Annotated in this window: 42 protein-coding genes, 1 tRNA gene and 4 pseudogenes (1 of these 47 only partly in view); 30 read left to right on the top strand and 17 right to left on the bottom strand. The window is 71.2% G+C overall.

Translation table 11 applies throughout. The annotated features are described in order from the left end of the window. Window positions 1-3,690, bottom strand: the 5' portion of a protein-coding gene (locus ACH4DX_RS26810) for a hypothetical protein (protein ID WP_398157063.1). 531 nt of this gene lie to the left of the window's left edge; 3,690 of the gene's 4,221 nt are visible here — the first part of the coding sequence; the start codon lies at window positions 3,688-3,690; the stop codon falls past the left edge of the window. A gap of 770 nt (window positions 3,691-4,460) precedes the next feature. Between ACH4DX_RS26810 and ACH4DX_RS26805 the strand changes: the two genes are divergently transcribed. Further along, entirely contained in the window at window positions 4,461-5,660 is a 1,200-nt protein-coding gene (locus ACH4DX_RS26805) for a PP2C family protein-serine/threonine phosphatase (protein WP_398157062.1), read from the top strand. A 182-nt stretch (window positions 5,661-5,842) separates the two neighbouring features. Here ACH4DX_RS26805 and ACH4DX_RS26800 read toward each other — a convergent pair. Further along, window positions 5,843-5,916, bottom strand: a tRNA-Pro gene (locus tag ACH4DX_RS26800). A gap of 151 nt (window positions 5,917-6,067) precedes the next feature. Then, complete coding sequence (locus ACH4DX_RS26795; protein WP_398157061.1) at window positions 6,068-7,003, bottom strand: metallophosphoesterase; 936 nt, start codon at window positions 7,001-7,003, stop codon at window positions 6,068-6,070. A 128-nt stretch (window positions 7,004-7,131) separates the two neighbouring features. Here ACH4DX_RS26795 and ACH4DX_RS26790 point away from each other — a divergent pair, with 128 nt between their 5' ends. Beyond that, window positions 7,132-7,599 carry a GatB/YqeY domain-containing protein gene (locus ACH4DX_RS26790; RefSeq protein WP_398157060.1) on the top strand — a complete coding sequence of 156 codons (468 nt, stop codon included), beginning with the start codon at window positions 7,132-7,134 and terminating at the stop codon, window positions 7,597-7,599. Between the two features lie 306 nt (window positions 7,600-7,905). Here ACH4DX_RS26790 and ACH4DX_RS26785 read toward each other — a convergent pair whose 3' ends face one another. Beyond that, window positions 7,906-10,161: a transglycosylase domain-containing protein gene (locus ACH4DX_RS26785; protein WP_398157059.1), complete on the bottom strand. Its 2,256-nt coding sequence runs from the start codon at window positions 10,159-10,161 to the stop codon at window positions 7,906-7,908. A gap of 404 nt (window positions 10,162-10,565) precedes the next feature. Here ACH4DX_RS26785 and ACH4DX_RS26780 point away from each other — a divergent pair, with 404 nt between their 5' ends. Further along, a complete protein-coding gene (locus ACH4DX_RS26780) occupies window positions 10,566-10,910 on the top strand; it encodes a WhiB family transcriptional regulator (protein WP_170316297.1) in 345 nt (114 codons plus the stop codon). Window positions 10,911-11,096: 186 nt separating this feature from the next. On the opposite strand, the gene ACH4DX_RS26775 is transcribed toward ACH4DX_RS26780, so the two are convergent. Together ACH4DX_RS26775 and ACH4DX_RS26770 are read right to left on the bottom strand one after the other, a co-directional pair. Next, window positions 11,097-12,428 (bottom strand): ArsA family ATPase, encoded by a 1,332-nt coding sequence (locus ACH4DX_RS26775; RefSeq protein ID WP_398119926.1) that lies wholly within the window; start codon window positions 12,426-12,428, stop codon window positions 11,097-11,099. Window positions 12,429-12,498: 70 nt separating this feature from the next. Next, a complete protein-coding gene (locus ACH4DX_RS26770) occupies window positions 12,499-13,473 on the bottom strand; it encodes an ArsA-related P-loop ATPase (protein WP_398157058.1) in 975 nt (324 codons plus the stop codon). 107 nt (window positions 13,474-13,580) lie between these two features. Here ACH4DX_RS26770 and ACH4DX_RS26765 point away from each other — a divergent pair, with 107 nt between their 5' ends. From ACH4DX_RS26765 to ACH4DX_RS26750, 4 genes are all read left to right on the top strand, one after another. After that, entirely contained in the window at window positions 13,581-13,742 is a 162-nt protein-coding gene (locus ACH4DX_RS26765) for a DUF4177 domain-containing protein (RefSeq protein WP_003975360.1), read from the top strand. After that, window positions 13,739-14,209, top strand: coding sequence for a RidA family protein (locus tag ACH4DX_RS26760; RefSeq protein ID WP_398157057.1), 471 nt, complete (start codon window positions 13,739-13,741; stop codon window positions 14,207-14,209). Before ACH4DX_RS26765 ends, ACH4DX_RS26760 begins: the two co-directional genes overlap by 4 nt. 137 nt (window positions 14,210-14,346) lie before the next feature. Then, entirely contained in the window at window positions 14,347-15,324 is a 978-nt protein-coding gene (locus ACH4DX_RS26755) for an NUDIX hydrolase (protein ID WP_398157056.1), read from the top strand. A gap of 166 nt (window positions 15,325-15,490) precedes the next feature. Continuing rightward, window positions 15,491-16,339 carry an MBL fold metallo-hydrolase gene (locus ACH4DX_RS26750; protein WP_398119930.1) on the top strand — a complete coding sequence of 283 codons (849 nt, stop codon included), beginning with the start codon at window positions 15,491-15,493 and terminating at the stop codon, window positions 16,337-16,339. Window positions 16,340-16,419: 80 nt separating this feature from the next. Here the strand turns inward: ACH4DX_RS26750 and ACH4DX_RS26745 are convergent, their stop codons facing one another. Then, window positions 16,420-17,094, bottom strand: a complete 675-nt coding sequence (locus tag ACH4DX_RS26745) for a Crp/Fnr family transcriptional regulator (protein WP_016642758.1) — start codon at window positions 17,092-17,094, stop codon at window positions 16,420-16,422. 484 nt (window positions 17,095-17,578) lie between these two features. Here ACH4DX_RS26745 and nth point away from each other — a divergent pair, with 484 nt between their 5' ends. The 3 genes from nth to ACH4DX_RS26730 all read left to right on the top strand — a co-directional run bounded on the left by nth (window position 17,579) and on the right by ACH4DX_RS26730 (window position 20,946). Beyond that, window positions 17,579-18,520: an endonuclease III gene (gene nth / locus ACH4DX_RS26740; RefSeq protein WP_398157055.1), complete on the top strand. Its 942-nt coding sequence runs from the start codon at window positions 17,579-17,581 to the stop codon at window positions 18,518-18,520. Between the two features lie 421 nt (window positions 18,521-18,941). After that, on the top strand, window positions 18,942-19,616 hold the full coding sequence (locus tag ACH4DX_RS26735) for an NUDIX hydrolase (protein WP_398120061.1): 675 nt from the start codon (window positions 18,942-18,944) through the stop codon (window positions 19,614-19,616). 127 nt (window positions 19,617-19,743) lie between these two features. Then, complete coding sequence (locus ACH4DX_RS26730; RefSeq protein ID WP_398119933.1) at window positions 19,744-20,946, top strand: MarP family serine protease; 1,203 nt, start codon at window positions 19,744-19,746, stop codon at window positions 20,944-20,946. Window positions 20,947-21,052: 106 nt separating this feature from the next. Here the strand turns inward: ACH4DX_RS26730 and ACH4DX_RS26725 are convergent, their stop codons facing one another. The 6 genes from ACH4DX_RS26725 to ACH4DX_RS26700 form a co-directional block, all read right to left on the bottom strand. Continuing rightward, the gene (locus tag ACH4DX_RS26725; RefSeq protein ID WP_398119934.1) at window positions 21,053-21,247 is read right to left on the bottom strand and encodes a hypothetical protein; all 195 of its coding nucleotides are present in this window, start codon (window positions 21,245-21,247) and stop codon (window positions 21,053-21,055) included. Window positions 21,248-21,392: 145 nt separating this feature from the next. After that, window positions 21,393-22,394 (bottom strand): alpha/beta fold hydrolase, encoded by a 1,002-nt coding sequence (locus tag ACH4DX_RS26720; RefSeq protein ID WP_398157054.1) that lies wholly within the window; start codon window positions 22,392-22,394, stop codon window positions 21,393-21,395. After that, window positions 22,391-22,888, bottom strand: a complete 498-nt coding sequence (locus tag ACH4DX_RS26715) for a phage holin family protein (protein ID WP_398119938.1) — start codon at window positions 22,886-22,888, stop codon at window positions 22,391-22,393. The genes ACH4DX_RS26720 and ACH4DX_RS26715 overlap by 4 nt, the downstream gene beginning before the upstream one ends. Before the next feature lie 103 nt (window positions 22,889-22,991). Then, complete coding sequence (nhaA, locus tag ACH4DX_RS26710) at window positions 22,992-24,389, bottom strand: Na+/H+ antiporter NhaA (protein WP_398157053.1); 1,398 nt, start codon at window positions 24,387-24,389, stop codon at window positions 22,992-22,994. Window positions 24,390-24,733: 344 nt separating this feature from the next. Beyond that, window positions 24,734-26,740 (bottom strand): acetate--CoA ligase, encoded by a 2,007-nt coding sequence (gene acs / locus ACH4DX_RS26705; RefSeq protein ID WP_398119941.1) that lies wholly within the window; start codon window positions 26,738-26,740, stop codon window positions 24,734-24,736. Window positions 26,741-26,789: 49 nt separating this feature from the next. Further along, on the bottom strand, window positions 26,790-29,528 hold the full coding sequence (locus tag ACH4DX_RS26700; RefSeq protein ID WP_398157052.1) for a SulP family inorganic anion transporter: 2,739 nt from the start codon (window positions 29,526-29,528) through the stop codon (window positions 26,790-26,792). A gap of 297 nt (window positions 29,529-29,825) precedes the next feature. Here ACH4DX_RS26700 and ACH4DX_RS26695 point away from each other — a divergent pair, with 297 nt between their 5' ends. After that, window positions 29,826-31,148, top strand: a complete 1,323-nt coding sequence (locus ACH4DX_RS26695; protein ID WP_398157051.1) for a hypothetical protein — start codon at window positions 29,826-29,828, stop codon at window positions 31,146-31,148. Window positions 31,149-31,209: 61 nt separating this feature from the next. On the opposite strand, the gene ACH4DX_RS26690 is transcribed toward ACH4DX_RS26695, so the two are convergent. Next, window positions 31,210-32,196, bottom strand: a complete 987-nt coding sequence (locus ACH4DX_RS26690; RefSeq protein ID WP_398119946.1) for an ATP-binding protein — start codon at window positions 32,194-32,196, stop codon at window positions 31,210-31,212. 116 nt (window positions 32,197-32,312) lie between these two features. On the opposite strand from ACH4DX_RS26690, the gene ACH4DX_RS26685 reads away from it, so the two are divergent. Next, window positions 32,313-33,128, top strand: a complete 816-nt coding sequence (locus tag ACH4DX_RS26685) for an oxidoreductase (RefSeq protein WP_398119948.1) — start codon at window positions 32,313-32,315, stop codon at window positions 33,126-33,128. A 511-nt stretch (window positions 33,129-33,639) separates the two neighbouring features. Here the strand turns inward: ACH4DX_RS26685 and ACH4DX_RS26680 are convergent. Beyond that, the gene (locus ACH4DX_RS26680) at window positions 33,640-34,467 is read right to left on the bottom strand and encodes an HAD family hydrolase (RefSeq protein ID WP_398157050.1); all 828 of its coding nucleotides are present in this window, start codon (window positions 34,465-34,467) and stop codon (window positions 33,640-33,642) included. A gap of 526 nt (window positions 34,468-34,993) precedes the next feature. Here ACH4DX_RS26680 and ssd (ACH4DX_RS26675) point away from each other — a divergent pair. From ssd (ACH4DX_RS26675) to ACH4DX_RS26650, 6 genes and pseudogenes are all read left to right on the top strand, one after another. Continuing rightward, a pseudogene (ssd, locus tag ACH4DX_RS26675) lies at window positions 34,994-35,509 on the top strand (septum site-determining protein Ssd); the annotation flags it as partial. Between the two features lie 210 nt (window positions 35,510-35,719). After that, window positions 35,720-36,451 (top strand): annotated as a pseudogene (locus ACH4DX_RS26670) (site-specific integrase); the annotation flags it as partial. Between the two features lie 671 nt (window positions 36,452-37,122). After that, a complete protein-coding gene (ltrA, locus tag ACH4DX_RS26665) occupies window positions 37,123-38,874 on the top strand; it encodes a group II intron reverse transcriptase/maturase (protein ID WP_398157049.1) in 1,752 nt (583 codons plus the stop codon). A 92-nt stretch (window positions 38,875-38,966) separates the two neighbouring features. Beyond that, window positions 38,967-39,362, top strand: a pseudogene (locus ACH4DX_RS26660) (tyrosine-type recombinase/integrase); the annotation flags it as partial. Further along, a complete protein-coding gene (locus tag ACH4DX_RS26655) occupies window positions 39,359-39,703 on the top strand; it encodes a helix-turn-helix domain-containing protein (RefSeq protein ID WP_398157048.1) in 345 nt (114 codons plus the stop codon). The pseudogene ACH4DX_RS26660 and the gene ACH4DX_RS26655, both read left to right, overlap by 4 nt. Before the next feature lie 225 nt (window positions 39,704-39,928). Further along, window positions 39,929-42,097 (top strand): hypothetical protein, encoded by a 2,169-nt coding sequence (locus ACH4DX_RS26650; RefSeq protein ID WP_398157047.1) that lies wholly within the window; start codon window positions 39,929-39,931, stop codon window positions 42,095-42,097. A 29-nt stretch (window positions 42,098-42,126) separates the two neighbouring features. Here ACH4DX_RS26650 and ACH4DX_RS26645 read toward each other — a convergent pair whose 3' ends face one another. Continuing rightward, window positions 42,127-42,756, bottom strand: coding sequence for a class I SAM-dependent methyltransferase (locus ACH4DX_RS26645; RefSeq protein ID WP_398157046.1), 630 nt, complete (start codon window positions 42,754-42,756; stop codon window positions 42,127-42,129). Window positions 42,757-42,943: 187 nt separating this feature from the next. On the opposite strand from ACH4DX_RS26645, the pseudogene ssd (ACH4DX_RS26640) reads away from it, so the two are divergent. The 7 genes and pseudogenes from ssd (ACH4DX_RS26640) to ACH4DX_RS26610 form a co-directional block, all read left to right on the top strand. Next, window positions 42,944-43,552: pseudogene (gene ssd, locus ACH4DX_RS26640) on the top strand (septum site-determining protein Ssd); the annotation flags it as partial. Window positions 43,553-43,572: 20 nt separating this feature from the next. Further along, complete coding sequence (locus ACH4DX_RS26635; protein ID WP_398157271.1) at window positions 43,573-44,781, top strand: TadA family conjugal transfer-associated ATPase; 1,209 nt, start codon at window positions 43,573-43,575, stop codon at window positions 44,779-44,781. Then, window positions 44,778-45,644, top strand: coding sequence for a type II secretion system F family protein (locus ACH4DX_RS26630; protein ID WP_398157045.1), 867 nt, complete (start codon window positions 44,778-44,780; stop codon window positions 45,642-45,644). The genes ACH4DX_RS26635 and ACH4DX_RS26630 overlap by 4 nt, the downstream gene beginning before the upstream one ends. A 143-nt stretch (window positions 45,645-45,787) precedes the next feature. Continuing rightward, window positions 45,788-46,705, top strand: coding sequence for a type II secretion system F family protein (locus tag ACH4DX_RS26625; protein ID WP_398157270.1), 918 nt, complete (start codon window positions 45,788-45,790; stop codon window positions 46,703-46,705). A gap of 382 nt (window positions 46,706-47,087) precedes the next feature. Further along, window positions 47,088-47,225: a DUF4244 domain-containing protein gene (locus tag ACH4DX_RS26620; RefSeq protein ID WP_398157044.1), complete on the top strand. Its 138-nt coding sequence runs from the start codon at window positions 47,088-47,090 to the stop codon at window positions 47,223-47,225. Continuing rightward, window positions 47,212-47,607: a TadE family type IV pilus minor pilin gene (locus ACH4DX_RS26615; RefSeq protein WP_398157043.1), complete on the top strand. Its 396-nt coding sequence runs from the start codon at window positions 47,212-47,214 to the stop codon at window positions 47,605-47,607. The genes ACH4DX_RS26620 and ACH4DX_RS26615 overlap by 14 nt, the downstream gene beginning before the upstream one ends. Further along, window positions 47,604-48,089 carry an Rv3654c family TadE-like protein gene (locus ACH4DX_RS26610; RefSeq protein WP_398157042.1) on the top strand — a complete coding sequence of 162 codons (486 nt, stop codon included), beginning with the start codon at window positions 47,604-47,606 and terminating at the stop codon, window positions 48,087-48,089. The genes ACH4DX_RS26615 and ACH4DX_RS26610 overlap by 4 nt, the downstream gene beginning before the upstream one ends. Window positions 48,090-48,269: 180 nt before the next feature. On the opposite strand, the gene ACH4DX_RS26605 is transcribed toward ACH4DX_RS26610, so the two are convergent. Next, on the bottom strand, window positions 48,270-50,723 hold the full coding sequence (locus tag ACH4DX_RS26605; RefSeq protein ID WP_398157041.1) for a DEAD/DEAH box helicase: 2,454 nt from the start codon (window positions 50,721-50,723) through the stop codon (window positions 48,270-48,272). Between the two features lie 81 nt (window positions 50,724-50,804). Between ACH4DX_RS26605 and bldG the strand changes: the two genes are divergently transcribed. The 5 genes from bldG to ACH4DX_RS26580 all read left to right on the top strand — a co-directional run bounded on the left by bldG (window position 50,805) and on the right by ACH4DX_RS26580 (window position 57,377). After that, window positions 50,805-51,146: an anti-sigma factor antagonist BldG gene (gene bldG, locus ACH4DX_RS26600; protein ID WP_030359667.1), complete on the top strand. Its 342-nt coding sequence runs from the start codon at window positions 50,805-50,807 to the stop codon at window positions 51,144-51,146. A gap of 141 nt (window positions 51,147-51,287) precedes the next feature. Continuing rightward, window positions 51,288-51,713 carry an ATP-binding protein gene (locus tag ACH4DX_RS26595; RefSeq protein ID WP_398119963.1) on the top strand — a complete coding sequence of 142 codons (426 nt, stop codon included), beginning with the start codon at window positions 51,288-51,290 and terminating at the stop codon, window positions 51,711-51,713. Window positions 51,714-52,329: 616 nt separating this feature from the next. Further along, the gene (locus ACH4DX_RS26590) at window positions 52,330-54,732 is read left to right on the top strand and encodes a sodium-translocating pyrophosphatase (protein WP_398119965.1); all 2,403 of its coding nucleotides are present in this window, start codon (window positions 52,330-52,332) and stop codon (window positions 54,730-54,732) included. A gap of 340 nt (window positions 54,733-55,072) precedes the next feature. Next, on the top strand, window positions 55,073-55,666 hold the full coding sequence (locus ACH4DX_RS26585) for a small secreted protein (RefSeq protein WP_398119967.1): 594 nt from the start codon (window positions 55,073-55,075) through the stop codon (window positions 55,664-55,666). Window positions 55,667-55,790: 124 nt separating this feature from the next. Continuing rightward, complete coding sequence (locus ACH4DX_RS26580) at window positions 55,791-57,377, top strand: methyltransferase (RefSeq protein ID WP_398157040.1); 1,587 nt, start codon at window positions 55,791-55,793, stop codon at window positions 57,375-57,377. Window positions 57,378-57,671 lie beyond the last annotated feature (294 nt).

Raw genomic sequence — 57,671 nt, 5'->3', positions numbered from 1 at the left:
GTTCCACAGCCGTACGGTGCCGTCCGCGCTGCCGCTGGCCAGCGTCCGCCCGTCGGAGCCGAAGGCGAAGGAGTTGACGTACCCCTTGTGGCCGGTGAGGGGCGCACCGAGCCTGCGGGGGCGGGCGGGGTCCCGGACGTTCCACAGCGCGATGGTGCGGTCGTCGTAGGGAGTCGCCAGGGTGCGCCCGTCGGGGCTGAAGGCCAGCGCCGCCGCGAACCGCGTCCGCAGCTGGACGGGCGGCCCGTAGGGGACCGGCCGGGCCGGGTCGGAGACGTTCCAGAGCTGCACCGCCCGGTTGCCGATGAGCACCGCCAGCGTGCGCCCGTCGGGGGAGAACAGCAGCGCCCGCACGTCGCCCTCGCCCGGCCGGAACGGGGTGCCGAGCGCCCGCGGGCGGTTGGGGCGCTGCACGTTCCACAGCCTGATCCGGTGGTCGCGGGCGGCCGTGGCGAGCACCTCGCCGTCGGGCCGGAAGGCGCCGTCGGTGCCGATCATGTCCCCCTCGGGGAGCGACCACAGGCGGACCTTGTTGTCGCCGTTCCCGGTGGCGAGGGTCCGCCCGTCGGGGCTGAAGCCGATGGCGTACATCTCGCCACGACCGCCCGCGAGCGGCTCGCCGACCTGTGAGGGGTGCGCCGGGTCGCTGACGTTCCACAGGCTCGCGGTGCTGTCCGCGCTCCCGGCCGCGAGCATGTCGCCCCCAGGGTTGAACGCCACCGACCACAGCGGTCCGGTGTGTCCGGTGAGCGGCGCGCCGAGTGCCTTCGCGCGGCGCGGCTCCGCGACGTCCCAGAGCCGGATGGTGCGGTCCACGCCGCCGCTCGCGAGGGTGCGGCCGTCGGGGCTGAACGCGACGGAGTGCACCGTGCCGGTGTGGCCGGTGAGGACCTTTCCGAGGGGGGTGGGGCGGCGGGGCGCGGACCGGCGCTCGGCTGTCCGCGGTGCCGGACCGTCCGTACGCCACATCCTGATCGTGCCGTCGTCGCCCCCCGCGGCCAGGGTCCCGCCGTCGGGGCTGAACGCCACGGAGCGCACGGCGGCGGTGTGTCCGCCCAGCGTCGCGAGCGGCTTCGGGCGCGCCCGGTCCGCCACGTTCCACACCCGGACCTCGCGGTCGTCGTGGGCGGAGGCGAGGGTGCGCCCGTCAGGGCTGAAGGCGAGCAGGTAGATGGTGCCACCGCGGCCGGGGACCGGCGTCCCGAGCGGGCGGGGGTGCCGGGGGTCCCGCACGTCCCACATCCTGATCGTGCCGTCGTCCGACGCGCTGGCGAGGGTGTCGCCGTCCGGGCTGAAGACCGCGGTGCTCACCCAGCTCCGGTGGCCCGTGAGGGGCTCGCCGAGGGGCTCGGGCCTGGCCGCGTCCGACACGTCCCACAGGCGTACGGTCCGGTCGTAGCTCGCGGTGGCGAGGAGCCGTCCGTCCGGGCTGAACGAGGTCAGGTAGACGGCGCCGGTGTGCCCGAGCAGGGGCGTGGCAAGCGGCGCGTTCACGATGGAGATCAGACGGTTCTTCGTGCCCTCGTCGTGCGGCCGCAGCCGGTGCGCGACCAGGCCGAGCCGGGCGGACAGCGAGGAGTCGGAGTCCTGGGCGCGGTCGGCCTCGGTGGCGACCTGGGCGAACACCGCGTCGTTGCGCTCGGACACCGCGTCGTTGCGCTGCTGCGAGGCGACGACCGCCGACACCACGGCCACCATCGCCAGGGCCACCAGGGCCGCCACCGCGCCCCGGCTGATCCAGCGCATGCGCCTGCGGAGCCCGGCCGACGCCGCGAGGAACTCCGCCGCGCCCCGCGTCAGGAACGTGGTGTCGGCGGACTCCGCCCAGGTGCGCGCCTGTTCCAGACGGGAACCCCGGTAGAGCAGGGCGGCGTCGCGCCCGGAGTCCTCCCAGGCCCTGCCGTCCTCCTCCAGGCGCTGGCGCAGGAGGTTGTCGTTGCGGTCCTCGTCGATCCAGTCGCGCAGCCGGGGCCAGGCGTGCAGGAGCGCCTCGTGCGTGATCTCCACGGTGTCCGCGTCGAGCGTGACGAGCCGGGCGCGCACCAGCGCCTCCAGCGACTCCTCCGTCTTGTCCGGGTCCGTCGACTCCTCGGCCAACTGGCGCCGGGCCCCCCGCCTGCGGGTGGCCTGAGTGTCCTCGCCGAGCCTGACGAGGCGCAGCAGCAGCGCCCGCGCGGCCGTGCGCGCCGCCGGGTCGAGACCGCACCAGGCCCGCTCGGCGGTGGCCGCGACCGCCCCCTGGATGCCGCCCGCCGCCCGGTAGCCGGCCAGGGTGAGCCGCCCGGCCTTGCGCCGCTGCCAGGTGGCGAGCAGGGCGTGCGAGAGCAGGGGCAACACCCCCGCGTCGTGCGCCCCGCGGGGCCCGTCGGTGCTCACTTCCCGGACGATCAGCTCCGCGAGGCCCGGCTCCAGTTCGAGCCCCACGGCCTTGGCGGGGCCGGTCACCGCGTTGCGCAGCTCCGTGGTGGTCAGCGGCCCGAGCACCATGTGCCGGTGCTGGAGGGCGTCGGCCAGCTCGGGGTACCTGAGGCACTCCTCGTAGAAGTCGGCGCGTATCCCGAGGACGACGAGGGCGGGGGCGCGGTCGCCGGAGCCGGGTTTTGTTGCCGCGGCGTGCAGCAACTGCACGAAGGCGCGCCGGTCGGCTTCGTCGGAGCAGAGGGTGAAGGCCTCTTCGAACTGGTCGACGATGATGACCGCCTGGGCGTCGGGGGACGCCTCGCGCTTCGCCCAGGCGGTGATGGATTCGTGTACGGCGCGGAGGTGCTCGGGGGTGCCGGGGGGTGCGGTGCCTGCGGTGCGTGCGTTGCCTGCGGTGAGGGCGGTGAGTTCGGGTATTCGGCGGGTGAGCTCGGCGAGAGGGGTGCTGCCTGGGACGAGCTGCGCTACGGCACGGTGGGGTCCTTCTCCGCCCGGAATGTCCTCATGGTTGGGGGTGCTGGGAGCACTTGGGGCACTCGGGGCACTGGGAGAGCTGGAGGCGTTGGGAGCGCTCGGGGTGCTGGGGGCGCTCGGGGTGCTGGGGGCGCTCGGGGCGTTGGGAGTGCTCGGGGCGTTGGGAGAGCTGAAGGAACTGGGAGTGCTCGGGGCGCGGGGAGAGCTGACGGCGCCGAGCGCGCCGTTCCGCAGCGCGGGCACGAGACCGGCGCTGAGGAGGGACGACTTGCCCGCGCCCGACGCGCCGACGAGCACGACGAGGCCACCGGTCCTCTCCGCCGTACGGAGCTGCGCGACGAGTGCGTCCGTGCTCCGGTCGCGTCCGAAGAACCACTGGGCGTCCTGCGACCGGTAGGAGGCGAGCCCGCGGTAGGGGCAGACGCTGGGAGCGGCGACAGCGGTGTCACCGGCGGCGGGATCGGAGACGGCGCGCTCCCACAGCCGCTGCCACTGGGCGAGGTCGTACAGCCCCGTGGCCACCGGGGCGGACCGCTTGCGCCTGGCCTCGGGGATGAGGACGTGCAGTACGGCGGCGAGCGCGGCGAACTGGGCGGGCACGTTGTTGGCGCGCCGCCAGTCGCTGATCCGCTGCGCGGAGACCCGCACGGGCCGCCCGCGCTCGTCGACGCGCTGCAACTGGACGACCGCTTCGGCCACGCGCTTGAGGGGCGGGTTACCGGCCTCCTGGTACAGCAGCGCGAGACGTTCCGCGAAGGCCGTGCGTGCCTCCGAATCGGAACTCAAGGCCTCCACCCCTTACTTCCGCCGCACCTGGACATCCGGACCGGAAAACTCACTTTATACGGCTGACCTGCGGCTACGTCGTCCGGACGGCACCGGAAGCTCCTCACGGATGCCGAGAACTGGCAGGATCTCGGCAGTAGCGAACCCACCACGCGGCGTCAGGGCAGGCCACCAGCTCGGCGCCCGGAGAGGCGACTCATGGCGCTGCGGCTTCCTGGCTGGTTTCCGCCGGAGTCACGAAGTGGTGGTGAGGGTCGCAGACCCTGACTCGCTCCGATCCGCGTCCTCACGACGCGGGCCGACGCCGTCCGCGCCGATGGGTACCGGTCCCCACGAGGGGAGGGACCGGTGCCGTGACGACGCGGTACGTGCAGGGCATCCAGAGCGGCGTGCGGTCACCGTCCGAGGGGACGGCGACCGCACGCCGCTCAGTGCGTGAGCGGCGAGCCGCGGCTCGCAGGAGCCCCGCTGTCAACACCCTGGTCCTGCCCTTCCTCCGGTACGACTCCTCCGTGTACGACGTCCCCGTACGGAAGATGCCCGCGTACGCAAGACGCATCCGTACGCAAGACGCATCCGCAGGGACAAGACGCGTCCGCAGAGACAAGACGCATCCGCAGGGAACAGACGTTCGCCCAGAACACGCGTTCGGGCACGTTCGAACGGAACACGCACCCATGAGGCGTCCCGTCCGTCCGTCCGTGCCCGCTCCGACAGCACACCGTGATGAGACCGAGAACTGCGGGAAAGAGGTCACGAGACACTGAGGGAGGCCGCACATGGCACAGGACCGGATCAAGCTGGCCGCGGTACTCGCTGCGGCGGAGGACGCCGCGCCGGGGGCGTCTCTCGACGTGGTGGCGCGCAACCTGCGCGACCGCTTCGGTGCGCGGTACGTCTCGTTCCTGTTCGTGGACATCGTCGGCCGGCAGATGGTGCGGGTCAGCGAGGAGGGCGAGGCGATGCGCGACGGCCAAGTCGAGCAGATCCCGCTGGCGGGCAGTGACTACGACGAGGTCCTGCGCGCGCAGGAGCTGCTCCACCGCCCGGCGGGTCCGCGGGGCCACCATGTGATCGCTCCGGTCACGAACCGGGGCGACACCATCGGCGTCCTGGAACTGTTCCTCCCCGAGGTCACACGGGACATCCTGGAGCAGGTGGCGGAGACCGGGCACGCCCTGGCGTACATCGTGGTGACCGACCGCCGCTTCACCGACCTCTACTTCTGGGGCCAGCGCACCATCCCGGTGAGCCTGGCGGCGGAGATCCAGCGGCAGCTGCTGCCGTCGGCGCCCTCCTGCGAGGCGGCGGAGTTCACTCTCGCCGCGGCGCTGCTGCCCGCCAACGACATCGCGGGGGACACGTACGACTACGCGCTCGACCACGACACCCTGCACCTGTCGATCACCGACGCGATGGGCCATGACGTGGATGCGGCGCTGATGGCCACGCTCCTGGTCAACGCTTCCCGGGGGGCCCGGCGTACGGGGCGCGACCTGGCCGCACAGGCACACCTGACCCACCAGGCCCTCCTGAAGCACGGCCGCAACACGCACGCCACCGGCCAGCTGCTGCGCATCGCGCTCGACGGCAGTAGCGCGCAGCTGGTCAACGCCGGCCATCCGAGACCCATGCGGCTGCGCGCGGGCGCCGTCGAAGAGGTACCTGTGAGGCCGAACCTGCCCTTCGGCGTCCCCGCGCCCACCCCGCACCGCGTCGAAGACCTCGACCTGCGCCCCGGCGACCGCATCTTCCTCTACACCGACGGCATACGGGAACGCCAGGCCCAGCACGTCGACCTGCACGCCCTGATCCGCGACACCGCCAAGGAACACCCCCGCGAAGTCGTCCGCACCCTGACCGCCGCCATCGCCGAAGCCTGCGACGGCCGCATGGCAGACGACGCCACCCTCATGTGCCTGGACTGGTACGGCCCCCACCCTGCGGGGCGCCACTCCAGTTCGGGGGCCAATGTCTGATTGGGCGGGGATGCGTGACGGGGGGACTGGAGTTTGGCTTGCTCGGGGGGCCGGACCGCTTGGGGACTTGGACCGCTCGGGGGTCCGGCTCGCTCCGGAGCGGTAACCATGCGGGCACACGCACACGAAACAGGTGAGGCACTTACCAAAAACGGTAGGTGCCTCACCTGTTATCTCAGCTGTCGGGGTGGCGGGATTTGAACCCACGACCTCTTCGTCCCGAACGAAGCGCGCTGCCAAGCTGCGCCACACCCCGATGTCGTTGTTCCGACGGCCCTGCTGCGCAGGTCGCGGCGACATCGATTACTTTAGCGGACCGGCGCGCTGAGACGAAATCCGGTTTCGCGGGGGTTCGGGCGGGCGAAGGTTCGGGGGTTCGGGCGGGCAGGGGCTCGGGTGTGCGGGGCTCAGGTGTGGGCCGGGTGTTCCGTGAGGGTGAGGAGGGTGGCCTCCGGGGGGCAGGCGAAGCGGATCGGGGTGTAGCGGCTCGTGCCGCAGCCCGCGGAGACGTGGAGGTAGGAGGTGTTCCCGCCGGACTCGTGCGTCGACAGGCCCTTCACGCGGTCGGTGTCCAGGTCGCAGTTGGTGACCAGCGCGCCGTAGAAGGGGATGCACAGCTGCCCGCCGTGGGTGTGGCCCGCCAGGATCAGCGGGTAGCCGTCCGCCGTGAAGGCGTCCAGGCTGCGCAGGTACGGCGCGTGCACGACGCCGACGGAGAAGTCCGCCGCGGCGACCGGACCGCCCGCCACCTCCGCGTACCGGTCCCGCTTGATGTGCGGGTCGTCCAAGCCGGTCAGCGCGATCTCGTAGCCGTCGATCTTCAGGGCACCCCGGGTGTTCGTGAGGTTGGCCCAGCCCGCCGAGTCGAAGCCCTCCCGCAGGTCCTCCCACGGGTTGTGGACGGCGCCCACTACGGGCTTGTTGCCGTTCAGGCCGTGACGGCCCTGCGCCTTCTCGAACAAGTAGCGCACGGGGTTGCGCAGCGTCGGGCCGTAGTAGTCGTTCGAGCCGAAGACGTACGCCCCGGGGAACTGCATCAGCGGACCCAGCGCGTCCAGGACCTCCGGGACGCCCTCGGGGTCCGAGAGGTTGTCACCCGTGTTGATCACGAAGTCGGGGCGCAGGCCCGCCAGCGAACGCAGCCAGCGCTGCTTCTTGCGCTGGCCGGACACCATGTGGATGTCGGAGACCTGGAGCACGCGCAGTGGGCGCATCCCCCGTGGCAGAACCGGGACCGTCACCCGCCTGAGCCGGAAGAGGCGGGACTCGATGCCCACCGAGTAGGCGATACCGGCCGCGGCCGTCGCCGTGATTCCCAGAGGTACTGCGTATCGCGCGCGCATACGACCATCGTGTCAGATGACCCACACCGGGAGCGCCGGGGTGCCATCGGCCTCCGCCCGGGCCCCGGGTGCCCGCGCCCCGCGAAAACAGCGGGCACCCCGCCCCGCCCACCTGCCACAATTGCGGCATGACCACGCTCAAGTCGAAGCTCAAGGAAGACCTCACCGCGGCGATCAGGGAGCGCGATGAGCTGCGCTCCTCGACGCTCCGGCTGACGCTCACCGCCATCTCCAAGGAGGAGGTCGCGGGCACCTCCGCCCGCGAGCTCTCCGACGACGAGGTGCAGAAGGTGATCACCCGCGAGGCGAAGAAGCGCCGCGAGGCGGCCGAGGCCTTCGCTCAGGGCGGCCGCGCCGAGCAGGCCGCGCGCGAGAAGGCGGAGGGCGAGGTGCTCGCCGCGTACCTGCCGCAGCAGCTCGGGGACGACGAGCTGGAGCAGATCGTCGCCGCCGCCGTCGCCGAGGCGAAGGGCGCCGGCGCCGAGGGTCCCCGCGCCATGGGCCAGGTCATGAAGATCGTGAACCCGAAGGTGGCCGGCCGGGCGGAGGGCGGCCGAGTGGCCGCCACGGTGAAGAAGCTGCTCGCCCAGGGCTGAGCAGCGACCGGCTGTTGTCTTGGGCTCAGCAGCGAGCGGCCGTGCTCTTCTGCTGAGCAGCAAGCAACTGTGCTTTTTTGCTGAGCAGCAAGCGGCTGTGCTCCTTTGCCGAGCAGCACGCGGCCGTGCTCTTTTCTCGTAGGGCATCCGCGTGCGCGCCTCGTAGGGCATCCACGTGCGTATCCGTGTACGTGGGTGGGGCGCCCCCAAGGCCTGAGGCCAAGTACCTCAGGCCCAACAGAGGGGGCGCCCCATTCGCGTATCCAGGCGGATCGCGCTACCGGTCGTCGGCCTCAGCCGCGACCCTCAGTCCCGCCGCCCACCGAAACCCCCGTCACCGTCACCATCACCATCCCCATCACTGTCCCCGTCCCCGTCCCCGGGCTTACCGTCACCGCCCCCATCGCTCCCCCCGTCACCATCACTCCCGCCACCGCCACCATCACCATCACCGTGGTCCCGACCCTGATCCCGATCCCGATCCCGGTCCCCGTCCCCATCCTTGCCGCCAGGGATGTGAACGGTGTCGAACTCGGGATCGGGCTTGCCCTCCAGCGCGCCGCTCATGGCGTCGCGCCAGATCGGGCCCGGGACCTCGCCGCCGAAGACCTTCGCGTAGGGGCGGCCGCCGATGTTGATGCCGACCATGCGGCGCTCGTGGGCCGGGTCGCCGACCCAGACCGCGCCGGACATGTTCGGGGTGTAGCCCGCGAACCAGGCGGCGTAGCGGTAGTCGGTCGTACCCGTCTTGCCCGCGCTGTCGCGGGAGCCGAGGCCCGCCTGCCTGCCGGTGCCGTCCTCGACCACGCCCTTGAGGAGGGTGTTGACGGTGTCGGCGGTCCGCTCCGACATGGCCCGTGTGCAGGTGGTCTTCGGCACCGGGAGTGCCTTGCCGCCGAGCGTGCGGATCGACTCGATGGCGATCGGCGTGCAGTACTTGCCGCGTGCGGCGAACGTGGCGTACGCGCTCGCCATCGTCAGCGGCGACACCTCCTGGGTGCCGAGGGCGATCGACGGCGCCTGGTCCATCGGCTTGCCGTTGGCGCGCTGGACGCCCATCTTGGCGGCCATCTTCGTCACCGGGCAGATGCCGATGTCGCCGATCATCTCCACGAAGTAGGTGTTGACCGACTTCGCGGTTGCCTCCCCCATGCGGTACGGGCCGACCTCGGTCTCGTTCTCGTTCGTCAGCTTCTGCTTGCCGAAGTTCCGCCAGGTCTTGCCGTCACAGGCGGCGACCCGCGCGGGGTAGGGCATCTCGTACGGGGAGTCGTACCGCTTGCCCGGCGACATCCCGCGCTCCAGGGCCGCCGCGGCCACGATCGGCTTGAACGTCGATCCGGGCTGGTAGCCCGCACCGCCGCCCATCGAGTCGTCGACCGAGAGGTTGATCTCCGTCTCGTTCTTGTTGTAGCCGAACGGGCGGGACTGGCCCATGCCGAGGATCTTGCCGCTGCCGGGCTCGACGATGGTGGCTGCGGTGGCCACGTCGTCGGTCTGGTAGACGTGGTCCTTGATCGAGGCCTGCACGGAGGACTGGGTCTGCGGGTCGAGCGTCGTCCTGATCTTCAGGCCGCCGCGGTTCCACAGCTTGGCGCGGTCCTCCTTGGTCTTGCCGAAGACCGGGTCGTTGAGGAAGACCTTCTCGACGTACTTGCAGAAGAACCCGGCGCCCTTCACGGCCGTGATGCAGCCGTTCTTGGGGCGGCTCACCTTCAGGCCGAGCCCGGTCCTCTTGGCCTCGTCGGCCTCGCGCTGCGAGATGTCGTGCGTCTCGGCCATGCGCTGGAGTACGACGTTGCGGCGCTGCCTGGCCTCCGACTCGTCGTTGACCGGGTCGTACCGGCTCGGGGACTGCACGATGCCGGCGAGGAGGGCGGCCTCCTGGAGCTCCAGGTCGTCGGCGTGCTTGGAGAAGTACCGCTGGGACGCCGCCTCGACGCCGTACGCCTGCTGACCGAAGTACGTGATGTTCAGGTAGTTCTTCAGGATGCGCTTCTTGCCGAGCTCCTCCTCGACCTGGATCGCGTACTTCAGCTCACGGATCTTGCGGCCGAGCGTCTGCTGCGTGGCCTGCGCGACCTTGTCCGGGTCGTCTCCCGCCTCCTCCACGAAGACGTTCTTCACGTACTGCTGCGTGAGCGTCGAGGCGCCCTGCGAGACGCCGCCGCTCTGCGCGTTCTGGTTCACGGCGCGCAGGATGCCCTTGAGGTCCACCGCGCCGTGCTCGTAGAAGCGCGAGTCCTCGATCGCGACGATCGCCTTCTGCATGTACGGAGAGATGCGGTTCAGCGGGACCACCGTGCGGTCGCGTGAGTACACCGTGGCCAGTGCGCCGCCCGCCGAGTCCATGATCGTGGTGCGCTGGCTGAGGGGCGGCTGCTTCAGATTGGCCGGAATCTCGTCGAAGCTGTCGACCGAGCCCTTGGCCGCGAGTCCGATGACGCCCGCAGCGGGCAGCGCGATGCCGGCCAGTACCGCACCCGCGAGCACGCTCACGCCCAGGAACTTGGCGGCCTGCTGAGCGGGTGAGAGGCCGCCGCCCGATCGCTTGTTTGCCATGGGGGCAGCCTACGTTCTGATTCGCCGGACACGCGTGTATGCCTTGGCCTAAGCTGCACCCAACTGTCACAGCAGTGCGGCCCCGCAACAAGCCCCGAGCCACCCCCCAATTCGGCCGGTTTCCAGCGGATCCCCGGAATTCTTGTCCGGATCCGCCTCGTACGCCTCCTCGCGTCCGCTGTGACCCAACTGAAACGCCCGCATTTGCCGGGTCGGTGACGTATGTCGCCCGCTCACTCCGTCGGGTGATCTGCCGCTTACGCATAGTCCGTTCGGGCCATTCAAGATTGGGCCCGAAGGGGGTGTTGCGCTGTGCCCACCTTCCGTAACGTCCTCAACTGGCAGCGGTGAATATGCCGCTGCCGCCGTGGGGGAGCCTCGATTCGGGAGAGGACGGCGCCGGTATGGGCTGGGTAACCGACTGGAGTGCGCAGGCCGCCTGCCGCACTACCGATCCGGACGAACTGTTCGTACAAGGAGCAGCGCAGAACAGGGCCAAGGCAGTGTGCACCGGTTGCCCGGTGCGCACGGAGTGCCTGGCCGACGCGCTGGACAATCGCGTCGAGTTCGGCGTGTGGGGTGGCATGACAGAGCGGGAGCGGCGTGCGCTGCTGCGCAGGCGCCCCACCGTCACCTCGTGGCGCAGGCTGCTCGAGACAGCACGTTCCGAGTACGAGCGTGGGACGGGCCTGCTGCCCGTCGACCTGGACGACGAGGAGACCTACGAGAGCTACGCAGCAGTGGGCTGAGAAGCCTTGGGCCCAGAAGCCATGGGCTGAGGCAGTCTTGGGCCGAGGCAGTCCTGGGCTGAGCAGCCTGGCTGAGCCCACCTCACATCACGCCGCCGAGTACCGGGGCGAGTAACCGGTACGAGACTGCGTACGAGTACGAGTACGGCTTACGAGTACGAGTACGGCTTACGAGTACGGCTGAGGTCACGTGGACGCGAGCTGGTCGCCGATGGCGCGCAGCCCGTCGAGGTCGTGCACATCGCCAGGCAGCGCGGCCACCTCCGCCACCGCCACCTCGGGGTGCAGCGCCGTGAAGCGGTCCCGCGTGTGCCGCTCACGGGCGAGCAGCCGCATGCGCTCCGCGTGCAGCCGCAGCAACCCCGCCGTCAACTGCTCCACGGACGCGGAGCCGGAGCCGGAGGACGTACTCGGGTCGGAGTCGGAGCCGGTGCCGGTCTGCTCGGTCGAAGGTGAACTGCCCGCGGCCGCAGGGGAGTCGGAAGCGTCAGGGGAGTCGGAAGCCTCAGGGGAGCCGGAAGCCTCGGACTCCGAGGAGTCACGCAGACCAACATTCCCGCCCTCCTGATCCACAATGCCGGACGCCTCAAGATTTTCCGCCGCGGCAAGAGCACGCTCGGCCGAGAGCTCCGCCGCCCCGCTGCCGTGCACCCGGTTGAGGACCAGGCCGGCCAGCGGCATGTCGTCCGCCGCGAGGCGCTCCACGAAGTACGCCGCTTCCCGCAGCGCGTCCCGCTCCGGCGACGCCACCACGAGGAACGCCGTACCCGGCGCCTGCAACAGCCGGTACGTCGCGTCCGCGCGCTTGCGGAAGCCGCCGAACATGGTGTCCATCGCGGCCACGAACGTCTGCACGTCCCGCAGCAGCTGGCCCCCGAGCAGCTTGCCGAGGGCCCCCGTCATCATCGACATCCCGGCGTTCAGGAACTTCATCCCGGCCCGGCCGCCCATCTTCGCCGGGGCCATCAGGAGCCGGATCAGCTTGCCGTCGAGGAAGGAGCCGAGCCGCTTCGGGGCGTCCAGGAAGTCGAGGGCGCTGCGTGACGGCGGTGTGTCGACCACGATCAGGTCCCACTCGTCGCGGGAGCGCAGCTGCCCCAGCTTCTCCATCGCCATGTACTCCTGCGTGCCCGCGAAGCCCGCGGAGAGCGACTGGTAGAAGGGGTTGGACAGGATGGCCCCGGCCCGCTCCTTGTCCGCGTGCGCCTCGACGATCTCGTCGAAGGTGCGCTTCATGTCGAGCATCATGGCGTGCAGTTCGCCGCCGCCGTGGACGTCCTTCACCCGCCGCGGCACGTTGTCCAGCGAGTCGATGCCCATGGACTGCGCCAGCCTGCGCGCCGGGTCGATCGTCAGGACCACCACCGTGCGGCCCCGCTCGGCGGCGCGCAGCCCGAGCGCGGCCGCCGTGGTCGTCTTGCCGACGCCCCCCGAACCGCAGCACACCACGATGCGGGTCTTCGGATCGTCGAGCAGCGCGTCGACGTCGAGCGGGTCACGTGCCGGATCGAGGCTCATGCGTTCCCAGCTTCCACGGTTCCTGGTGTGTACGCCGTTCCCCCGGATGTGCGCTCGCCGGGCCCGGACGTCATGCGACCCCCTGCGTCCGCAGTTCCGCCGCCAGCTCGTACAGACCCGCCAGGTCCATCCCCTCGGCGAGGAGCGGCAGTTCGTGCGGGGGCAGGCCGTGCCCGGCCAGGACGGCCCGCTGGGCGGCCTCCAGGGCGTGCCGCTCGGCGTACTCCGCGGCCTGCGCGAGGAGGGGGTCCACGAGGCGCCCCGCGGCGCCACGCGCCCCGCCGAGGCCCGCGGCCGCCAGGGTCTTCGCGATGGCCGTGCGCGGTGTCCCGCCGAGGCCGAGGTCCAGCTCGGCCTCGGCGAGCAGCGCGGGCCGCACCATGTTCACGATGACGCGGCCCACCGGCAGCTGCGCGGCCCGCAGCTCGGCGATGCCGTCCACCGTCTCCTGGACCGGCATCTCCTCCAGGAGGGTCACGAGGTGCACGCTCGTCTCCGGAGACTTCAGCACCCGCATGACGGCCTGCGCCTGATTGTGTATCGGCCCGATCTTGGCGAGCCCCGCGACCTCGTCGTTCACGTTGAGGAAGCGGGTGATGCGGCCGGTCGGCGGGGCGTCCATGACCACGCGGTCGTACGCGTAACGCCCCTGCCTGTCCTTGCGGCGCACCGCCTCGCAGGCCTTGCCGGTCAGCAGGACGTCGCGCAGGCCGGGCGCGATCGTGGTCGCGAAGTCGACGGCACCGAGCTTCTTCAGGGCGCGGCCCGCGCCGCCCAGTTTGTAGAACATCTGGAGGTAGTCGAGCAGGGCCAGTTCGGGGTCGATGGCCAGGGCGTACACCTCCCCGCCCCCCGGAGCGACGGCGATCTTCCGCTCCTCGTAGGGCAGCGCCTCTGTCTCGAAGAGCTGCGCGATGCCCTGCCTGCCCTCGACCTCGACGAGGAGGGTGCGCTTTCCCTCGGTCGCGAGGGCGAGCGCGAGGGCTGCGGCGACCGTGGTCTTGCCGGTACCGCCCTTGCCACTGACGACCTGGAGCCTGCTCACGTATTCGAGCCTAACCAGTCGCCCGGCGGGCTACGCATGTGGATGCCCCGCGGGACCGGTTCCGAGCCCCGCGCGAGGCCCTGCCCGGCAGGCATTACCCTCGCCGTATGACCAAGTGGGAATACGCAACCGTGCCGCTGCTCGTCCATGCCACGAAGCAGATCCTGGACACCTGGGGCGAGGACGGCTGGGAGCTCGTCCAGGTCGTCCCCGGACCGAACAACCCCGAGCAGCTCGTGGCCTACCTGAAGCGGGAGAAGCAGGCGTGAGCGGCGTGGTCGAGGCCCGCATCGCCGAGCTCGGCCTGACCCTGCCCGCGGTCGTGCCGCCGCTCGCGGCCTACCGGCCCGCCGTCCAGTCGGGCGTGTACGTGTACACGGCCGGGCAGCTGCCCATGGTGGACGGCAAGCTGCCGGTCACCGGCAAGGTCGGCGCGGAGGTCACCCCCGAGGAGGCCAAGGACCTGGCCCGCACGTGCGCCCTGAACGCGCTCGCCGCGGTCAAGTCCGTCGCCGGGGAGCTCGACCGCATCGCGCGCGTGGTGAAGGTCGTCGGCTTCGTCGCCTCGGCCTCCGACTTCACGGCCCAGCCCACCGTCATCAACGGCGCCAGCGAACTCCTCGGCGAGGTCCTCGGCGACAAGGGCGTGCACGCCCGCAGCGCGGTCGGCGTGGCGGTCCTTCCCCTGGACGCCCCCGTGGAGGTCGAGATCCAGGTGGAGCTGCTTCCCGAGTAGCCGGTCCCCGTCCGCCCCCGGGCCGCTACCTCCGCCGTTCCCGCCGCGGCCACGGCCCTGGTGCCGGGCACCCGGGACGACGTACACCACAACAGCGGCCCCTCGAACATCCGCACCTCACCGGATAGCCTCCGCCCATGGCGAATGGGCAGTGGTACCCCCCGGAGTGGCCCGACCGCGTCCGCGCCCTCGCGGCGGGCGAGCTGACGCCCGCCACGCCGCGCCGGGCGGCCACGGTCATGCTCCTCCGGGACACCGGAGCCCCCGGGACGACGGGCCCCGGCGGGACCGACGCAGCCCCCGGGACCACGGGACCCCCCAGTATCACCGGAGCCCCCGAAACCACCGGAGCCCCCGAAACCTCGGGAACCCCCGGCCCGCAGGTCCACATGCTGCGCCGGCGTACGTCGATGCCCTTCGCCGGCGGCGCGTACGCCTACCCCGGCGGCGGTGTGGACCCCCGGGACGACGACCACCACGTCCGCTGGGCGGGCCCGCCGCGTGCCGCCTGGGCGACCCGCCTCGGCCTGGACGGGGCCGCCGCCCAGGCCGTGGTGTGCGCGGCCGTGCGGGAGACGTTCGAAGAGGCGGGCGTGCTGCTCGCGGGACCGACCCCGGACACCGTCGTCGCCGACACCACCGGTGACGACTGGGAGAAGGACCGCGTGGCCCTGGTCGCCCGCGACCTCTCCTTCGCCGAGTTCCTCGACCGCCGTGGCCTGGTCCTGCGCAGCGACCTCCTGGGCGCGTGGGCCCGCTGGATCACCCCGGAGTTCGAGCCGCGCCGCTACGACACCTTCTTCTTCGTCGCGGCCCTCCCGGAGGGTCAGCGCACCCGCAACGCCTCCACGGAGGCCGAGAGCACCGTCTGGATCAGCCCCCGGCGGGCCGCCGAGCGCTACGACCGCGGCGAACTCCTGATGATGCCGCCGACCATCGCCACGCTCCGCCAGCTCTCCGGCTGCGCCACGGCCGCGGCCGCCCTCGCCGCCGCCCCGGACCGCGACCTGGCCCCGGTCCTCGCGCGGGCCCGGATCGCGGACGGCGAACTGGTCCTGTCCTGGCCCGGCCACGAGGAGTTCACGAAACACGTCCCGACGGGCGACACCGCATGAGCCCCCGCCGCCGGTCCCGCACGTCCCACCGCCGGTCCCGCACGTGCTGCCACCGGTCCCGCACGCCCACCCGGCGGGGCCGAGCGCCCCACTGCCGGGCCCGAGCGCCCCACCGCCCGCCTCGCCGGCAGCCCCCGCACCCGCACCCGACGGGAGTCACCCCCGTATGACCGAAGCAGCCGCCCTCCCCGGCCAGCCGCGCGGCGGCGTCCTCGGTGGCCCCGCCACCGAACGTGCCGTCAACGTCCTCGCCCCCAACCCCTCCGCGATGACCCTCGACGGCACCAACACCTGGATCGTCGCGGAACCGGACTCCGACCTCGCGGTCGTCATCGACCCCGGCCCGCTCGACGAGGGCCACCTCGCGCGGGTCGTCGCCACGGCGGCGGAGGCGGGGCGGCGGATCGGCCTCACCCTGCTCACCCACGGCCACCCCGACCACGCCGAGGGCGCGGTCCGGTTCGCGGAGCTGACGGGCAGCGAGGTCCGTGCCCTCGACCCGGCGCTGCGCCTCGGCGACGAGGGCCTGGGGGCGGGCGACGTGATCACCACGGGCGGCCTGGAGCTGCGCGTCGTACCCACGCCCGGACACACGTCGGACTCCCTCTGCTTCCATCTGCCCGCCGACGGCGCCGTGCTGACGGGCGACACGATCCTCGGCCGCGGCACGACGATGGTGGCCCACCCCGACGGACGTCTCGGCGACTACCTGGACTCGCTGCGGCGCCTGCGCTCCCTGACGGTCGACGACGGCGTGCACACGGTGCTGCCGGGCCACGGCCCGGTCCTGGAGGACGCCCAGGGCGCCGTGGAGTTCTATCTGGCGCACCGCGCGCACCGCCTCGCGCAGGTGGAGACGGCCGTCGAGAACGGGTACGTGACGTCGGGCGAGGTCGTCGCGCACGTGTACGCGGACGTGGACCGGACCCTGTGGCCCGCCGCGGAACTGTCGGTGCGGGCACAGCTGGACTACCTGGTCGAGCACGGCCTGATCCAGCGCCCGGGCACACCCTGATGCCGTGAACGGCTCGTGGCGCGGAGCCCACCGTGAAGGGGGTTCCGCGCCACAGGGGTCCGCGGGGGCCGCCTACTGGGTCAGCGCGAGCGCTTGGCGAGGCGCTCCACGTCGAGCAGGATCACCGCGCGCGCCTCAAGGCGCAGCCACCCGCGGCCCGCGAAGTCGGCCAGTGCCTTGTTGACCGTCTCGCGGGAGGCGCCGACCAGCTGGGCCAGCTCCTCCTGGGTGAGGTCGTGCACCACGTGGATGCCCTCCTCGGACTGCACGCCGAAGCGGCGGGACAGGTCGAGCAGGGCGCGGGCCACACGTCCCGGGACGTCGGAGAACACGAGGTCCGACATCTGGTCGTTGGTCTTGCGCAGGCGCCGGGCGACGGCGCGCAGCAGGGCGGCGGCCACCTCCGGGCGGGCGTTGAGCCAGGGCTGGAGGTCGCCGTGGCCGAGGCCGAGCAGCTTGACCTCGGTGAGGGCGGAGGCCGTGGCCGTACGCGGGCCGGGGTCGAACAGCGAGAGCTCGCCGATCAGCTCGCCGGGGCCGAGCACCGCGAGCATGTTCTCGCGGCCGTCCGGGGACGTCCGGTGGAGCTTCACCTTGCCCTCGGTGACCACGTACAGGCGGTCTCCGGGGTCGCCCTCGTGGAAAAGCGCGTCTCCGCGCGCGAGGGTCACCTCACTCATGGAGGCGCGGAGCTCCGCGGCCTGCTCGTCATCGAGCGCCGCGAAGAGCGGGGCGCGCCGCAGAACGTCGTCCACGAGTTCTCTCCTTGTCGACCTGCATCAGGGGACCGTGCCCCCAGTTTGCCGGACGGTTCAAACAGTGTGATCAGTCACTCAAGTCTGCCGCACTTGTGACGGGGGCAATGCGGAAGGGGGCCAATTGGGGGCCGATCCGGGGGACCGGCGACGGATACGGACGTCCGCGCGTACGTCGGACATCTGCTCCCTGCCCCGTGAGAGCACAGGCTACGGCGGCGAGGGCCAAGGTTGTGCACATGGATTCCGCTGTGGGCGAACACGTCGACGTTACCGCAGGGAAACGGACAAAGCGGGCGTCGCGCGGGGCGTGCAGCGGAGGCGTGTGCCCGCGCGCGCTCCCCCGCCCGGCCGGCCGAGGTGCCGGTGGCGGGACTCCTCGCGGGTTCGCGCGGGGGCCTCGCAGGTTTGCGCGGGGGCTGCGACGCGGTGACAACCGGGCATCTCCGCCGTCCATGTCAGTGAAGGACCGTACGCTGGCGACATGGCGAAAGAAGGCGTGTCAGAGGGTTCCGGGGACGGAGGCGTGACGGTGCCGAAGAGGACGTCCGGGGCGGCGGGCAAGGGCGGCAAGGCGAGCCCCGCGAAGGGCGCCCCGAAGGGTGCCGCCGCCGCCGAGAAGGCCGCCGCCGCCCCCGCGAGGAAGCCGCCCAAGCCCCCGCAGTCGCGCACGGCCCTGGTGCGGCAGGCCCGGCGCATCAACCGCGAGCTGGCCGAGGTGTACTCGTACGCGCATCCCGAGCTGGACTTCGAGAACCCCTTCCAGCTCCTGGTCGCCACGGTCCTGTCGGCCCAGACCACGGACCTGAGGGTGAACCAGACCACGCCCGCCCTCTTCGCCGCGTATCCGACCCCCGAGGACCTAGCCGCCGCCAACCCCGAGGAGATCGAGGAGCTGATCCGCCCGACCGGCTTCTTCCGCGCCAAGACGAAGTCGATCATGGGTCTCTCGGTCGCGCTGCGCGACGAGTTCGGCGGTGAGGTCCCGGGCCGTCTGGAGGACCTGGTCAAGCTGCCCGGCGTGGGCCGCAAGACCGCCTTCGTCGTCCTCGGGAACGCCTTCGGGGTCCCCGGCATCACCGTGGACACCCACTTCGGCCGTCTCGTGCGCCGCTGGAAGTGGACCGAGCAGACCGACCCCGACAAGGTCGAGGCCGAGGTCGGCACGCTCTTCCCGAAGAGCGAGTGGACGATGCTCTCGCACCGCGTGATCTTCCACGGCCGCCGCATCTGCCACTCCCGCAAGCCCGCCTGCGGCGCCTGCCCCATCGCCCCCCTCTGCCCGTCGTACGGAGAGGGCGAGACGGACCCCGAGAAGGCCAAGAAGCTCCTGAAGTACGAGATGGGCGGCATGCCGGGCCAGCGGCTCAAGCCCCCGCCGGACTACCCCGGCAAGGCGGCGCCACCGCTGGGCGCCGCCGGGTGAGCCTGCGGACGGCCGCCCGCCGCGACGAGGAAGCAGAGGAACCATCCGCGATCCCCGGGGCGTTGTGCCGAGAGGGACGGGGGTGCCGATGACGCGAGCGAGCGGCATGCACACAGGCGACAGCGACACGGACACGAGCGGCGGCCCCGGCGACCCGCGGGAGGGTGACGGTGGCTTGCCTGAGGGCCACGGGGGTTCGCCTGAGGGCCACGGCGGCTCGCCGGACGGCCACGGCGGCCCTGTAGGCCCGCAGGGGGGTCACGGTGGCCGCGCGAGTGTGCGGGGCGATCACGGCGGACCGCGGGGCCAGGACGGCAGGCCCAGCGGGTCCGGCGGCCCCGGCAGTCCCGGCGGCCCCGGCAGCTCCGAGCCGGACGGCGAGCGTGCCCGTGACCACACCCGCCGGGACGACCACCACGCGCTGACCGCCCAGGGCCTCCTCACCGCCGAGGGGCTGCCCGACTGGCTGACCCCCGTGGTGCGCGCGGTCGAGACCGTGCGGCCGCACCAGCTCAGCCGTTTCCTGCCGCCGAAGAACGGCGGCGGTCGCCAGTCCGCGGTCCTCGTCCTCTTCGGAGAGGGCGTCAAGGGACCCGAGCTGCTCCTCATGGAGCGGGCGAGCTCGCTCCGCTCGCACGCGGGCCAGCCCTCGTTCCCCGGCGGCGCCCTGGACCCCGAGGACGGCGACCCGCGCGGGGAGGGCCCGCTGCGGGCCGCGCTGCGCGAGGCCGAGGAGGAGACCGGCCTCGACCCGAGCGGCGTCCAGCTCTTCGGGATGCTGCCGAGCCTGTTCATCCCGGTGAGTGACTTCGTGGTGACGCCGGTCATCGGCTGGTGGCGGGCGCCGAGCCCCGTCGGCGTCGTCGACCCCGCCGAGACGGCCCGTGTCTTCACGGTGCCCGTGGCCGATCTCACGGACCCCGCCAACCGCGCGACGACGGTGCATCCGAGCGGTCACAGAGGCGCGGCGTTCCTCGTCGAATCCGCCCTGGTCTGGGGTTTCACGGCCGGAATCATCGACAGGCTGCTGCACTACGCGGGCTGGGAGCGCCCCTGGGACCGGGACCGCCAGGTCCCGCTCGACTGGGGCTCATGACAAGGTTGCGGGGACCGGGGCCCGGGACGGCTCCCCCGTCCCGCGGGACGGTCGTGCCGTCCCGCTCCCCACGGCAGACGCGAGGCGAGGCGAGTCGGGCAATGATGCGAGGCGAGGACTGAATTCCGTGAACCTGCTGGACATCCTGCTGCTGCTCGCCGCCGTATGGTTCGCGATCGTCGGCTACCGCCAGGGTTTCGTCGTCGGCATCCTCTCGGTGACCGGCTTCCTCGGCGGCGGCCTCGTCGCGGTGTATCTCCTGCCGGTGGTCTGGGACGCCTTCACCGACGAGGGCGCCGAGGTCAGCACCGGCGCGGCCGTGGCCGCCGTGATCGTCGTCATCGTCTGCGCCTCCGTCGGCCAGGCCTTCACCACCCACCTCGGCAACAAACTGCGCCGGTACATCACCTGGCAGCCCGCCAGGGCCCTGGACGCCACGGGCGGCGCGATGGTCAACGTCGTCGCCATGCTGCTCGTCGCCTGGCTGATCGGCTCTCTCCTCGCGGGTACGACGCTGCCCACGCTCGGCAAGGAGGTCCGCAACTCCAAGGTGCTGCTCGGCGTCGACCGCGCCCTGCCCGGCCAGGCCGACACCTGGTTCACGGACTTCTCCTCGGTCCTCGCGCGCAACGGCTTCCCGCAGGTCTTCAGCCCGTTCTCGAACGAGCCCATCAAGGACGTCGAGCCGCCGGACCCCAAGCTCGTGGGCAGCGAGGTCGCCGCCACCGCCAAGCGCTCCATCGTGAAGGTCAGCGGCGACGCGCACAGCTGCGGCAAGGCCCTCGAAGGCACCGGCTTCGTGTTCGCCCCGCGCCGTGTGATGACGAACGCGCACGTGGTCGGAGGCGTCGACGAACCCAAGGTGCAGATAGGCGGCGAGGCCGAGAAGTACGACGCCAAGGTCGTGCTCTACGACTGGAAGCGCGACATCGCCGTCCTCGACGTACCCACACTGCGCGCCCCGGCCTTGCGGTTCACGTCCGCGGACGCGGAGAGCGGCAACAGCGCGATCGTGGCGGGCTTCCCCGAGGACGGCCCCTACGACGTGCGTTCCGCGCGCGTACGCGGCCGCATCACGGCGAAGGGCCCGGACATCTACCACCGGGGCACGGTCCGCCGCGATGTGTACTCGCTGTACGCCACGGTCCGGCAGGGCAACTCCGGCGGCCCGCTGCTCACCCCGCGGGGCGAGGTCTACGGCGTGGTGTTCGCCAAGTCCCTCGACGACCCCGACACCGGGTACGCGCTGACGGCGGACGAGGTGCGTACGGACATCGAGCGCGGCCGCACCGCCAACCAGGAGGTCGACAGCCAGGGGTGTGCCCTCTAGAGCCGCCTGCGGGGGAACGTCCGGGGTGCCTGGAGCCGCGTGCCTGGGGACGTCCGGGGTGCCTGGAGCCGCCTGCCGGGGGGCATCCGGGGCGCCGGGCGTCGGGTCAGTCGCGCGTGTGGCGCAGCCGGGCGGACATCCAGCGGGCCCTGCGGCGCAGGATGCGCGGGATGCCGATGACTTGAACGGAAGCCGCCATATCGGGGTGTCCCGAATCCCGCGGACCGCCCTTGTCGTGGTTCACCACGGCGGCGGTGCGGCGCTTGCGTGCTACGTCACTGTAGTCGTGCGTCCAGCCCATACCCCGACGTGTGCCCGCGCCCCAAGGTCAGTAACCTCGCCCGCGGGCCCCAATTGGCCTATGCGGAGGGCAATTGGCGTTCGTGGGACAGCAGTTCCCCGCGCGTTCGCGGACGGTTCCGCCACTGGCTCCCGGCGGCCCGGTCTCACCGGTCCGGCTCGGGGTCCTTCAGCCACGAGACCAGCTCGGAGGAGAACGCCACCGGGTCCTCCTCGTGCGGGAAGTGCCCGAGCCCGTCGAACAGCCGCCAGCGGTAGGGCGCTTCGACGTACTCGCCGGACCCGGCCGCGCTGCGCGTACGCATCACCGGGTCGAGGGAGCCGTGCAGATGCAGCGTCGGCACCCGCACGGGACGCTTCATGCGCCGGTTGAACTGGATGCCGTCGGGCCGCGCGAGGGACCGCACCATCCAGCGGTAGGGCTCGACCGCGCAGTGCGCCGTCGAGGGGATGCACATGGCACGGCGGTACGTCTCCACCGCCTCGTCGTCCGGCAGGCTCGGCCCCGACCAGTCCCGTACGAGCCTGCCCACCAGGGCACCGTCGTCGGCGACCAGCTGCCGCTCGGGCAGCCACGGCCGCTGGAAGCCCCACACGTACGAACCGGCCGTCGTCTGCCGGTGGTCCCGCAGCATCGCCGAGCGCCAGCGCCGCGGATGCGGCATCGAGGAGACGGCGAGGCGGCGCACCAGCTTGGGCCGCATCACCGCCGCCGTCCAGGCGAGGTAGCCGCCCAGGTCGTGGCCGACGAGCGCGGCGTCGGGCTCGCCCAGGGAGCGGACGACGCCGGTGATGTCCAGGGCGAGGTTGGCCGGATCGTAGCCACGCGGGGTCCGGTCGCTGCCGCCCACGCCCCGCAGGTCCATCGCCACCGCGCGGAAGCCCGCGTCGGCGAGTGCCACGAGCTGGTGCCGCCACGTCCACCAGAACTGCGGGAAGCCGTGCAGGAGCAGCACCAGCGGGCCGTCACCGAGCTCGGCGATGTGGAAGCGCGCGCCGTTGGCGGCGACGTCCCGGTGCGTCCAGGGGCCCTCGATCCGTACGGTCGAAGGGACCGGGGAGGCCCCCGCGGGGAACGCCGACGGGGTGCGGGCGGTCAAGGGGGACACCGCCGTGGTCTTGCCCGAGGGCGTGGCTTGCTCCGTCATGAAGTCGAGCGTGCCACAGCGCTGCCCCGCTCACCCGCCTCGAGCTCCACGGTCACCGTCGGGGGGACGGCGCGCGGGTGCGGCTTGGCGTGCGCGAGGACGGCGGCGGTCTCCTTGGCGGCGGCCGCGGCCTTCTGCGGGCCCTTGCCCCTGGCCGCCTTCTTGGCGAAGATCACACCGATCAGTGCGAGCACCCCCGCCACCAGGACGTTCGCGGCGAAGGACAGCACGAAGCAGATCGCGAGGTTCCAGCCGCTCCAGGTGCGGATGCCGTACGCCAGGGCGAAGCTCAGCATCGGCAGCGAGAAGATGAGGACGGCGGTCGCCGCGATGAACGCGGCGCTGCCGATCGCACCGCGCTTGACGTCCTGCGTCAGCTGGGCCTTGACCAGCGCGATCTCGTCGTGCACCAGCTCCGACATCTCTTTGCTCGCCGCCGAGACGAGCTGGCCGAGGCTGCGTTCGGTGCCGACGGGACCGTCGGGTGAGCTCATCGCTTGCTCCTCATTCCTCTGCTTCGGGTCGTGTCCGGGTCGTGTTCCCGGTGTGTCCCCAGTAGTGCGCCCGGTCGTGTGTCCGGCCGTGTTCCTGGTCAGATCATGCCGGACCGTGGCCCGCGTCGCTCGGTCCGGCCATCTCTCGCGCACGTCGGCGGTGCTCGTCCGCCTTCTTCTGGTAGATGTCCGCCATGCGCAGGTGGTAGGCCGGATCGTCCTGTTCGTAGATGTCGGGGACGCCGCTGAGGTCGTCGTCGCGCTCCTCGTCCTCCCACAGCTTGCGGTACTTCACGTCGCGTACCTTCAGCAGGATCGCGGAGAGCACGGCCGCTGTCAGGGAGCCCACCAGCACGGCGGCCTTGATCTCGTCGGTGAGCACCGGGTCGTCGCTGAAGGCGAGCTCCCCGATGAGCAGGGACACCGTGAACCCGATCCCGGCGAGCGAGGCGACCGCGAAGACGTCCGGCCAGGCCAGATCCTCGTTCAGCTCGGCCTTGGTGAAGCGGGCGGCGAGCCAGGTGCCGCCGAAGATGCCGATGACCTTGCCGACGACGAGACCGAGGACCACGCCGAGCGTCTCCGGCTTGGCGAAGACGTCCCCGAGCACCCCGCCGGAAACAGCGACACCGGCGCTGAACAGCGCGAAGAGCGGGACGGCGAGGCCCGCCGAGAGGGGGCGCACCAGGTGCTCGATGTGCTCGCCGGGGGAGTGCGGCTCGCCCTCCTCCTTGTGGCAGCGCAGCATCAGGCCCATGGCCACACCGGCGATGGTGGCGTGCACGCCGCTGTTGTACATCAGGCCCCAGACGACCAGGGCCAGCGGCACGTACACGTACCAGCCGCGTACGCCCTTGCGCAGCAGCAGCCAGAAGACCGCGAGGCCGATGACCGCGCCACCGAGCGCCGCGAAGTTCAGGTCGCTGGTGAAGAAGATCGCGATGATCAGGATGGCGAAGAGGTCGTCGACGACGGCGAGCGTCAGCAGGAAGGCGCGCAGCGCCGACGGCAGCGAGGTGCCGATGACGGCGAGGACCGCGAGGGCGAAGGCGATGTCGGTCGCCGTCGGCACCGCCCAGCCGGCGGCGGAACCGCCGCCCGCGACGTTGACCAGCGTGTAGACGAGCGCGGGCGCGGCCATGCCGCAGAGCGCGGCGATCACCGGCAGCGCCGCGGCCTTGGGGTCGCGCAGGTCCCCGGCGACCAGTTCGCGCTTGAGCTCGATGCCGGCGACGAAGAAGAACACCGCGAGCAGTCCGTCGGCGGCCCAGTGCTGCACGGACAGGTTCAGACCGAGCGATCCGGGCCCGACGTGGAAGTCCCTGACGCTCTCGTAGCTCTCCTTGAGCGGGGTGTTCGCCCAGATCAGCGCGGCGATCGCGGCCAGCAGGAGGAGTACGCCGCCCACGGTCTCGGTACGCAGCGCCTCGGCGACGAAATTGCGCTCGGGCAGGGAGAGACGGCCGAGGAACTTGCGGGTGGTGCGGGCGGGCGCGGCCACGGGATCGACCTCCGGTCGGTAGGCAGGGCAGAGCACTCGCCGACCAGACTTCCCGGCACACCTTGGTACTGCTTGTCCGTACTCCTTGCGGGTACTTCTTGTCGCGTTGTTGACGTTGATTCTTAGCGTACCTAATCGTGATGCCGGACGTATGTGGAGTAAGTGCCCCAAACGGCACTCTAGACACAAAAGAGGCACCCGGCGCGGGTGGCGCCGGGTGCCTCTGTGACTCTCTGGCCCGTCGGGGAGCTGGCTCCGTCGGGGGCCAGCCGGTTCCTGGGGGGAGCCGGTCCCGGTTCTTGGGGGAGCCGGTCCCCAGGGGTGGGGCCGGCCCTCCGGAGGGGCTAGTCCTCGCTGGGGGCGGCCGGGAGCTTGGTCTGGATCAGGTCCATCACGGACGAGTCCGTCAGCGTGGTCACGTCACCGAGCTGGCGGTTCTCCGCGACGTCCCGCAGCAGTCGCCGCATGATCTTCCCGGACCGGGTCTTCGGCAGCTCTGCCACGGGCAGGATCCGCTTGGGCTTGGCGATGGGCCCGAGAGTCGTCCCCACGTGGTCGCGCAGCTGGCCCACCAGCTGCGCGTCGTCCGCGTCGGCCGTGCCCCGCAGGATCACGAACGCGACGATGGCCTGCCCGGTGGTCTCGTCCGCGGCACCGACGACCGCGGCCTCGGCGACGGACGGGTGGGACACGAGCGCCGACTCGACCTCGGTGGTGGAGATGTTGTGCCCGGAGACGAGCATGACGTCGTCGACCCGGCCGAGCAGCCAGATGTCCCCGTCGTCGTCCTTCTTCGCGCCGTCCCCGGCGAAGTACCTGCCCTCGAAGCGCGACCAGTAGGTGTCGATGAACCGCTGGTCGTCACCCCAGATGGTGCGCAGCATGGACGGCCACGGCTCGGTGAGCACCAGATAGCCGCCGCCACCGTCCGGCACCTCGTTCGCCTCGTCGTCCACGACGGTGGCCGCGATCCCGGGCAGCGCGCGCTGCGCGGAGCCCGGCTTGGTCTCGGTCACACCGGGCAGCGGCGAGATCATCATCGCGCCGGTCTCGGTCTGCCACCAGGTGTCCACGATCGGGCAGGTGTCGCCGCCGATGTGCTTGCGGTACCAGACCCACGCCTCGGGGTTGATCGGCTCGCCCACCGACCCGAGCACCCGCAGGCTGCTGAGGTCGAACTTGGCGGGGATGTCGTCGCCCCACTTCATGAACGTACGGATCGCCGTGGGCGCCGTGTACAGGATCGTGACCCCGTACTTCTGCACGATCTCCCAGAACCGGCCCTGGTGCGGGGTGTCCGGGGTGCCCTCGTAGATCACCTGGGTCGCGCCGTTCGAGAGCGGTCCGTAGGTGATGTACGAGTGTCCCGTCACCCAGCCGATGTCGGCCGTGCACCAGTAGACGTCGGTCTCCGGCTTGAGGTCGAAGACGGCGTGGTGGGTGTACGACGCCTGCGTCAGATAGCCGCCGGAGGTGTGCAGGATGCCCTTGGGCTTGCCCGTCGTCCCCGAGGTGTAGAGGACGAACAGCGGCTGCTCGGCCTCGAACGCCTCGGGCGTGTGCTCCGCCGACTGCTTGCCGACCACGTCGTGCCACCACAGGTCGCGGCCCTCGGTCCAGGCCACGTCCTGCTCGGTGCGCCGGACGACGAGGACCTTGCCGACGCCCTGCGTGCCCTCGCGGCTCAGGGCCTCGTCGACCGCGGGCTTGAGCGCGGACGGCTTGCCCCGGCGGTAGCCCCCGTCGGCCGTGATGACGAGCTTGGCGTCGGCGTCCTTGATGCGCGCGGCGATGGCGTCGGCGGAGAAGCCGCCGAAGACCACCGAGTGCGCGGCGCCGATACGGGCGCACGCCAGCATGGCCACGACCGCCTCGGGGATCATCGGCAGATAGACCGCGACCCGGTCGCCCGCGCCCACGCCGAGGTCGGTGAGCGCGTTGGCCGCGCGGCTGACCTCGTCCTTCAGCTCGGCGTAGGTGATGGCCCTGCTGTCCCCGGGCTCACCCTCGAAGTGGATGGCCACCCGGTCTCCGTGGCCCGCCTCGACATGGCGGTCCACGCAGTTGTACGCGACGTTGAGACGGCCGTCCTTGAACCATTTCGCGAACGGCGGGTTCGACCAGTCGAGCGTCTCTGTCGGTTCGGTGGCCCAGGTCAGCCGGCGGGCCTGCGTCGCCCAGAAGCCGAGCCTGTCAGCCTTGGCCTGTGCATACGCCTCCGCCGTGACATTGGCGTGCGCCGCCAGGTCGGCCGGCGGCGCGAACCTGCGGTCCTCCTTGAGCAGGTTGGCCAGGCTTTCGTTGCTCACGACATCTCCCTTTCCCAGGGTGTCCGTTGTGTCCCAGGCCACAGCTCATCAGACACCCGGCCCCGGTGACAAGGGCTTGCCGGAAATTGGTTTAGACCTCTACCGCCCGGGCGGGGGTGACCTGGCTGAACACCTCGTCAGGCGCCTGCCCAGCGGGGGCCGTCCCACCCCCTCGGCCGCCGTGGCCGCCGTGGCCGCCGTCCGTGCCGTCGGACAGGAGATACGCCTGCGCCTCGCCCACGTGGAAGTACATCCCGTGCAGCTCCAGCGTCCCTTCGGCAAGCCGCTTCGCCACGACCTCGTACGCCTTTAGATGCTCCAGCTGTTGGACGACGTTGGTGAGGCAGAGCTGTTCGACGGCGTCGGCGGGGGCCCTGCCCGCGAGGCGCGGCCAGGGCCTGCTGGGCGCGGCTTCCGGTGCCGGGGGTGTGGCTTCCGCTCCTGGGGGCGCGGCTTCCGTCCGCAGGGGTGCGGCTTCCGGCCTGGCGGGTGTGGCTTCCGGCCTGGGGGGTGCCGTCTCCGGGTCGAGGGGTGCCGCCCCCGGCCTGGGGGGTGTGGCCTCCGGTCCGGGGGTGGGCGTGGTGCCACGTGCGGGGGTGGGCGTGGTGCCACGTGCGGGGGTGGGCTCGCCGGACGCGGTGGGTGGTGCGGGGGGCGCGGTGGGGCTCGCGGCCGTCGGGGGGCGCCCGGCCGTCGTGGAGTTCGCGGCCGTCGTGGGGCTCGCGGCAGAGTCGGGGCCTGTGCTCGCGAGGCCCTGCTCGGCCATCCGCGCCAGGCTGGGCAGCCCGTGCCGGAGCCACCTCTTGAGGGGCGTCTGCGCGCCGGTCGGCGGCGTGGTGAGCAGGGCCTGCATCGCGCCGCAGCCCGAATGCCCGCACACGGTGATGGACTTGACCTGGAGCAGGTCCACCGCGTACTCGATCGCGGCCGCCACCGAGTCGTCTCCGCTCTCGGCGCCGGGCAGCGGCACGAGGTTGCCCACGTTCCGTACGACGAACAGGTCGCCGGGACCGCTCGACGTGATCATCGATGTGACCACACGGGAGTCGGCGCAGGTGAGGAAGAGCTGCACGGGGTGCTGGCCCTCGCGCGCGAGTCGGGCCAGCTCCCCGCGCACGCGCGGCGCGGTGTGCCGCTGGAACGCACTGATGCCCTTGACCAGTTGATGCTGCTCCGGTCGCTCGGAACTCGGGCTCTCCTGGGGGCTCTCGCTCTCGCTGTCGCACTGGTGGTTGCGCCAGGGAGTCCACGGGCGGCAGCCGCACTGGGACGTGGCGGCGGGCTCGGCGATGCGCTGTCCACCGCGGCCGGTGACTTCGGCGCTGCCGCCCTGCGCGGCATGGGCGTCCAGCCAGCTGTGCAGCGACTCGTACGCCGCGTGGTCCATGAAGGAACCGTCGAGCTCCACGACGGCGTGCGCCCGCGGCGGCACGTGGTGCAGACAGCGGCTGAGCCGGGGCACCGCGAGGAACGTCAACTGTCCGCGTACGTGTACGTGGTGCACGCCCTCGGAGTCCTCCTCGCAGGTGATGCGGGTGCGGGCGAGGCGGTGCAGGGCGACGGACACGGCGACGGCGATGCCGATGGCCACGCCTTCCAGGACCCCGAACACGACCACGCCGAGGATGGTGGCGGCGTAGACGAGGAACTCCCGGTGCCTGCTGACCGTACGGATGTGGTTCAGGCTGACCATCTGGATGCCGACGGCCATGACGAGGGCGGCGAGCGCGGCGAGCGGGATCAGCTCCAGGACGGGCACGAGGAGCAGACAGGCCACCACCACCCAAACGCCGTGCAGCATCGTGGAGTTCCTGCTGACGGCACCGGCCCGGACGTTCGCCACGCTGCGCACCGCCACCCCGGCGATCGGCAGCCCGCCGAGTGCCCCTGACGCCATGTTCGCCGCGCCCTGGCCGAGCAGTTCGCGGTCCAGGTCGGCGCGGCCGGGGCGGCCCTCCGCGCTGGTGCGCTGAGCGGTGAGCTTGTCGATGGCGACCGCGCCGAGCAGCGACTGGACGCTGCACACCAGTGTCGTGGCGAGCACCGCCGCCACCAGGCCGAGAGCGGGGCCCTCGGGCAGTCCGGCAAGGGCGTGGCTGCGCCAGGACGGCAGATCCACCTTCTCCACGGCGAGCGCGGTGAGGCCGGTGAGGCCGGTGGCGGCGGTGACGGCGACGAGCGGTGCGGGGACGACGCGTGCCATCCGCCCGGCACGGCCGGGGATCCGCGGCCACAGGAGCAGGGCCACCAGGGTCAGGGCGCTGATCGACACGGCCGCCGGATGCAGGTCGGCCAACTGGGCGGGGAGCGCGCCGAGGTTGGCGATCACGGAGCTCTGCGGAGTGCCGCCGAGGACGATGTGCAGCTGGGCGACGGCGATGGTGACGCCGATGCCGGCGAGCATGCCGTGGACGACGGCCGGGCTCACGGCGAGCGCCGAGCGTGCCACGCGCAGACAGCCGAGGCCGATCTGGGCGAGGCCCGCGAGGACGGTGATGGCGCAGGTGGTCCGCCATCCGAACCGCTGGATGAGGTCGGCGGTGACGACCGTGAGGCCTGCGGCGGGGCCGCTGACCTGGAGCGGGGAGCCACCGAGACGACCGACGACGAGGCCGCCGACGGCGGCGGCGACCAAGCCCGCCTGGAGCGGGGCGCCGGTGGCGAGGGCGATGCCCAGGGACAGCGGCAGCGCGATCAGGAAGACGGCGAGGGACGCGGAGACGTCGGCGCCGGCGATGCGGAACTTCTTGCGCGGCGGTGGCGCGTGCGGCTGCTCGGCGTCGGGGTCATGAGCCGGGTCGGTGGCGCTGGTGGGGACGCAGGCAGACATGTTTCCCGTCTCCTCCGGGGCGGCGCGGTCGCGGAACGAGGGGTCCTCCGGCGGTTGCCGGGGGGCGGGTCGCGGCCGTGGGGCACGGCGTTGCAGCGGCGGGATGCCTCAACTCTCAGTAAACGAATCGTAATGCAGAGTAAAGGACGTACATGGATTTTAGTAGCAAATGGGTCAGGTGATCACTCCAAGGAGTGATTAAAAATACTGCTCGGCTTGTCGTAATAAATCTTTAAAGGCCCCGTGCGAAGTTGCTGACGTTCTGTCCCGACTTGTACGGAAGAAGGTGGGCGGAAGATGGCCGCCACTCCAAGGACCTCAGCCGCCCAGGGCCGTACCGGCGCGCGGGCGCGACGGGCGCGGCGGGCGGGCGCGGGCCTGGTCGTGCTCGCGGTCGGCGCGGCGGCGCTGGCCGGTTGCGCGGACGACAAGTCCGGCGCGGAGTCAGGCGCGCACGGCGCGAAGAAGCCCGCGGGCGCTCCGGCGCCCAAGACCGCGGTGCGGCTGATCGGGGACGGTTCGACCGCGTTCACCGGGCAGCAGCCGAGGCTGCCCCGTCCTGAGCGGCTGAGACCGGGCCAGAAGCCACCGCAGTTCGTGGTCTTCTCCTGGGACGGCGCCGGTGAGGACAGCCAGAAGCTGTTCTCCCACTTCCGCAAGGTCGCCAAGCGGAACAACACGACGATGACGTACTTCCTCAGCGGCGTGTACCTGCTCCCCGAGAGCAAGCGCAAGCTCTACAAGCCGCCCCAGCACCTGGCCGGCGCCTCGGACATCGGCTTCAACGACCGCCGGGGGATCAAGGACACCGTGGAGCAGCTCCGCGGCGCCTGGCTAGAGGGCAACGAGATCGGTACCCACTTCAACGGCCACTTCTGCGGCGCGGGCCGCGGCGTCGGCGAGTGGTCGGTCGCGGACTGGAAGAGCGAGATCCGCCAGGCCAAGTCCTTCGTCAAGGCGTGGAAGACCAACACGGGCCGCCGCAGTGCGCAGCCGCTTCCCTTCGACTACGACAGGGAGCTGATCGGCGCCCGCACCCCCTGCCTCGAAGGGCGCACCAACTTCATGCGCGCGGCCCGCCAACTCGGTTTCCGCTACGACACCAGCGGGGTGAACAACCAGGTCTGGCCCAAGAAGAAGCGCGGCCTCTGGGACCTGTCCATGCAGCTCGTCCCGGTCCCGGGGCGTGGCTTCGAGACGCTCACCATGGACTACAACTTCATGGTCAACCAGTCCGGTTCGACCTCACAGGGCGACCCGGACAAGCACGAGTACTGGGGCGACCAGATGCGTGACGGTCTGCTCAAGGGCTTCAAGCGCGCCTACAACGGCAACCGTGCTCCCCTCATCATCGGCAACCACTTCGAGTCGTGGAACGGCGGTACGTACATGCGTGCCATCGAGGAGACCATCGAGCGCGTCTGCACCAAGCGCGAGGTGCGCTGTGTCTCCTTCCGGCAGCTCGCCGACTGGCTGGACGCACAGGACCCGCAGGTCCTCGCCAGGCTGACCAAGCTCGGCGTGGGCAAGGCCCCCAAGGAGGGCTGGCGCGCCTACCTCTCCGCCAGGCCCGCCCCCGCGCCCAAGGGAGTCCCGGGCGCGGAGCCGGCCAAGCGGTGAGCCGATCGGACCCGGCCAAGCGGTGGGCCGGGCGGGCCCGGCCGGGTGCCGCCCGTGGTGGCTAGGCCGTCGCCGGTGCGTGCTCGCGCAGGACGAAGGCGGGGTCGACCTGGGCGGCCAGGTCGGCTCCGGTCCGCTCGTTGCCCCAGCTCTGGGCGTTCTTCAGGTGGAAGTGGACCATCTGGCGGGTGTAGCGCTCCCAGTCGCGGTGCTCGTACGTGGCGTCGGCCGCCTCGTGGAGCTTGGTCAGGGCGAGGCGGTTGGGTTCCTCCAGGAGGTCGAACCGGGGCGGACGGCCCTTCTCCATGGAGCGCACCCAGTCGGAGTGCCCGACGGTCACCAGGAGGTCGTCGCCGACCTGCTCGCGCAGGAAGTCGAGGTCGTCCTGGCCCTGCACCTTGTTGCCGACGACCTTGAGGTCGACGCCGAAGTCGTGTGCGTAGTCCTTGTACTGGCGATAGACGGAGACTCCTTTCCTGGTCGGCTCTGCGACGAGGAACGTCATGTCGAAGCGGGTGAACATCCCGGAGGCGAAGGAGTCCGAGCCCGCGGTCATGTCGACCACCGCGTACTCGTCGCGGCCGTCGACCAGGTGGTTCAGGAGCAGTTCGACCGCTCCGGTCTTGGAGTGGTAGCAGGCGACACCGAGGTCGGCTTCGGTGAAAGGCCCGGTGACCATCAAACGCACGGTGCCGCCGTCGAGTTCCACCGCCCGCGCACACGTTTCGTACACCGGGTTGTCCTCGCGGATCCGCAGCAGCCGCGAGCCCGCGCCGGGCGGCGTGGTCTTGATCATCGTGTCGGCGCCGGTGATGCGCGGGTTGGTGCCGCGCAGATAGTCCTTGATCAACGGCAGCCTGCCGCCCATGGCGGGCAGCTGGGCGGACTGCTCGTCGTCGAGGCCGAGGGCGGCGCCCAGGTGCTGGTTGATGTCGGCGTCCACCGCGACGACGGGTGCCCCGGTGGCGGCGAGGTGTCGGATGAAGAGCGAGGACAGCGTGGTCTTGCCGCTGCCGCCCTTCCCCACGAAAGCGATCTTCATGTTCATGTAGCGTAGTCGCGTGATCTTGCGCGAGGGCCCGCGTTAGCCGCCGGAGGCCCGGTTCGCGTGAAGAAGACCACTCCTTCGTGGCGGTCGCGGCCGTGGTGCGTAGGGTCGTACTCATGAGTACGAATGCCGATCCGTTGGTTGCCCTCGGCGCGCTGCCCGGTGTGCCCGACGCCGTGGACTCCGTGCGCAAGGCCGTCGACCGGGTCTACGGCCACCGGGTGATGCGGCGGCGAAGCACCGAGGTCACCTCCGAGGCGGCGCTGCGCGGCGCTCGGGGTTCCGCGGCGCTGTCCGGCGCCGATTGGGCCCTGGAGGAGGTGCGCAGGCGCAGTGACTTCGGCGGCGAGGGCGACGTCCGCGTCATGGGCGCCGCGCTGCGGCTGAGTGCGGAGGCGGGGCAGCTCCTGTCCATCTGGCGGCAGTCACCGCTGCGCGTCCTCGCCCGGCTGCATCTCGTCGCCGCGTCCGACTCCGACGAGGCGGCGGGCCGTCCGCGGCTCGCCGGTGAGCCGGTGCGGGAGCCGTTGATCGAGCTGGCCCTGCCGGACGCCGATGAGGTGGCGGGGCGCCTCGAAGGGCTCGCGCGGCTGGTGATCGCGGGCAGTGCGGCGCCGGCCCTGGTGACGGCGGCCGTGGTGCACGGCGAGCTGGCGGCCCTGCGGCCCTTCGGGTCGTGCAACGGCCTGGTCGCCCGTGCCGCCGAACGCATCGTCCTGGTGGGCAGCGGCCTGGACCCGAAGTCCATCTGTCCGGCCGAGGCGGGCCACGCGGAGCTGGGGCGGGCGGCCTATGTGGGCGCCCTCGAAGGATATGTGTCCGGGACTCCGGAGGGCATGGCCGCCTGGATCACGCACTGCGGTAAGGCGGTCGAACTGGGTGCCAGGGAGTCGACCGCGGTGTGCGAGGCGCTGCAACGCGGGGCGGCCTGAGGCGCTGCAACGTGGCGCTCCCTGAGGCGCTGCACCGTGGGGCTGCCTGACGCGACAACGCGGCTGCCTGCGGCGATCACGCGGGGCTGCCTGTGCGATCACCCCGAACAGGGTTGCGGCGGTACGAGGACTCGTACCGCCGCTGGCACGTTCACCGGGTTACCAAGCGTCCTCGAATGTTTGCCCATCAGGTCGGGAACTTTGCCCGTCACCTGGTGCGGCTGGCCCGTAATCGACGGGTCGACGTCGCGTGGGTGCTCGGTGACCGTGCTTCGGTCCGTGGGGCCAATCATTGCGGATAAAGGTGATCCTCTCGGATGTCCTTGGTCTCGCGGGCCGTTGACTCCTTTGTACTCCTGTCCTGGAGCGAGCGAAAGCCCTGGCGGGACTTCTTTACTTTTATGTTCAAACGGGTACGTATCGGGCGTCGGGACGATGGTGGAGCGGGCCGAGGCCTACGTACGCCACCTCGTCGGGGCTCACTGCTGGACGCCCCGGACCTGGGCAGCCCTCAGCCCGCGGTGGCGGCGCGGCGGCGGCTGGCGAACCACACGATGCCCGCGGTGGCCGCCGCGGCGCCGACGGCGGCCGCCGCGACCAGCGCGGGACGGGGCGGTGCGTGCAGCCGCTGCTTGAGCCGCACGGGGCGGTGGAAGTCGAGGATCGGCCAGTCGCGCGCGAGGGCCTCGCGGCGCAGCGCCCGGTCCGGGTTGACGGCGTGCGGACGGCCCACGGATTCCAGCATGGGCACGTCCGTGGCGGAGTCGCTGTAGGCGAAGCAGCGCTCCAGGTCGTACCCCTCCGACTCGGCGAGTTCCCGGACGGCCTCCGCCTTGGTCGGGCCGTACGCGTAGTACTCCACCTCTCCCGTGAAGCAGCCGTCGTCGCCGACGACCATGCGGGTGGCCACGACCCGGTCCGCGCCCAGGAGTTCGCCGATCGGCTCGACCACCTCGGCGCCCGATGTGGAGACGATGACGACGTCGCGCCCCGCGGTGTGGTGTTCCTCGATGAGCGAGGCGGCCTCGTCGTAGATGATGGGGTCGATCAGGTCGTGCAGCGTCTCCGCGACGATCTCCTTGACCTGCTCGACGTTCCACCCCCGGCACAGCGAGGACAGGTACGAGCGCATTCGCTCCATCTGGTCGTGGTCGGCGCCTCCGGCCAGGAACACGAACTGGGCATATGCGGTGCGCAGTACCGCCCTGCGGTTGATCAGGCCGCCCTGGTAGAACGACTTGCTGAAGGTGAGCGTGCTCGACTTCGCAATGACCGTCTTGTCCAGGTCGAAGAAGGCGGCCGTGCGGGGCAGGGAGTGGTTTTCCACGAGGTCGAGCATAGGCGCCCACCATTCGGCGTAAGCTGAGGCGCGTGGGTTTGCCTGAGAAGGCTCTCGGGTACACCATGGAAGTCACGGATCGTTCGCGACCGTGCTAACCCGGTCTGGCTCCTCCCCCCCCGAGTCGGACCGTGGGGACGACCCCCGCTCTCCCCCCCGGCGGGGGTCGTCGCATGTCCGGATGGGTTTTCACCCTCCTTTCCTGATCTTTTCCGATCGTCTGCGTCCTTGTCGCGCCTCGGTGGCGCCGATGTCGCGCGCTCATGATTCGTCACTGTGCGTGTTCGTTGGGCTGCGCTCTGGAAGGCGTTCGGGTCGTCACCGGTATGGGTGAAGGAGATATCCACAACCGGCCCGATCTCCACAGTTATTGACCAAGATCCACACGATTTCCGGGATCGCCCCACGCTGGATTCCGTTCGTGAAGTTCATGGCCGGATTCCGCTGGCCGGTCTTCGCGTACGCGATCCGGATGCGCACAACCGCGCATTCGAAGGGACTCGCAGCGAGAGGGGGCCGGAAGATCGTGAGTGAAGTCATTGCGTGCGACACACCGCCGTCGTCCGGGGAACAGGCGGGCGGACCGCTGATCGTCACGGAGGACGTGGACCTGCTGGACGACCTGCTGCGGCTGTGCGCGGCGGCGGGAGCACGGCCGGAGGTGCACCACGGTGTGCCCGAGCGCAGGGGCGGCTGGGAGTCCGCGCCGCTCGTGCTTGTCGGGGACGACGCGGCGGACCGGGTCCGTGGGGCCGCCCGGCGGCGCGGGGTCGTGCTCGTCAGCCGGGATCAGGACGACCCGGGGGTGTGGCGGCGCGCCGTGGAGATCGGCGCGGACGACGTCCTCGTCCTTCCCGACGGCGAACAGTGGCTCGTGGACCGCATCGCCGACGTCGCCGAAGGCGCCGGGACGCCCGCCCTGACCATCGGCGTCATCGGCGGCCGCGGCGGCGCCGGGGCCTCCACGCTGGCGTGCGCCCTCGCCGTCACGGCGGCGCGGGCGGGGCGGCGCACCATGCTGGTCGACGCCGACCCTATTGGAGTACGCGCAGGTTCCCCCGGCCCTGCCTGACGCCTCGTAGCCGCATTTCAGCAGGCAGATGGCACTCTCACCCCCGTTCACTCGATGGTGTGGGATCTCAGCAGTAGCTCGCGGATTCCATGAGTTGTCTCCGTAATCTGCGGCCTTGTGTCGGATTCGGAAAGTCGCGTGCTCACCCTCGTACGCCCCGCCCCAGACTCGTCTGCGGAGGTGGACGCCGCCGCGGTGTCGGTCGACAGCGGGCTGGCGGACGTGGTCACGCTCCGACGCCGGCGGCAGGCGAGGGTGTCCGAGCAGGACGAAGAGAGCTTCTTCATCGACACGCTCTCCGAGTACCAGTGGGCCCGGGACTCCGCCGGCCTGGCGATGTCGACGCTGGATACTCTGATCAAGCCCGTGATCGAGGTCTGCGACTACTACGGCACGGTGCCCTGGAAGCTCACGCCGAGGCAGGTCGACAAGTACTTCGCCGGGCCGGGCAAGCGGGCGCACTCGACGCTGCGGCAGAAGATCAACCGGATCGACGGGTACTTCGCGTTCCTCGAACAGCGGTACGCGGGCGAGATCATGCGGCGTTTCGGGGCGAGCGTTGAGTCCCCGATCGATCCGTTCAACCGTCCCAAGCACCGCGGCGACTTCGGCCTGCGCATCCCGCCGTCGCAGACGGCGCTGAAGGAGTTCTTCGCCCGCTGGCGCGAGGACCTGGCGAACCACCGGAAATACCTGGTGGCCTGCCGCGACTACGTGATGACGAAGATCGCCTACCTGTCCGGGGTCCGGGCGGCCGAGCTCTGCGGCGTCTGCATCGGAGACGTCCACTGGGAGCACGGGCAGTGGGGCCGCTTCCTGGTCCACGGCAAGGCCGCCCGCGGCTCCGGCCCCCGGCAGCGGGAGGCATACCTCTTCCAGGAGGGCCGCGATCTTCTGTGGTGGTACGTCGAGGGTGCGACATGAAGTCGCTCAACATCAGTGGAGGAATCAAGAGGTAGATGACTCCCCGGCCAAGTAGTCACGCGGCCGGTTCCCTAAGTCGGGTGCGGTCCTGGTAACGGGGTCGTGCTAAGCCGACTGACACGAAGCCCAAGGGGCTGCGGGCCATTCGCAGCCAACAGGCACGGGAAAGCTCAAGTGGGTGAACGTAAGTGAACCTCCGATGAGGCTTCGTCATACCAAGGTCGCGCAATGGCATTTATTCGGCGGCTGAAGGGCCTGGCGTTGGAAAGCGCAAGGTGGCCACCTGCCCCTTCTTGCAGGTGGCTTGACTACCACTGGCCCCGGAGTATAGGAGGCACCCTCCTTGAGCGCATCTGAGCGGAGCGGAACATGGAAATCCCGTACGGGTCCGGCCTTGCGGCCGGTAGACCGAAGGTAACGACGGTGAACTCCTGTGCGGGGAAGGATGACCCAAGAAGCGAATGCTGCCAGGGCGAAAGCCCACGGGAAAGCGCAGGCTGCGGAGCCTCATCCGCTGCGTATAACCGGGCAGATACCGACCTGGATGGCCGGGCCCGAAAGGGAGCCCACGTGGGTCAGGTGGATCTTTGAAGAGGCGAAGCGAGACGTCAGCACCGAAGTGCAAATTAGACGCGGCAACGGCAAGGGAAGCAGTAATCGTGACCCTCGATCGTGAGTCAGCGAATGGAGCTTCGGACGTCTCCGATGCGCAGTACTGGCACAGCGTCAACTGGCCAGTAGCAGAGGGGCACGTACGACGTCTTCGGCAGAGAATCTTCAAGGCTACGCAGGATGGCGACCTCAAAAGGGTTCGCAATCTTCAGCGACTGATGCTCAAGTCTCACTCGAACACGCTCGTCAGCGTAAAGAGGGTGACGATGCAGAGCGTCGGACGACGAACAGCTGGAATCGATGGCGAGAAAGCTCTCAATCCGTCCGCCCGAGGGCGCGTGGCGAGGGAGCTGGCTTCCGTCTCGGCCTCGAAATCCAAGCCTGTTCGCCGGGTGTATATCCCTAAAGCGAATGGAACGATGAGGCCGCTCGGTATCCCTGTTATCAGGGACCGAGCCCAGCAGGCAAGGGTGAAGAATGCCCTAGAGCCTGAATGGGAAGCGCGCTTTGAAGGGGCCAGCTACGGCTTTCGGCCTGGACGTGGATGCCACGATGCGATCGAGAAGATCTTCCGGTCCGTCTCGACCCGCAAGTCGCGGAAACCCTGGGTGCTGGACGCTGACCTCGCGAGCGCGTTTGATCGAATCGACCATGAGCATCTGCTAGGGACGTTGGGCTGCTTCCCCGCCAGGGACGCGATCCAGCGATGGTTGAAGGCCGGCGTGATGGACAGGGGGCGATTCGCACCCACTGAGGAGGGAACTCCCCAGGGCGGTGTGATCAGTCCGCTACTACTGAACGTCGCGCTGCACGGCATGGAGGAGGCTTTGGGGCGTCGGGCAGGAATGCACCGTATGACGCTCCAGAAGTTCCCTCGCCCGGTGCGGTACGCGGACGACTTCGTAGTGTTTTGTCACTCGGAGGAGGAAGCGGAGAATGTGAAGCTCGCGCTGTCCGAATGGCTGACGCCGAGAGGGCTTACCTTCAACGAGCAGAAGACCCGGGTGGTCAAGCTCGAAGACGGATTCGACTTCTTGGGGTTCAACGTTCGGAAGTACGACGGCAAGCTGATCATCAAACCGAGCCGGGACTCCATCCGCAGGATCAAGCGGGAGATGAACACAAGGGTCAAGGCCCTTCGGGGAGCTCCCGTCGAACAGGTTGTCAGAAGCCTGAACCCCCTGATCAAGGGATGGGCCACCTACTACAGAGGAGTTGTCTCCACGGAGACCTTCGCCTCACTCGACCACCATGTATGGCGGTTGACGTGGAAGTGGGCTCGATGGCGCCACCCCAAGAAGTCCAAGGCATGGATCGTGGACCGCTACTGGGGGAAGTTCCATCCCCAGCGGAACGACCGCTGGGTATTCGGCGACAAGGACACGAACAGATACCTGTACAAGTTCGCTTGGACCAGGATCGTGAGGCACATCCCTGTGAAGGGGACAGCATCGAAGGATGATGGCAGCCTCTCGGAGTACTGGGCCAGCCGCACACAGAAGCGCAAGCACCCACAGGCAGACGGCCCCAATGTCTACCTGGCTGCGCGACAGAAGGGGCTATGCCCTCTGTGCGGTTTGGACTTGATCGCGGGGGCGGGCTACGAGCCGGACGACGTGCGCGAATGGGCACGCTGGTTCGACGCTAAAGCCCGAACCCTCAACAGGCATCACGTCGTATACCGAAGCCGAGGTGGATCGGATGACCGCTCGAACTTGGTCCTCATCCACACGGAATGCCACCGCCAGCTTCATGCTCGCGATGGCGGTCCGAACCCGGAGAGGAATACCTGCATGTAGGCCCTGGGGATCTGCTTGAGCCGTGTGCGTCGACGAGGCGCACGCACGGTTCTGAGGGGGGCCTCGCCTTGAGAGGGGCGGGGCCTACCCGACAGATCCGCGGCGAGTTCGGCGACGACGCGGACCACCCGCGGGCCCCGCTCTGGCCCTCGGAGCGCAAGCCGAAGGCGGTCGCCGCGCTGAACCTCCCGATCGCCCCGGCGATCATCCCCTCGACGTTCCGCAAGCACCTGCACGACGCGGCGGCCGCCTACCTGACCGGCCCGGTCACCGACCTCCACCCGCACCTCCTGCGTCATGCCTGCGCGACTCACAACTACGAGCGTGGGATGAGCCTTTGGGAGGTTCAGAAGGTCCTCGGTCACGACTGGGCAACCACGACACTTCGGTACATGGCGACCGCCCAAGCCGATCCCGAACATGCGAATCTGGCCGCCAGCACCGAGGCGGCTCAGCGACTGGTGATGGACAAGGGGAACCTGCGGTGAAGTGGAATCTGCGGATGGTGGCCGCACAGCGCGACCTATGGAGGCCCACCGAGGTGCTGGCCGCGTTCACGGAGGTCGGGTTCACCCCGTCGCTCAGCAAGGTCGCGGCGATGTGGGGCGGCACCCCGATCTCCGTCCGCCTGGACGACCTGGACAAGATCTGTGCGGCCCTGAACTGCACGCCCGGCGACCTGTTGCAGGCCGAGCCTTTGGACGCGGCCCTGGCGCCACCGGAGCACGGGCAGAAGGCCGTTGGCGCCGAGGAGGCGAGGCCGGGACCGGTGCGGCCGACCCCGCGCACAGGCCGGCGGGGCGGTCCGCGTTCGCTCCCGCCGAACTGAGCCGCCATGGGGTGGACACCGCGCGGTTCCCGGCAGTGTCAGGCGTGCTTCGGCTGGGGGACGCTGGACTCCCGGCGGTTTTGCTGGGGCTGCGAGAAGTGGCGGAAGAAGTACCTTGAGCTGGGCCTTTGCGGCCGTTGCCGTCACGAGGACTACCCCGGCCCTGACGGGATCTGCCGTCCGTGTCTCCAGGCGGTCCGGCTCGACGACGATGTCGAGTGGGTCATGGCTCCGGAGGTCGCCAAGCCGCGTGACCGTCAGCTCGTGCTGATCTTCCGGCGGTTCGCGGTGACCAACGCGCTGCCGTTGAGGAAGGCGGCCAAGGGCGGCAGGCGCGAGCTGAACCGGTGGAAGCTGAAGTGGGATGCCCGGGGCGCGGTCGACCGCGACGACGCGGCGGTGCTGCCGCCGGCCGTCCGCGGCCAGCAGGCCCTGTTCGTGATGAAGCGGGCGGAGATGTCGATCGACACCGTCCGCAGCATCCTCGCCCGACCCCTGGACGGCTACGAGAAGGCCGCCGCCGAGGCCGCTGTGTTCGCCGGCGAGTACGGCCTGAGCGACGCGTGGACCCGCCAGGTCGCGGAGATGATCCGTCTGGCGATGGCCATCCGGGACGCCGACGGGCACGACCTGGTGCCCGAGGAAGTCCTCGATGAGCTACCGCGCTACTGGACCCCGGTCGGGAAGATCCTTACGCGGGCCGGGATGCTCCAGCCCCGGCAGGCGCCGGCGCCGCCGAGGCGGAGGCGGCCCCCGAAATCCGGATACGTCCCCGTCCCGCCGCCTCCGCTGCCGCCGTCCCCACGGTCCTGCCGGGACTGCGACGCATGGATGACCGGCGTCCACAAGCGCCGCTGCCATGCCTGCCAGACCTGGCACGGCAAGCACAAGAACCGGCCCCTGGGCCAGTGCGAACGCTGCCACCGTGAGGGCCTGCCGCTGAAGGCCGGCCACTGCCGCGGCTGCTGCCTCCACGTGAACATCAACGGGCTGGCCGCCGAGAAGGAGCCGTTCACCCAGCTGTGGTTGGCGGACCCGTTCTCCGTCGGCCTGCGGGTCCTGCGCGGCCAGCTCGGCTACGAGCTGTCGAGCAAGCATCCCTACCGGGACCGGCAGGTCGCCGAGCGGCGGGCCGCCCGCATCCCTCTCGTTCCACAGCCCGCCTTCCCGGGCCAGGAACCGCTGTTCACGATGCGCAGGGACTGGACGCCGCTGCTGGACATCAACCGGCGCCACGAGAGGCTTCCGGAGCTGACCGAGCCCGCACAGCAGCTGGCCGACGAGTTCGTGGCGATGATGCGTGACCAGCAGTGGGACCTGGACCAGCGGGTTGCCCACCTGCGGCCCCTGGTCATCCTGCTGTCCTGGCTTGGCGCCGATGCCCCCATCAGAGAGGCCGACGTGGTCGAGCTCTCCCGCCAGGACGTGAACCTGTCCGCAAGCCGGGTCTGCCAGTTCCTCAAGTCCCGCAACATGCTCGTCGAAGATCCCACGCTTCACCGGGACCGGGACTACGAGTGGGTCGAGCAGACCCTGGCCGGGCTGCCGGAGCAGATCGCCACGGAAGTACGGGCCTGGGTCACTGTCCTGCGCGGGCGGGGGCGACGCGAGCACGAGCCCCGCAGCTACTACAACATCCGCAGCTACTTCTCGGCCTTCAAGACGACGCTGGAGAGCTGGATCGCCGACGGCGTCACCAGCCTGCGGGAGATCACCAACGACGACATCAAGAAGGCCGTCGGCGCCCGCCAGGGCAACCCGGCCCGCTCTCTCCACGTCGCGCTCCGCAGCCTGTTCCAGGCGCTGAAGCAGGAACAGTTGATCTTCCGGAACCCCACCCGGGGCGTTGTCGTCGGCGGCGTCCAGACCCTTCCGCCAGCCCTCCCCTCCGACGTCCTGGCCGGACTACTGGACCGCTCGAACAGCGGAGCCGGACGACTCGCGCTGGCCCTGATCGCCGTCCATGCCCTGTCCCCTCACGAGGTCAGGCACCTGCTGACGGCTGACCTCGACCTCTCCAAGGGGCACCTCGTCGTCCGGCGCGGCCTGCGACGCCACACCATCCACCTCGAAGAGTTCTCTCAGACCATCGCCATGGAGTGGCTGAGCGAACGGCACCGCCGCTGGCCTGGCTCCACCAACCCCTATCTGCTGGTCAGCCAGCGGAGCGCTATGCACTCCGAGCACCCGCCGGTCACCAGGACCATGCTCAAGCGGACCTTCCGCGAGCTGAACGCCTCGATGTCCCAGCTCCGGCAGGACCGCATCCTCCACGAAGCCCGCAAGTCTGCCGACCCTCTCCGTCTCATGCGGCTGTTCGGCATCAGCGACACCACCGCCATGCGCTACATTTCCGCCGCCCACCCCGAGAAGACCGCCAAACTCCCTCGTTGATCGCGCCGTCCCAGGCAACGGGGCATGCTCTACGGGCGGCGGGCCAGCAAGTGGGCGTCGAGGAAGCCCCGTTCGGAGGCCGGGTCGTGGAGCAACCGAGCCACCGTGACGAGTCCGGCCCTGGCCAGCAACTCGGCAAACTGCTCCGTCGGCCAGCTATAGGCGGGCACGACCTTGTGGTCGAAGCGGACCGGCTCCGGTCCCTCGGTCCCGAAGAAGGACACCAGGAGCAGGCCCCCTGGTGCCAGGACACGCACCTGCTCGGCGAGCAGCGCGGGCAATTCCTCAGGCGGGGTATGGATCATCGAGTAGTGGGCCAGCACTCCGCCGAGCGCGCCGTCCTCGACCGGCAGGGCCTCCATTCGTGCTTCGTCGAACCGCAGCGCCGACTGGGCCCGCCGGGCGTGGGCGACCATAGCCGGGGAGAGGTCGAGCCCGAAGGCGTCCAGCCCCAAGTCGTGCAGCAGGGCCGTCAGATGACCGGGCCCGCACCCGACGTCGGCTACCCGCAGGTTCCCCGTCCCACGCACGAGCTCGGCGAAGGTGCCGATCATGTTCCGCGCGAACGGCTGCGTCTCCAACCGATTAGCGAACATCGACGCATACAGCTCGACGACCCCGTCATAGGCCGCCCTGGTCTCCTCCTGGTGTTCCAACACGGGAAGGGAAACTACACCCGCACCGTTCGCAGCGGTTCTCCGGCCCCATACCGACCCTTCCCCTCCGGACTGAGCGTCCCGTCACCTGATCACGGGACAACCCGCACGGGGGTCGGCTCCCAACAGGCGATCCCCACGCAGGTTCCAGCCTCAGCACGTCCAGGAATCCGCGAACCCGCGCGCTTCGCTCGGCGGCGGACTCGACGTGCTGCTCGGCGGGGAGAGCGCCGAGGGCCTGCGCTGGCCCGCGTTCGCGCGGTCGCGGGGCCGGGTCGGCGGCGGCGCCCTGGAAGAGTCGCTGCCCTCGCTGCACGACCTGCGGGTCCTCAGCTGGGACCGCGGCGACACCGTGACCATCGCGCCGGAGGCCGTGCGGGCCGTCCTGGCAGCCGCCCGCAGGCGCGGCGGGGTGGTGGTCGTCGACCTGCCCCGCCGGGTGGACGAAGTGGTCGCCGAGTCCCTGGCACAGCTGGACCTCGGCCTGCTCCTGGTGCCCGCGGAACTGCGCGCGGTGGCAGGGGCGCGCCGGGTCGCGTCGGCAGCGGGCATGGTCCTGCGGGATCTGCGGGTCGTCGCCACCCCGGGCCCCGACCCGTTCGCGGACGACAAACTGGACGCGGACGAGACGGCCCGGCTGCTCGGCCTCCCGCTCGCCGGTGTCCTGCCCTGGGAGCACGGCCTGCGGGCCGCCCGGAGCGGCGGAAGGCCCCCGGGAGGCGCGGCGCGCGGGCCGCTCGCCCGATTCTGCACGGCCTTCTGGGAGCGGCTGCCGACCGGGGTAGGTGAGGGCGCGTGAGCGCGGTGGTGGGCGCCCGGATGCTGGACGGCGTGCGGCAGTGGCTCGCGGCCAACGGCACCGAGCCGACGCCGGCCCGGGTCGCCGAGGCCCTGCGGGCACAAGGGCGCGTCCTCGGGGACGCCGAAGTCCTCGGGGCGGCGGAGCAGTTGCGTTCGGAGCTGGTGGGTGCCGGGCCCCTGGAGCCGCTCCTTGAGGACCCGGCGGTGACCGACGTGCTGGTGTCCGCTCCTGACCGCGTCTGGGTGGACCGCGGCCGCGGCCTCGAGCTCACCGGCGTCGCCTTCCGGGACGCCCCCGCGGTCCGGCGCCTCGCCCAGAGGCTCGCGACCGTGGCGGGACGGCGCCTCGACGACGCCCGGCCCTGGGTCGACGCCCGCCTCCCCGACGGCACCCGCCTGCACGCGGTGCTGCCACCGGTCGCCGTCGGCTCGGCGTACCTGTCCCTGCGGGTCGTGCGGCCCCGCGCCTTCACGCTCGCCGAGCTGATCGCCGCGGGCACGGTGCCGCCCGGCGGCGACCGGATGCTCAACCGACTGCTCGACGCCCGCCTCTCCTACCTCGTCAGCGGCGGCACGGGCAGCGGCAAGACCACACTGCTGTCCACCCTGCTCGGCCTCGTCGGGCAGCGGGAGCGCATCGTCCTGGCCGAGGACTCCGCCGAACTGCGTCCCGACCACCCGCACGTGGTGCGCCTGGAGGCCCGGCCGCCCAACCAGGAAGGCATGGGCGCGGTGGGCCTCGACGACCTGGTGCGCCAGGCACTGCGGATGCGCCCCGACCGGCTGGTGGTGGGCGAGGTGCGGGGCCCCGAGGTGGTGCATCTGCTGGCCGCTCTGAACACGGGCCACGACGGTTGCGGCACGGTGCACGCGAACGCCGCCGCCGACGTACCGGCCCGTCTGGAGGCGCTGGGCACGGCCGCCGGTCTCGACCGCGCCGCGCTGCACAGCCAGATGGCGGCCGCCCTGTCCGTGGTCCTCCACCTCGTCCGTGACCCGGCGGGCCGACGCCGCCTGGCGGAGGTGCAGGTCCTCGAGCGCGGCCCCTCGGGCCTGGTGACGACCGTGCCGGCGCTGCGCTGGGGCGCGCGTGGCTTCGTCCGTGAACGCGGCTGGCCACGGCTGAGCGCACTGCTCGCGCGGCGCGGCGGCCGGAGCGACCCGGGCCGGGACGGCACCGGTCGGCAGGAGCACGAGACGCGGGACGAGCCTGGGGAGGAGGCGTGAGCGTGGCGACGGCGTGCGGAGCGGCCCTGTGCGCGGGCGGATCGGTATGGCTTCTGGGCGGTCGGATGCGGGCGGTGCGCGGGACGCGGCGGGCACGGTCGGTGCTCTCGACGGTCGACGCGACACAAACGCCCTGGTGGCAGCGGTGGAGCGCGCGGGTGCGCGGGCGTCTTGGCCATGAGGTGTGGCTCCTGCCGGGCGGGGTCCTGACCGGGCTCCTGGGCGAGTCACTGCTGCCCTTGGTCGCGGCGGTGGTCGGCGTGCCGCTCGCCGGCCGGGTGCGCGGGGAGCGGCAGGCGCGCCGTGAGCGGGAGCGGAGGTCCCGTGCGGTGATCGCCTTGTGCGGGGTGCTCGCCGGCGAGGTGCGGGCGGGTCGGCAGCCCGCGCAGGCGCTCCAGTCGGCCGCGGAGACCGGCGTGGCGGTCGAGCGGGGACTCGGCGGCGCGCACACCGGCGTACTCGCGGCGGCGCGGTTCGGCGGTGACGTCCCGGGCGCCCTGCGGGAGGCCGCCCGGGAGCCGGGTGCCGAAGGTCTGGTCGGGCTAGCGGCGTGCTGGCGGGTGGCCGTCGACCGGGGCGCCGGGCTCGCGGCGGGCCTGGAACGGCTGGAAGGGGCGCTCCGCGCGGAACGGGACCAGGAGGCCGACCTGCGCGCCCAGTTGGCGGGCGCCCGCTCGACGGCGCTGATGCTCGCGGGTCTGCCTGCCTTCGGCCTGCTGATGGGCGCTGCCCTCGGGGCCGAACCCCTGCGGGTGCTGCTGCACACGGGACCGGGACTGGCCTGCCTGCTCGTGGGCGGACTGCTCGAAGGCGCGGGCGCGTGGTGGGCGCTGCGGATCGTGCGGAGGGCGGAGGGGCGATGAGGCAGGAGGTGATGGTTGCGATCGGTTCGCTGGGTCCGGGTGCGTTGGGTTCAGCCGTTTTGGGTGCGGGTGGCTGGGCCGGGTCGCCCGGGGAGTTCGGGGCCGCCGGGCTGGTTGGTCCGGCAGGTTCGTTCGGCCCGGTCATGGCGGCTGGACCGGTCGCTGTGGCCGGGGCGTCCGGGGAGTCCGGGGGCGGAGAAGTTGTCCACAGCCTGGGGATGGTCGTGTGGTCGGTGGCGGCGGTGGTGTGGCTGGTGCTGACGATGGCGGCGGCTCGGCGGGAGCGGGCCGCGGGGCGGCGGGCGGCGGCGCTCCTCGGTACTGCTGGGCGAAAGCGCGGGCGGCCGGAGTGGCCGTGGCGGCGCGGCCTCCGGCGGAGGGACGCCGGGGTTGGGGAAGGGCCGTGGTCTGCGGGCGGCGGGAGCGCGGTGTCCGGGCAGCGGGAGCTGACGCGGCGGCGAGAGCTTATGCGCAGATGGTTGGCGGTCGCCGGGGTGGTGGGTGCCGGGTGGGCGCTGGTCGGAGGAGTCACGGGGTGCGGGGTCGGGGTCGTCGCCGGGTGCGGTGTGTGGAGGCTGCGGACGGGCGGCGACCGGAAGGAGGCCTTCGACGCGGCACGTGCGGCACGGCAACTGCCGCTCGCAGCAGACCTGCTGGCGTCCTGCGTGACCGCGGGGGCGGGACCCGTCACGGCGGCCCGGGCAGTCGGTGAGTCCCTCGGGGGGCCTGTGGGGGACCGGCTCGCGTCGGGAGCGGCACAGGTGCGGCTCGGAGGTACCCCCGCGGAGGCCTGGCGCCAGGTGGGTGAGATCCCGGGAGCGGAAGCACTGGCCCGACTCCTTGAGCGCACCGCCGATTCGGGGGCGCCCGCGGCCGCCCCCGTGGCCCGGCTCGCGGCCGATTGCAGAGCCGAACAGGGGCGGGCCGCGACCGCCAGGGCCCGCCGGGCCGCGGTGCTGATGACGGCACCGGTGGGGCTGTGCTTCCTGCCCGCGTTCATCGCGGTCGGGGTGGTGCCGGTGGTGATCGGACTGGCGGGAGGCCTGATGGCCGGGAAGTGAGACCGCCGGGCGGGCGAGATGTCGTACGGGCGAAATGTCGTACGGGCGGCAGGACAAGGCGGGGCGACCGCGCTCACCCGGCCCATCCGGCGCACCGACCCCACCCGGCGCACTCGGAGCACTGAGCGCACCCGGAGGACCGGAGCCCGGAAAAAGCCTGGTGCGACCTCACAGAACCAAGAAACAAGCGCGGACAACCGACGAAAAAGCCATGGGGGTTGACATGTGGAAGCAGCGGTATGCGCGGGAGCTGTCTCGGCGGTATGTGGCACGGATGGCGCGATGGTTGCGCTGGGAGCGGCCGGTACGGGCGTCGGTGTCGGGGGCGGAGCGGGCGCCATGGACGGGGCGACGGCGGCATGGCCTCGTGGGGGATTCCGGGATGGTGACGTCCGAGTACGCCATGGGGATCATCGCGACCGTCGCGTTCGCCGGGCTGCTCTTGAAGGTCGTGACGAGCGGACCGGTGAAGGGCGCGCTGCAAGCGGTGGTGACGGGGGCGCTCGATGCCCAGTTCTGAGGGGTGCCGCGCCCGGCGTGACGGCGGGTACGTGACGGCGGAGACGGCGGTGGTGCTGCCGACGCTGGTGCTCTTCACGATGGCCCTCGTGTGGGCGCTCCTGGCCGCGTCCGCACAGATCCAGTGTGTGGACGCGGCCAGGGCGGGGGCCCGCGCGATGGCCCGCCAGGACCCGCAGGGCACAGCGGTCGCCGTGGCCCGGCAGGCGGCTCCGCGCGGCGCGAGCGTGGCGGTGCGCAGGGACGGCGACCTGGTCCGGGTGGAGGTAGCGGCACGCATGCCGGGCCCGAAGGCGCTGGGGCTCGCCCTGCGGCTGCGGGCGGAGGCGGTGGCCATGGCTGAGGAGACCGTGGCGGTGGGGACTGTGGGGGTGGGGACGTGAACAGGGGGCGAGCGGAGGGGTCGGGAGCGGCCCGGGAGCGTGTGGCTGTTCCGGGCAGAGAGCGGGGGCGGGGGCGGGACCGGGGGTCTGCGACGGTGTGGGCCGTGGTGGGCATAACGGTGTTGTGTGTGGTCGCCGGGTCCGTGCTGGCAATGGGGCAGGCGACGGTGGCCCGCCACCGGGCGGGAGGCGCGGCCGACTTGGCGGCGCTGGCGGCGGCGGACCACTGGGCAGGTGGGCAGGCGGACGCATGCACGAAGGCTGGGAGGGTCGCGCGGGCGCAGGACACGCGGGTCGTGCGGTGCGTGCTGGTGGGGGAGGTGTCGGACGTCACGGCGGCGGCGGAGTTGGGGCCGTTCGAGGTGCAGGTGAGGTCACGGGCGGGCCCTGCGGCCCCAGTACCCGGCCCGCCACTCCCAGCCCGTCCGGCGTTTGAGGACGAGGCCGAAGGCCGACAGGGGGCAAGGGGCGAAGCCCCATGAGAGCGGCAGCGCGACCACCGGCAGGCAGGAGAGGACCCAAAGCGCCACGGAGCGCCGCAGGCGGTCGGGCCTCAGGCACGAGGACAGGCGCGGGACGGGCGGCGCCTGGGCAGGCTGGAAGGCGGCGGCCGGGCAGGCCGGAAGGCGCCCAGGTAGGCCGGAGGGGGGCCGGGGGGAGGCTCAGTCGGTGGGGGCGGATGCGAGGAGGGTGGTGAGGAGGCGCACGGCGCCGCGCTTGTGCAGGGGCTCGTTGCCGTTGCCGCACTTGGGGGACTGGATGCAGGAGGGACACCCGGCCTCGCACTCGCAGGAGGCGATGGCCTGGAGGGTGGCGGTGAGCCAGCTGCGGGCGGTGTGGAAGGCACGCTCGGCGAAGCCGGCGCCGCCGGGGTGGCCGTCGTACACGAAGACCGTCGGCAGCAGGGTGTCCGGGTGCAGCGGTACGGACACGCCGCCGATGTCCCACCGGTCGCAGGTGGCGAAGAGGGGCAGCATGCCGATCGAGGCGTGTTCGGCGGCGTGCAGGGCGCCGCCGAGGATCTCGGGGTTGACGCGGGCGGCGTCGAGCTGGTCCTCGGTGACCGTCCACCACACGGCGCGGGTGCGCAGGGTCCGGGGCGGCAGGTCGAGCTTGGTCTCGCCGAGGACCTCGCCGGTGATGAGCTTGCGGCGCAGGAAGGAGACGACCTGGTTGGTGACCTCGACGGAGCCGTAGCAGAGGCGGCCGGGACCCCACGGGACCTCGATGTCGGTGTCGAGGACGGAGATGGCGGTGGTGTCGCGGGCGGTGGTCGAGTAGGGCGGGGCGGCCTCCTCGACCAGGGCGGCGGAGTCGTCGAGGTCCAGCTTCCGGACGAGATACGTACGCCCCTGGTGGAGGTGGACGGCGCCCTCGTGGACGGCCGTGTGGGCGGCGGAGGCGTCGACGGTGCCGAGGAGCCTGCCGGTGCCCTCCTCGACGACCTGTACGGGGCGCCCGCCCTCGCCGCGGATGTCCGTGAGGTCGGCGGCCCGCTCGCGGCGGGTCCAGTGCCAGGCCTTCGTGCGGCGCCGCAGCAGCTTCGCGGCCTCCAGCTGCGGAAGCAGCTCCGCGGTGGCCGGGCCGAAGAGTTTCATGTCGTCCTCGGTGAGGGGGAGTTCCGCGGCGGCGGCGCAGAGGTGGGGCGCGAGGACGTACGGGTTGTCGGGGTCGAGGACGGTCGACTCGACGGGCTGGTCGAAGAGGGCCTCGGGGTGGTGGACGAGATAGGTGTCGAGCGGGTCGTCCCGGGCGACGAGGACCGCGAGCGCCCCCTGGCCGGAGCGTCCGGCGCGGCCTGCCTGCTGCCAGAGGGAGGCGCGGGTGCCGGGGTAGCCGGCGATGAGGACGGCGTCGAGGCCCGACACGTCGACGCCGAGTTCGAGGGCGGTGGTGGCGGCGAGGCCGAGGAGTTCGCCGGAGTGCAGGGCGCGTTCCAGGGCGCGGCGCTCCTCGGGGAGGTAACCGCCCCGGTAGGCCGCGACACGCCGGGCCAGGGAGCGGTCGACCGCGGCGAGGCGCTCCTGGGCGATGACGGCGATCAGTTCGGCGCCGCGCCGGGACCGTACGAAGGCGACGGAGCGCACGCCCTGGACGGCGAGGTCGGTCAGCAGGTCGGCGGTCTCGGCGGTGGCGGTGCGGCGGACCGGGGCGCCCTTCTCGCCGTGCAGCTCGGTGAGCGGGGGCTCCCAGAGGGCGAAGACGACCTCGCCGCGCGGTGAGGCGTCGTCGGCGACCTCGGTGACGGGCAATCCGGTGAGGCGCTCGGCGGCGACGGCCGGGTCGGCGGCCGTGGCGGAGGCGAGCAGGAAGACGGGCTCGGAGCCGTAGCGGGCGCACAAGCGGCGCAGGCGTCGAAGGACTTGGGCGACGTGGGAGCCGAAGACACCGCGGTAGGTGTGGCACTCGTCGATGACGACGTAGCGCAGCGCGCGCAGGAAGGAGGCCCAGCGGGGGTGGGACGGGAGGATCCCGCGGTGCAGCATGTCCGGATTGGTCAGGACGTAGTTGGCGTACTGGCGTACCCACTCGCGTTCCTCGACGGGCGTGTCGCCGTCGTACACCGCGGGCCGTACGGCCTTGCCGAGCGGTGCGGCGAGGGCACGGACCGCGCGGCGCTGGTCGGCCGCCAGGGCCTTGGTGGGGGCCAGGTACAGGGCGGTGGCGCCACGGCCGTTGGCGGCCTCGGAGCCGTCGAGCAGGGCCGACAGGACGGGGGTGAGATAGGCGAGCGACTTGCCGGACGCGGTGCCGGTGGCGACGACGACGGATTCGCCGTCCAGCGCGTGTTCGGCGGCGCGCGCCTGGTGGGCCCACGGATGCTCGATTCCGGCCGTCCGCACGGCGGCGACCACTTCCGTTCGGATGCGATCGGGCCAGACCGCATAACGAGCCGCACGTGGGGGCAGGTGCTCCGTATGAGTGATGCGTGCAGCTCGGCTCGGCCCCGTGGTCAGCCGGTCGAGGACCGTCTGCGGGGAGACGCGGGCCGGGGTGTCCACAGGGGGTCCTCCGGCAGGGGAAAAGTCGGCCATCGGCACCGAGTGTGTCACTGGCGGGATGGACAATGGTCGTAAGGCGTCGTGCACGCCTGCCGGTAAGTGATTGAATGCCATCGCGGCTGGCGATCCGTCCCGGGGGCGTGGGCCGAGGTGTCCCGAGGGGCGACCGCTCGATAGCAAGGTGCTGGAGGATCCGTGGATCTGTCTCTGTCGACCCGTACCGTCGGCGATCGTACGGTCGTCGAGGTCGGTGGCGAAATCGATGTATATACCGCGCCCAAGCTGCGCGAGCAGTTGGTCGAGTTGGTGAACGACGGCAGTTTCCATCTGGTCGTCGACATGGAGCGCGTGGACTTCCTCGACTCCACCGGACTCGGCGTACTGGTCGGTGGCCTGAAGCGCGTGCGGGCCCATGAGGGCTCGCTGCGCCTGGTGTGCAACCAGGAACGCATTCTCAAGATCTTCCGTATCACCGGCCTGACCAAGGTGTTCCCGATCCACACCTCGGTCGAGGAAGCCGTCGCGGCCACCGACTGAGCCGGTGCCCGGCTGCGGCCGGACGTCCCGGGCCTGGCCCCGGGGTTCCGGACCGTGGCCCGGAGTGGCAGTACGGCAGGGGGTCGGGCCGGATTCCGGCCTGGCCCCCTGACAGCACGCGCGTATGTCCGAGGGGGATGCATGGCCACCGTTGAACTCCGCTTCAGCGCGCTGCCCGAGCACGTCCGGACCGCCCGTCTGGTGGCGGCCGCGGTGGCGCGCAGGGCCGGGGTGGACGAGGCCGTCCTCGACGAGGTCAGGCTCGCCGTCGGCGAGGCCTGTTCCCGAGCGGTCGGTCTGCATCAGGCCGCCGATGTCCCCGCGCCGGTGCGGGTTGCTCTCGTCGAGGAGGAGAAGCAGTTCTCCATCGAGGTCGGGGACGAGGCTCCGCGTACGGTGCCCGGTGAGCGGGCTCCCGGTGCGGGCCCCGGTCGGGGTGAGGAGCCCGAGGCCGAGGGTGAGGACGAGATGGGTCTTGCGGTCATCAGTGGGCTTGTGGACGACGTGGAAGTGACCGCCGGGGAGAACGGTGGGTCCATTCGGATGACCTGGCCCACGGCGTCCTAGGCCGCGCCGTGCCCTTGGCCTTGGTGCCCTGGGCCCCGTGCTTGGGTCGCACCGTGCCTTGAGGCCCTCGATCCCCCGCGTCCCCGGGTCGTGGCTCACGCCTGCCGCCCCTGAGCTCGTCCGTGCGGGCTGTTTCCTGCCCGCTGCCCGTCCGCCCGTCCCTGCCCGTCCAGGGGCCCCGGACGGGCTTCTCTCATGGGCTCCGCCCCTTGCCCCCGTTGTCGGCCTTCGGCCTCGTCCTCAAACGCCGGACGGGCTGGGATATGCCGCCGGCTGGAACCGCACGCCACCGCGCAGGAGCCGCTACCGCCCGCCACCGCGAAGGGCGGCCACCCCGCACCCACCCCCCGTTCAGCGCAACCCACACGGCCATTTTTTATCTTGTCGTATCAGCGCGGTTCATGCCGGGAGGCAATTCCGATCACGGCGGATCGGGGTGAGGGGGTGGCGTCAATGGTTTTGAGGCGTTACCGCTTTCGGGGGCAAAGTTTGGGCGCGATCATTTGCGGACACGCACTCCCGAGCCAATTCCGTTTGCGGCACCCTGTTTTGATCAGGTCCGGCTCCCTACAATCCGTCCACATCTTGAGCTCAGCCCAAGCGTCAAGGAGGACGAATGGCGGGGCTTTCTACCCCTCATCAGCTCGACCACCCCTCAACCCTCGCAGCCGCGTCACTGACCGACGACAATCGGTTGATCGTAGTGGTCATCGCGGCCGTCGCGGTCGCCGCACTCGTACTCGCCTGGGTCCTGGTCCGCCAGGTCCTCGCGGCCGGCGAGGGCAGCGACAGCATGAAGAAGATCGCGGCGGCGATCCAGGAAGGCGCGAATGCCTATCTGGGACGACAGTTGCGCACCCTCGGCGTATTCGCCGTCGTGGTGTTCTTCCTGCTCCTGCTGCTGCCCGCGGACGACTGGAATCAGCGGGCAGGGCGTTCGATCTTCTTCTTGATCGGCGCGCTGTTCTCGGCGACCACCGGCTATATCGGCATGTGGCTCGCCGTACGCAGCAATGTGCGCGTGGCAGCCGCCGCGCGGGAAGCGACACCGGCGGAAGGTGAGCCGGAAAAGGATCTCACCGCGGTATCGCACAAAGCTATGAAGATCGCTTTCCGTACGGGCGGCGTCGTCGGCATGTTCACGGTGGGGCTCGGCCTGCTCGGCGCCTCCTGTGTGGTGCTCGTGTACGCGGCCGACGCACCGAAGGTCCTGGAGGGCTTCGGCCTCGGGGCCGCTTTGATCGCCATGTTCATGCGTGTCGGAGGCGGCATCTTCACCAAGGCCGCCGACGTCGGCGCCGACCTGGTCGGCAAGGTCGAGCAGGGCATTCCGGAGGACGATCCGCGTAATGCCGCGACCATCGCCGACAACGTGGGCGACAACGTCGGCGACTGCGCAGGGATGGCCGCCGACCTCTTCGAGTCGTACGCCGTCACGCTCGTCGCCGCGCTGATCCTCGGGAAGGCGGCGTTCGGCGACGCCGGTCTCGCCTTCCCGCTGATCGTCCCGGCCATCGGTGTGATCACCGCCATGATCGGGATCTACGCGGTCGCGCCCCGGCGCTCCGACCGCAGCGGCATGACGGCCATCAACCGCGGCTTCTTCATCTCCGCGGCGATCTCGCTCGTGCTCGTCGCCACGGCCGTCCTGCTGTACCTCCCGTCGTCGTACGCCGACCTGGAAGGCGTCACGGACGCGGCGATCGCGGCCAAGGACGGCGACCCGCGGGTCCTCGCGATCGTGGCCGTCGCCATCGGCATCGTCATGGCGGCCCTGATCCAGCAGCTGACCGGGTACTTCACCGAGACCAACCGGCGTCCCGTCAGGGACATCGGCAAGACCTCGCTGACGGGACCGGCCACGGTGGTGCTCGCGGGCATCTCGATCGGCCTGGAATCGGCGGTCTACACCGCGCTGCTGATCGGGCTCGGCGTGTACGGGGCGTTCCTGCTCGGCGGTACGTCGATCATGCTCGCGCTGTTCGCGGTCGCCCTCGCCGGCACCGGGCTCCTCACCACCGTCGGTGTCATCGTCGCCATGGACACCTTCGGCCCGGTCTCCGACAACGCCCAGGGCATCGCCGAGATGTCCGGCGACGTCCAGGGCGCGGGCGCGCAGGTCCTCACCGACCTGGACGCCGTCGGCAACACCACCAAGGCCATCACCAAGGGCATCGCCATCGCCACAGCCGTGCTCGCGGCCTCGGCGCTCTTCGGGTCGTACCGCGACGCGATCGCCGAGGCGGCGGACGAAGTCGGCCAGAAACTCGGCGACGGCGCACCGATGAACCTGGTCATGGACATCTCGCAGCCCAACAACCTGGTGGGCCTGATCCTCGGTGCCGCGGTCGTCTTCCTCTTCTCGGGGCTCGCGATCAACGCGGTGTCGCGGTCGGCGGGAGCCGTGGTCTACGAAGTGCGGCGGCAGTTCCGTGAGCGCCCCGGAATCATGGACTACACGGAGAAGCCGGAGTACGGGCGCGTCGTCGACATCTGCACGAAGGACGCGTTGCGCGAGCTGACCACGCCGGGTCTGCTCGCCGTGCTCACGCCGATCGCGGTCGGCTTCTCGCTCGGCGTCGGCGCGCTCGGCTCGTTCCTCGCGGGCGCGATCGGCACCGGCACGCTGATGGCGGTGTTCCTCGCCAACTCCGGTGGCGCGTGGGACAACGCCAAGAAGCTCGTCGAGGACGGCCACCACGGCGGCAAGGGCAGCGAGGCCCATGCCGCGACGGTGATCGGTGACACGGTCGGCGACCCGTTCAAGGACACCGCGGGCCCGGCCATCAACCCGCTCCTGAAGGTCATGAACTTGGTGGCCCTGCTCATCGCGCCCGCGGTAGTCAAGTTCAGCTACGGCGAGGACAAGAGCGTGGGCATGCGCGTCCTGATCGCCGTGCTGTCCATCGCGGTCATCGTCGGGGCGGTGTACGTGTCCAAGCGGCGCGGGATCGCCGTCGGTGACGAGGGCAACTCGGGGAAGGTCGCCAAGTCGGCCGATCCGGCGGTGGTTTCGTGACGTAGGCCACGGACAGGGAGGGAGGCCGCGACGGCCTCCGGAGGCCGGTTCGGGCACCCGCCCGGACCGGCCTCACCCGTCCACCCCGTGAGTTCCCGTCAGGCTCGGGGAGTCCCCGCCCGGTGAGTTCCCGTCAGGTCCCGTGAGTATCCGTCAGGCCCCGTGAGCGCCCGTCAGTCTCTGCGCGTCCTGCCCCCTCCGTCACCGCCGTCCCCAGCCGCCTCCGTGAGCCTTCTCTCGCCCTGCGCTGCTTGATGCAAATGGCTTCAATAGTGGAGGTAACCCACCCCTGGCATGCGGTTGTCCCCCAGTTGGCGTGTAAGTTCCGGGGCCGAGAGCCATGGAAGGGACCAATCCGGTGAACAAGAAGCTCGCGGCCGCACTGTCCGGCGGTGCGGTACTGGTACTGGCGCTGTCGGGATGCAGCAGTGACGACGACGGTGACAAGAAGCTCGACGACTGGGCCAAGAAGGTCTGCGACACGGCCGTGGGGCCCCAGTCGAAGAAGATCGCCGAGGCCAACGCGGCCATCAAGAGGCAGACCGCCGACAACAGTTCGCCCGACGAGGTCAAGAAGACCGACTCCAAGGCGTTCGGGGACATCTCCAGTGCGTACGCCCAGCGCAGTGCCGCCCTCAAGAAGGCGGGTGCCCCGCCGACCGACGACGGCGAGAAGAAGCTGAACGACGCCGTGCAGGAACTCGACGGCCTCTCCAAGTCGTACGCCGACCTGAAGTCGCAGACCGACAAGCTCGACACCAAGGACCAGTCGGCCTTCGCGGACGACCTCGCGAAGATCGCCGAGGAACTGGGCAAGCTCAGCAAGAGCGAGAACACCGCGCAGAAGAAGCTGGAGGCGGGCGAGGTCGGCAAGGCCATGCGCGAGCAGGACAGCTGCAAGAGTTCCGCGCCGTCGGCAGGGGCCAAGAGCTGAGTCCCGTCGGCCGCCGGTGCACGGCGGCCGGACCCCGGAGCTGACGCCGCCGTCGGGCGGAGCCGCCCCCGGTGCCCTGTGGCGCCGGGGGCGCCGTCGTGGGTGCCGGGGTCACAATTGGGGGGTGAGTAACGCCAGCATGCCCCCGCCCCTGCCCTCGCCCGACCGCGCCGATGTGACCGCACGGCTGCGGGAGGCCTTCCTCGCCGCCGACTTCACCGCCGACGGGCTGCTCGACCTGCTCGGGGCGCCCGCCTACGCCGCGCTGGCCCGAAGCGAGACGGTGCCCGCCCTCCGGGCCACCCGGGGCGACGGCGCGCTGGCGTCGCTCGTACGGCTGTTCCTGCTTCAGGAGAGCGTCCCGCACGCGCGCGTGGCCGACGTCCTGCCGGTCGACGCCCTCCTGGAGAGCGGCTGGCTCGTGGCGGGCGGGGCGCTCGGGGCCGCTGGTGCGGGCGGTGCGGTGGGTGCGGGGGGTGCGCGCGGCACCGGCGGTGGCGGCGGGCTCAGGGCGACCATGGACGTACGGCCCTACGGCGGACCGGAGGGCGAGGACTGGTTCATCGTGTCCGACCTCGGGTGCGCGGTCGGCGGTGCCGGCGGCATCGGCAGCCGGGACGAGGGGGTCGTCCTCGGCGTCGGCGGCGCGTCCACGACGCTCTCCGGGATCACGGTGCGTACGCCCGTCGCGAGCGCCCTCGACATCGGCACCGGATCCGGCATCCAGGCGCTGCACGCCTCCCGGCACGCCACCCGTGTCACCGCCACCGACCTCAACCCCCGTGCCCTGCACTGCACCCGGCTCACTCTCGCGCTGTCGGGCGTGCCGGATGCGGACCTGCGGCAGGGCTCCCTGTACGAGCCGGTGGCCGACGCCACGTACGACCTGATCGTGTCCAACCCGCCGTTCGTCATCTCCCCCGGGGCCCGGCTGACGTACCGGGACGGCGGGATGGGCGGGGACGATCTGTGCCGCTCGCTCGTTCAGGAGGCGGGGACACGGCTGAACGAAGGGGGGTACGCGCAGTTCCTCGCCAACTGGCAGCACGTGGAGGGAGAGGAGTGGACCGAGCGGCTCCGCTCCTGGGTGCCGCGCGACTGTGACGCGTGGATCGTGCAGCGCGAGGTGCAGGACGTCACGCAGTACGCCGAGCTGTGGCTCAGGGACGCCGGGGACCACCGCACCGACCCGGCCGAGTACGCGGCGCGGTACGACGCCTGGCTCGACGAGTTCGAGGCCCGCAGGACCCGGGGTGTCGGCTTCGGCTGGATCACCCTGCGCAAGACCGGCGCCGCCGAGCCGTCCGTGACCGTCGAGGAGTGGCCGCACCCCGTCGAGCAGCCGCTCGGCGAGACCGTGCGCGCGTTCTTCGAGCGGCAGGACTACCTCCGGGCTAACGACGACGCCGCGCTGCTCGCCGCGCACTTCACACTCGCCGCCGAAGTGGTGCAGGAGCAGGTCGGCCTGCCGGGCGCCGAGGACCCGGAGCACGTCGTGCTGCGCCAGCACCGCGGCATGCGGCGGGCCACCAAGGTGGACACCGTGGGCGCGGGCTTCGCGGGCGTCTGCGACGGCTCGCTGAGCGCCGGCCGGATCCTGGACGCCATCGCCCAGCTGATGGGCGAGGACCCGGTCCTGCTGCGCGACCGCACCCCGGCCCAGATCCGGCTCCTGGTGGAGCAGGGGTTCCTGGAGCCGGTGGGGCGGTAGGGGCTGACGGGGGTGGTGGGAGCGGCGGGGCTGGCGGGGGCGGCGGGGGCGAGTCCCCTCCCGGGGGCGGCGGTGGCGAGCCCCCTCCGCCCGGGGGCGGCGGTGGCGAGCCCCCTCCGCGTCGCGCCCTCCCCGCGCAGGGTGCGCCTCCCCTCGCTGGAGGGAGAAACCGGCCGCTCCTGGAGGGAATCCAGCCAATATGGGTCTTCCGCGCCGCCCCTCGTTCACCCGGATTTCGTGCTTCCGCCGCCCGGGCGTGCCAGCCTCCGCAGCCGGGGCGCCCGACAGGGGCCA

Origin of the sequence: Streptomyces sp. NPDC017940, from assembly GCF_044328435.1 — a bacterium.
GTDB lineage: Bacteria > Actinomycetota > Actinomycetes > Streptomycetales > Streptomycetaceae > Streptomyces.
The sequence above is the reverse complement of the archived record's forward strand: the minus strand, read 5'-3'. Positions and strand labels throughout refer to the sequence as shown.

What these genes read in the sequence shown, in the direction of transcription:
- ACH4DX_RS26805 (WP_398157062.1), top strand. Translation starts at nt 4,461, where the DNA reads ATGGCACAGGACCGGATCAAGCTGGCCGCGGTACTCGCTGCGGCGGAG.
- ACH4DX_RS26795 (WP_398157061.1), bottom strand. Translation starts at nt 7,003, where the DNA reads ATGCGCGCGCGATACGCAGTACCTCTGGGAATCACGGCGACGGCCGCG.
- ACH4DX_RS26790 (WP_398157060.1), top strand. Translation starts at nt 7,132, where the DNA reads ATGACCACGCTCAAGTCGAAGCTCAAGGAAGACCTCACCGCGGCGATC.
- ACH4DX_RS26785 (WP_398157059.1), bottom strand. Translation starts at nt 10,161, where the DNA reads ATGGCAAACAAGCGATCGGGCGGCGGCCTCTCACCCGCTCAGCAGGCC.
- ACH4DX_RS26780 (WP_170316297.1), top strand. Translation starts at nt 10,566, where the DNA reads ATGGGCTGGGTAACCGACTGGAGTGCGCAGGCCGCCTGCCGCACTACC.
- ACH4DX_RS26775 (WP_398119926.1), bottom strand. Translation starts at nt 12,428, where the DNA reads ATGAGCCTCGATCCGGCACGTGACCCGCTCGACGTCGACGCGCTGCTC.
- ACH4DX_RS26765 (WP_003975360.1), top strand. Translation starts at nt 13,581, where the DNA reads ATGACCAAGTGGGAATACGCAACCGTGCCGCTGCTCGTCCATGCCACG.
- ACH4DX_RS26755 (WP_398157056.1), top strand. Translation starts at nt 14,347, where the DNA reads ATGGCGAATGGGCAGTGGTACCCCCCGGAGTGGCCCGACCGCGTCCGC.
- ACH4DX_RS26750 (WP_398119930.1), top strand. Translation starts at nt 15,491, where the DNA reads ATGACCGAAGCAGCCGCCCTCCCCGGCCAGCCGCGCGGCGGCGTCCTC.
- nth (WP_398157055.1), top strand. Translation starts at nt 17,579, where the DNA reads ATGGCGAAAGAAGGCGTGTCAGAGGGTTCCGGGGACGGAGGCGTGACG.
- ACH4DX_RS26725 (WP_398119934.1), bottom strand. Translation starts at nt 21,247, where the DNA reads ATGGGCTGGACGCACGACTACAGTGACGTAGCACGCAAGCGCCGCACC.
- ACH4DX_RS26720 (WP_398157054.1), bottom strand. Translation starts at nt 22,394, where the DNA reads ATGACGGAGCAAGCCACGCCCTCGGGCAAGACCACGGCGGTGTCCCCC.
- ACH4DX_RS26715 (WP_398119938.1), bottom strand. Translation starts at nt 22,888, where the DNA reads ATGAGCTCACCCGACGGTCCCGTCGGCACCGAACGCAGCCTCGGCCAG.
- ACH4DX_RS26700 (WP_398157052.1), bottom strand. Translation starts at nt 29,528, where the DNA reads ATGTCTGCCTGCGTCCCCACCAGCGCCACCGACCCGGCTCATGACCCC.
- ACH4DX_RS26695 (WP_398157051.1), top strand. Translation starts at nt 29,826, where the DNA reads ATGGCCGCCACTCCAAGGACCTCAGCCGCCCAGGGCCGTACCGGCGCG.
- ACH4DX_RS26690 (WP_398119946.1), bottom strand. Translation starts at nt 32,196, where the DNA reads ATGAACATGAAGATCGCTTTCGTGGGGAAGGGCGGCAGCGGCAAGACC.
- ACH4DX_RS26685 (WP_398119948.1), top strand. Translation starts at nt 32,313, where the DNA reads ATGAGTACGAATGCCGATCCGTTGGTTGCCCTCGGCGCGCTGCCCGGT.
- ACH4DX_RS26680 (WP_398157050.1), bottom strand. Translation starts at nt 34,467, where the DNA reads ATGCTCGACCTCGTGGAAAACCACTCCCTGCCCCGCACGGCCGCCTTC.
- ACH4DX_RS26650 (WP_398157047.1), top strand. Translation starts at nt 39,929, where the DNA reads ATGGCTCCGGAGGTCGCCAAGCCGCGTGACCGTCAGCTCGTGCTGATC.
- ACH4DX_RS26635 (WP_398157271.1), top strand. Translation starts at nt 43,573, where the DNA reads ATGCTGGACGGCGTGCGGCAGTGGCTCGCGGCCAACGGCACCGAGCCG.
- ACH4DX_RS26625 (WP_398157270.1), top strand. Translation starts at nt 45,788, where the DNA reads ATGGCGGCTGGACCGGTCGCTGTGGCCGGGGCGTCCGGGGAGTCCGGG.
- ACH4DX_RS26620 (WP_398157044.1), top strand. Translation starts at nt 47,088, where the DNA reads ATGGTGACGTCCGAGTACGCCATGGGGATCATCGCGACCGTCGCGTTC.
- ACH4DX_RS26615 (WP_398157043.1), top strand. Translation starts at nt 47,212, where the DNA reads ATGCCCAGTTCTGAGGGGTGCCGCGCCCGGCGTGACGGCGGGTACGTG.
- ACH4DX_RS26605 (WP_398157041.1), bottom strand. Translation starts at nt 50,723, where the DNA reads ATGGCATTCAATCACTTACCGGCAGGCGTGCACGACGCCTTACGACCA.
- ACH4DX_RS26595 (WP_398119963.1), top strand. Translation starts at nt 51,288, where the DNA reads ATGGCCACCGTTGAACTCCGCTTCAGCGCGCTGCCCGAGCACGTCCGG.
- ACH4DX_RS26590 (WP_398119965.1), top strand. Translation starts at nt 52,330, where the DNA reads ATGGCGGGGCTTTCTACCCCTCATCAGCTCGACCACCCCTCAACCCTC.
- ACH4DX_RS26585 (WP_398119967.1), top strand. Translation starts at nt 55,073, where the DNA reads ATGGAAGGGACCAATCCGGTGAACAAGAAGCTCGCGGCCGCACTGTCC.